Annotated in this window: 49 protein-coding genes (1 of these 49 running past the window's edge); 17 read left to right on the top strand and 32 right to left on the bottom strand. The window is 67.2% G+C overall.

Translation table 11 applies throughout. The features are described 5' to 3' along the window. From ACFQ50_RS02750 to ACFQ50_RS02710, 9 genes are all read right to left on the bottom strand, one after another. Positions 1-704, bottom strand: the 5' portion of a protein-coding gene (locus ACFQ50_RS02750) for a nucleoside hydrolase (RefSeq protein ID WP_377993997.1). It extends 331 nt beyond the left edge of the window; the window shows 704 of its 1,035 coding nt (coding positions 1-704); it begins with the start codon at positions 702-704; its stop codon lies off the left edge, out of view. Then, the gene (locus ACFQ50_RS02745; RefSeq protein ID WP_377993996.1) at positions 704-1,681 is read right to left on the bottom strand and encodes an aldo/keto reductase; all 978 of its coding nucleotides are present in this window, start codon (positions 1,679-1,681) and stop codon (positions 704-706) included. Before ACFQ50_RS02745 ends, ACFQ50_RS02750 begins: the two co-directional genes overlap by 1 nt. Positions 1,682-1,720: 39 nt before the next feature. Further along, positions 1,721-1,939, bottom strand: coding sequence for a hypothetical protein (locus ACFQ50_RS02740; protein ID WP_331574772.1), 219 nt, complete (start codon positions 1,937-1,939; stop codon positions 1,721-1,723). A 51-nt stretch (positions 1,940-1,990) separates the two neighbouring features. After that, positions 1,991-2,551: a hypothetical protein gene (locus ACFQ50_RS02735; protein WP_377993995.1), complete on the bottom strand. Its 561-nt coding sequence runs from the start codon at positions 2,549-2,551 to the stop codon at positions 1,991-1,993. After that, positions 2,548-3,093, bottom strand: coding sequence for a DUF402 domain-containing protein (locus tag ACFQ50_RS02730; protein ID WP_377993994.1), 546 nt, complete (start codon positions 3,091-3,093; stop codon positions 2,548-2,550). Before ACFQ50_RS02730 ends, ACFQ50_RS02735 begins: the two co-directional genes overlap by 4 nt. Further along, positions 3,090-5,063 carry a 1-deoxy-D-xylulose-5-phosphate synthase gene (gene dxs / locus ACFQ50_RS02725; RefSeq protein WP_377993993.1) on the bottom strand — a complete coding sequence of 658 codons (1,974 nt, stop codon included), beginning with the start codon at positions 5,061-5,063 and terminating at the stop codon, positions 3,090-3,092. The genes ACFQ50_RS02730 and dxs overlap by 4 nt, the downstream gene beginning before the upstream one ends. Before the next feature lie 141 nt (positions 5,064-5,204). Beyond that, positions 5,205-8,030: an aconitate hydratase gene (locus ACFQ50_RS02720; RefSeq protein WP_377993992.1), complete on the bottom strand. Its 2,826-nt coding sequence runs from the start codon at positions 8,028-8,030 to the stop codon at positions 5,205-5,207. Between the two features lie 149 nt (positions 8,031-8,179). Then, positions 8,180-9,592, bottom strand: coding sequence for a class I SAM-dependent RNA methyltransferase (locus ACFQ50_RS02715; protein ID WP_377993991.1), 1,413 nt, complete (start codon positions 9,590-9,592; stop codon positions 8,180-8,182). Then, a complete protein-coding gene (locus tag ACFQ50_RS02710) occupies positions 9,589-11,565 on the bottom strand; it encodes an APC family permease (RefSeq protein WP_377993990.1) in 1,977 nt (658 codons plus the stop codon). The genes ACFQ50_RS02715 and ACFQ50_RS02710 overlap by 4 nt, the downstream gene beginning before the upstream one ends. A gap of 95 nt (positions 11,566-11,660) precedes the next feature. Between ACFQ50_RS02710 and ACFQ50_RS02705 the strand changes: the two genes are divergently transcribed. Next, positions 11,661-12,332: a potassium channel family protein gene (locus tag ACFQ50_RS02705; protein WP_377993989.1), complete on the top strand. Its 672-nt coding sequence runs from the start codon at positions 11,661-11,663 to the stop codon at positions 12,330-12,332. Then, positions 12,333-13,136: a potassium channel family protein gene (locus ACFQ50_RS02700; RefSeq protein WP_377993988.1), complete on the top strand. Its 804-nt coding sequence runs from the start codon at positions 12,333-12,335 to the stop codon at positions 13,134-13,136. On the opposite strand, the gene ACFQ50_RS02695 is transcribed toward ACFQ50_RS02700, so the two are convergent. The 4 genes from ACFQ50_RS02695 to dut form a co-directional block, all read right to left on the bottom strand. Continuing rightward, positions 13,106-13,861, bottom strand: a complete 756-nt coding sequence (locus tag ACFQ50_RS02695) for a DUF3159 domain-containing protein (protein ID WP_377993987.1) — start codon at positions 13,859-13,861, stop codon at positions 13,106-13,108. The two genes, ACFQ50_RS02700 and ACFQ50_RS02695, sit on opposite strands and share 31 nt — an antisense overlap. Further along, entirely contained in the window at positions 13,858-14,187 is a 330-nt protein-coding gene (locus ACFQ50_RS02690; protein ID WP_377993986.1) for a hypothetical protein, read from the bottom strand. Before ACFQ50_RS02690 ends, ACFQ50_RS02695 begins: the two co-directional genes overlap by 4 nt. Then, entirely contained in the window at positions 14,180-14,893 is a 714-nt protein-coding gene (locus ACFQ50_RS02685; RefSeq protein WP_377993985.1) for a DUF3710 domain-containing protein, read from the bottom strand. The genes ACFQ50_RS02690 and ACFQ50_RS02685 overlap by 8 nt, the downstream gene beginning before the upstream one ends. A 72-nt stretch (positions 14,894-14,965) precedes the next feature. Continuing rightward, positions 14,966-15,511 (bottom strand): dUTP diphosphatase, encoded by a 546-nt coding sequence (dut, locus tag ACFQ50_RS02680; RefSeq protein ID WP_377993984.1) that lies wholly within the window; start codon positions 15,509-15,511, stop codon positions 14,966-14,968. A 77-nt stretch (positions 15,512-15,588) separates the two neighbouring features. On the opposite strand from dut, the gene ACFQ50_RS02675 reads away from it, so the two are divergent. Then, on the top strand, positions 15,589-16,074 hold the full coding sequence (locus ACFQ50_RS02675) for a DUF3093 domain-containing protein (RefSeq protein WP_377993983.1): 486 nt from the start codon (positions 15,589-15,591) through the stop codon (positions 16,072-16,074). A 22-nt stretch (positions 16,075-16,096) separates the two neighbouring features. Here the strand turns inward: ACFQ50_RS02675 and ACFQ50_RS02670 are convergent, their stop codons facing one another. After that, positions 16,097-16,396: a DUF4193 domain-containing protein gene (locus ACFQ50_RS02670; protein WP_306922384.1), complete on the bottom strand. Its 300-nt coding sequence runs from the start codon at positions 16,394-16,396 to the stop codon at positions 16,097-16,099. Positions 16,397-16,654: 258 nt separating this feature from the next. On the opposite strand from ACFQ50_RS02670, the gene sepH reads away from it, so the two are divergent. Further along, on the top strand, positions 16,655-18,199 hold the full coding sequence (gene sepH, locus ACFQ50_RS02665; RefSeq protein WP_377993982.1) for a septation protein SepH: 1,545 nt from the start codon (positions 16,655-16,657) through the stop codon (positions 18,197-18,199). On the opposite strand, the gene ACFQ50_RS02660 is transcribed toward sepH, so the two are convergent. The 4 genes from ACFQ50_RS02660 to ACFQ50_RS02645 all read right to left on the bottom strand — a co-directional run bounded on the left by ACFQ50_RS02660 (position 18,149) and on the right by ACFQ50_RS02645 (position 23,705). Continuing rightward, positions 18,149-18,934: a thymidine kinase gene (locus ACFQ50_RS02660; protein WP_377993981.1), complete on the bottom strand. Its 786-nt coding sequence runs from the start codon at positions 18,932-18,934 to the stop codon at positions 18,149-18,151. The genes sepH and ACFQ50_RS02660 overlap by 51 nt on opposite strands. Further along, entirely contained in the window at positions 18,927-20,195 is a 1,269-nt protein-coding gene (locus ACFQ50_RS02655) for an alkaline phosphatase family protein (RefSeq protein ID WP_377993980.1), read from the bottom strand. Before ACFQ50_RS02655 ends, ACFQ50_RS02660 begins: the two co-directional genes overlap by 8 nt. Position 20,196: 1 nt before the next feature. Beyond that, on the bottom strand, positions 20,197-20,937 hold the full coding sequence (locus ACFQ50_RS02650) for a DUF5998 family protein (RefSeq protein WP_377993979.1): 741 nt from the start codon (positions 20,935-20,937) through the stop codon (positions 20,197-20,199). 77 nt (positions 20,938-21,014) lie between these two features. Further along, positions 21,015-23,705, bottom strand: coding sequence for a GNAT family N-acetyltransferase (locus ACFQ50_RS02645; protein WP_377993978.1), 2,691 nt, complete (start codon positions 23,703-23,705; stop codon positions 21,015-21,017). A gap of 56 nt (positions 23,706-23,761) precedes the next feature. Between ACFQ50_RS02645 and ACFQ50_RS02640 the strand changes: the two genes are divergently transcribed. Beyond that, a complete protein-coding gene (locus ACFQ50_RS02640) occupies positions 23,762-26,278 on the top strand; it encodes a DNA topoisomerase (ATP-hydrolyzing) subunit A (protein ID WP_377993977.1) in 2,517 nt (838 codons plus the stop codon). 9 nt (positions 26,279-26,287) lie between these two features. Next, on the top strand, positions 26,288-26,806 hold the full coding sequence (locus ACFQ50_RS02635; protein WP_377993976.1) for a DinB family protein: 519 nt from the start codon (positions 26,288-26,290) through the stop codon (positions 26,804-26,806). Between the two features lie 31 nt (positions 26,807-26,837). Here the strand turns inward: ACFQ50_RS02635 and ACFQ50_RS02630 are convergent, their stop codons facing one another. The 4 genes from ACFQ50_RS02630 to ACFQ50_RS02615 form a co-directional block, all read right to left on the bottom strand. Continuing rightward, positions 26,838-27,890, bottom strand: coding sequence for a GNAT family N-acetyltransferase (locus ACFQ50_RS02630; RefSeq protein ID WP_377993975.1), 1,053 nt, complete (start codon positions 27,888-27,890; stop codon positions 26,838-26,840). 64 nt (positions 27,891-27,954) lie between these two features. Further along, complete coding sequence (gene cydD / locus ACFQ50_RS02625) at positions 27,955-31,440, bottom strand: thiol reductant ABC exporter subunit CydD (RefSeq protein WP_377993974.1); 3,486 nt, start codon at positions 31,438-31,440, stop codon at positions 27,955-27,957. Positions 31,441-31,446: 6 nt separating this feature from the next. Then, positions 31,447-32,496 (bottom strand): cytochrome d ubiquinol oxidase subunit II, encoded by a 1,050-nt coding sequence (gene cydB / locus ACFQ50_RS02620; RefSeq protein WP_377993973.1) that lies wholly within the window; start codon positions 32,494-32,496, stop codon positions 31,447-31,449. 33 nt (positions 32,497-32,529) lie between these two features. Beyond that, complete coding sequence (locus ACFQ50_RS02615) at positions 32,530-34,128, bottom strand: cytochrome ubiquinol oxidase subunit I (protein ID WP_377993972.1); 1,599 nt, start codon at positions 34,126-34,128, stop codon at positions 32,530-32,532. Between the two features lie 272 nt (positions 34,129-34,400). Between ACFQ50_RS02615 and ACFQ50_RS02610 the strand changes: the two genes are divergently transcribed. Both ACFQ50_RS02610 and ACFQ50_RS02605 read left to right on the top strand, forming a co-directional pair. Beyond that, entirely contained in the window at positions 34,401-34,787 is a 387-nt protein-coding gene (locus ACFQ50_RS02610; protein ID WP_190603345.1) for a BlaI/MecI/CopY family transcriptional regulator, read from the top strand. A 6-nt stretch (positions 34,788-34,793) separates the two neighbouring features. Beyond that, entirely contained in the window at positions 34,794-35,780 is a 987-nt protein-coding gene (locus ACFQ50_RS02605) for a M56 family metallopeptidase (RefSeq protein ID WP_377993971.1), read from the top strand. A gap of 23 nt (positions 35,781-35,803) precedes the next feature. On the opposite strand, the gene ACFQ50_RS02600 is transcribed toward ACFQ50_RS02605, so the two are convergent. Continuing rightward, positions 35,804-37,909, bottom strand: coding sequence for a type IIA DNA topoisomerase subunit B (locus ACFQ50_RS02600; RefSeq protein WP_377993970.1), 2,106 nt, complete (start codon positions 37,907-37,909; stop codon positions 35,804-35,806). Between the two features lie 225 nt (positions 37,910-38,134). On the opposite strand from ACFQ50_RS02600, the gene ACFQ50_RS02595 reads away from it, so the two are divergent. Together ACFQ50_RS02595 and ACFQ50_RS02590 are read left to right on the top strand one after the other, a co-directional pair. After that, positions 38,135-38,356 (top strand): hypothetical protein, encoded by a 222-nt coding sequence (locus tag ACFQ50_RS02595; RefSeq protein ID WP_377993969.1) that lies wholly within the window; start codon positions 38,135-38,137, stop codon positions 38,354-38,356. A gap of 444 nt (positions 38,357-38,800) precedes the next feature. Beyond that, on the top strand, positions 38,801-40,630 hold the full coding sequence (locus ACFQ50_RS02590) for an HNH endonuclease (protein ID WP_377993968.1): 1,830 nt from the start codon (positions 38,801-38,803) through the stop codon (positions 40,628-40,630). Positions 40,631-40,763: 133 nt separating this feature from the next. Here the strand turns inward: ACFQ50_RS02590 and ACFQ50_RS02585 are convergent, their stop codons facing one another. From ACFQ50_RS02585 to ACFQ50_RS02575, 3 genes are all read right to left on the bottom strand, one after another. Beyond that, positions 40,764-41,192 carry an HIT family protein gene (locus ACFQ50_RS02585; RefSeq protein WP_377993967.1) on the bottom strand — a complete coding sequence of 143 codons (429 nt, stop codon included), beginning with the start codon at positions 41,190-41,192 and terminating at the stop codon, positions 40,764-40,766. Next, on the bottom strand, positions 41,189-42,343 hold the full coding sequence (locus ACFQ50_RS02580; RefSeq protein ID WP_377993966.1) for an NAD(P)-dependent alcohol dehydrogenase: 1,155 nt from the start codon (positions 42,341-42,343) through the stop codon (positions 41,189-41,191). Before ACFQ50_RS02580 ends, ACFQ50_RS02585 begins: the two co-directional genes overlap by 4 nt. 79 nt (positions 42,344-42,422) lie before the next feature. After that, positions 42,423-43,265 carry a sulfurtransferase gene (locus ACFQ50_RS02575; protein WP_377993965.1) on the bottom strand — a complete coding sequence of 281 codons (843 nt, stop codon included), beginning with the start codon at positions 43,263-43,265 and terminating at the stop codon, positions 42,423-42,425. Positions 43,266-43,372: 107 nt separating this feature from the next. Between ACFQ50_RS02575 and ACFQ50_RS02570 the strand changes: the two genes are divergently transcribed. Then, positions 43,373-44,455, top strand: a complete 1,083-nt coding sequence (locus ACFQ50_RS02570) for a PLP-dependent cysteine synthase family protein (protein ID WP_377993964.1) — start codon at positions 43,373-43,375, stop codon at positions 44,453-44,455. Here the strand turns inward: ACFQ50_RS02570 and ACFQ50_RS02565 are convergent. Further along, positions 44,452-45,108 carry an MBL fold metallo-hydrolase gene (locus ACFQ50_RS02565; protein ID WP_377993963.1) on the bottom strand — a complete coding sequence of 219 codons (657 nt, stop codon included), beginning with the start codon at positions 45,106-45,108 and terminating at the stop codon, positions 44,452-44,454. The two genes, ACFQ50_RS02570 and ACFQ50_RS02565, sit on opposite strands and share 4 nt — an antisense overlap. A 95-nt stretch (positions 45,109-45,203) precedes the next feature. Here ACFQ50_RS02565 and ACFQ50_RS02560 point away from each other — a divergent pair, with 95 nt between their 5' ends. Beyond that, the gene (locus ACFQ50_RS02560) at positions 45,204-45,668 is read left to right on the top strand and encodes a Fur family transcriptional regulator (RefSeq protein ID WP_377993962.1); all 465 of its coding nucleotides are present in this window, start codon (positions 45,204-45,206) and stop codon (positions 45,666-45,668) included. An 18-nt stretch (positions 45,669-45,686) separates the two neighbouring features. Here the strand turns inward: ACFQ50_RS02560 and ACFQ50_RS02555 are convergent, their stop codons facing one another. The 5 genes from ACFQ50_RS02555 to ACFQ50_RS02535 form a co-directional block, all read right to left on the bottom strand. Further along, positions 45,687-46,562: a metal ABC transporter permease gene (locus ACFQ50_RS02555; RefSeq protein WP_377993961.1), complete on the bottom strand. Its 876-nt coding sequence runs from the start codon at positions 46,560-46,562 to the stop codon at positions 45,687-45,689. Beyond that, a complete protein-coding gene (locus ACFQ50_RS02550; protein ID WP_377993960.1) occupies positions 46,562-47,377 on the bottom strand; it encodes a metal ABC transporter ATP-binding protein in 816 nt (271 codons plus the stop codon). Before ACFQ50_RS02550 ends, ACFQ50_RS02555 begins: the two co-directional genes overlap by 1 nt. Then, positions 47,374-48,345: a metal ABC transporter solute-binding protein, Zn/Mn family gene (locus tag ACFQ50_RS02545; protein WP_377993959.1), complete on the bottom strand. Its 972-nt coding sequence runs from the start codon at positions 48,343-48,345 to the stop codon at positions 47,374-47,376. The genes ACFQ50_RS02550 and ACFQ50_RS02545 overlap by 4 nt, the downstream gene beginning before the upstream one ends. 130 nt (positions 48,346-48,475) lie before the next feature. Continuing rightward, positions 48,476-49,546 (bottom strand): hemolysin family protein, encoded by a 1,071-nt coding sequence (locus tag ACFQ50_RS02540; protein ID WP_377993958.1) that lies wholly within the window; start codon positions 49,544-49,546, stop codon positions 48,476-48,478. Continuing rightward, the gene (locus ACFQ50_RS02535) at positions 49,543-50,955 is read right to left on the bottom strand and encodes a hemolysin family protein (protein ID WP_377993957.1); all 1,413 of its coding nucleotides are present in this window, start codon (positions 50,953-50,955) and stop codon (positions 49,543-49,545) included. Before ACFQ50_RS02535 ends, ACFQ50_RS02540 begins: the two co-directional genes overlap by 4 nt. 364 nt (positions 50,956-51,319) lie before the next feature. Here ACFQ50_RS02535 and ACFQ50_RS02530 point away from each other — a divergent pair, with 364 nt between their 5' ends. The 5 genes from ACFQ50_RS02530 to ACFQ50_RS02510 all read left to right on the top strand — a co-directional run bounded on the left by ACFQ50_RS02530 (position 51,320) and on the right by ACFQ50_RS02510 (position 57,611). After that, a complete protein-coding gene (locus tag ACFQ50_RS02530) occupies positions 51,320-55,147 on the top strand; it encodes a multifunctional oxoglutarate decarboxylase/oxoglutarate dehydrogenase thiamine pyrophosphate-binding subunit/dihydrolipoyllysine-residue succinyltransferase subunit (RefSeq protein WP_377993956.1) in 3,828 nt (1,275 codons plus the stop codon). Between the two features lie 143 nt (positions 55,148-55,290). Continuing rightward, a complete protein-coding gene (locus ACFQ50_RS02525) occupies positions 55,291-55,890 on the top strand; it encodes a GDSL-type esterase/lipase family protein (protein ID WP_377993955.1) in 600 nt (199 codons plus the stop codon). An 89-nt stretch (positions 55,891-55,979) separates the two neighbouring features. Beyond that, positions 55,980-56,807 carry a DUF4097 domain-containing protein gene (locus ACFQ50_RS02520; protein WP_377993954.1) on the top strand — a complete coding sequence of 276 codons (828 nt, stop codon included), beginning with the start codon at positions 55,980-55,982 and terminating at the stop codon, positions 56,805-56,807. Beyond that, entirely contained in the window at positions 56,807-57,412 is a 606-nt protein-coding gene (locus tag ACFQ50_RS02515; RefSeq protein ID WP_377993953.1) for a PadR family transcriptional regulator, read from the top strand. The genes ACFQ50_RS02520 and ACFQ50_RS02515 overlap by 1 nt, the downstream gene beginning before the upstream one ends. 124 nt (positions 57,413-57,536) lie before the next feature. Then, positions 57,537-57,611: a 50S ribosomal protein bL37 gene (locus ACFQ50_RS02510; protein WP_369299106.1), complete on the top strand. Its 75-nt coding sequence runs from the start codon at positions 57,537-57,539 to the stop codon at positions 57,609-57,611. The last annotated feature ends 60 nt before the right edge of the window (positions 57,612-57,671 follow it).

The raw sequence follows: 57,671 nt of genomic DNA, 5'->3' as shown, positions 1-57,671 counted from the left end.
CCCGACTGGCTGCGCTGGCCTTCCGGCTGTTCAGGCAGCACGAGTTCCGGTTCGGCCCCGGCAGCCGCGGCCAGCCGCTGCAGGTGCTCGGGCCGCAGTTCGATGCGTTCCGTGGTCTCGAGCGCGCACACCACCGGGAGGCTTTCCTCCGGAAGGCCGCTGTAGGCGGCGAAGACCTCCGCGGCCGCGTGCGGGTCCACCGAAACGTTCCACTCCGCCGTCGGCGTCGTGTTGCCCTGGTAGTTGAAGCAGCCGCCCATGATGACCAGCCCCTGGAGCAGTTTGGGAAGATCCGGTTCCCGGCGCAGCGCCAGCGCGAAGTTGGTCATCGGCCCGGTGATGAGCCCTGTGATCCGGCCCGGCTGTGCCCGGACCGTCTCCACCCACACGTCCACGGCGTGCCGCGTTGATATTTCCTGGTTCGGCGGCGGGAGCTCGGCATAGCCGATCCCCTGCGGGCCGTGGGTTTCCTCGGTGGTTACCAGCGGGATCTCCAGGGGCACTTCCGCGCCCACGGCAACTTCAATGCCGGCCCGGCCGCAGAGCTCCAGCAAGGCGAGGTTGTTCAGGGCCACCTGGCGGGCTCCCACGTTGCCCGCCGTGCACGTGATGGCTTCCAGCCTGACCTCCGGCCGGGACAGCAGGTAGACCAGCGCGAGGGCGTCGTCGATCCCGGTGTCAACATCCATGAGGATGGACGGCATCAGAACAGGGCCACCTTGGGGGTCTGCGGGAAGATGGCATCCAGTTCGTCGAGTTCGGCACGGTCCGGCACCCAGGCCACCGCCCCGGCGTTCTGCCGGACCTGTTCCGGGCGGGTGGCGCCGGCAATCACGCTGCTGACCGACGGCTGCGCCGCAAGCCAGGAGAAGGCCACCTGCACTTCGGTCAGGTCGCGGGCGGCGGCGAACGCACTGAACGCCTTCAGCTGCTGCCAGTCGGCGTCATGCACCAGATTGGTCCGCGTGTGGCTGAGGCGTGAACCTTCGGGCGCCTGGTCCTGTGCGTACTTGCCGGTCAGCAAGCCGTTGGCCAGCGGGAAATAGGGCAGCACGCCCAGCCCGTAGGCCTCTGCAGCCGGGGTGACCTCCTGCTCGGCACGGCGGTCCAGGAGGTTGTAGTGGTTCTGCGCGGAGACAAACCGGGCACCGCCGCGGGCGCGGGCCACGAATTCCGCCTCGGCGATCTGCCAGCCGGCGCGGTTCGAGTGGCCGAGGTAGCGCACCTTGCCGCTGGTGACGAGGTCGTTCAGCGCGTCGAGGGTCTCCTCGATGGGCGTCAGGGGGTCGGGCGTATGGAACTGGTACAGGTCGATGTAGTCGGTGCCGAGCCGGCGCAGGGAGGCTTCGGCGGCGCGGATGACGTAGCGGCGCGAACCGCGCGCGCCGAAGTCCTCGCCGTTGGCTCCGCGCATGTCCATGCCGAACTTGGTGGCCACCACGACGTCGCCGCGCCTGGCGCCCAGGGCTTTGCCCAGCATCGTTTCGCTAAGCCCCGGTTCCCGGCCGTAGGTGTCAGCGACGTCAAAGAGCGTCACGCCGGCGTCGAGGGCGGCATGCACGACGGCGTCCGTCCCCTCCTGCGATTCGGTCACCGTGTTTGCCCGGCCCAGGTTGTTGCAGCCGAGGCCCACGACGGAGACGGTCAGTCCGGATTTTCCAAGACGGCGGTATTCAGTCATGGAATCACCCTATAACGGCGCAGGGGGCGGCCGTTCCGCTCAGGCGGAGGCGAAGTCCAGGCCGTGCTCCTCCAGCGCATCCTGGAGCTGGGCGAGCGTCCGCGGGCAGATGCCGGGCAGCGCCGCCAGCTGGCGCCGGCCGAACTGCGCCAGCTGCTCGAGGGACTCCACACCGGAATGGGCGAGGATTCTGCGGTCGGGCGAGGCCAGGCCCCGCGGAAGCGGCGTGCGGCCCGGCTTGGCTGACTTCTTCGTCATGACGTTCTGCCTTCCCTTGTGCTTTGCCTGCGTGAGGTGCTTGAACCGCTTTTAGAGGGTGAAGCCGGTCACCTGCTTGGGTGAATGCTTGAGCTTGAGGGCCGAGAGGTCGCCGAACGGGGCAGCTCCGATGCTCAGCTTGGTGAAGTCCAGGTCCTCGCCGCGGATGCAGACCTTGATCGCGTTCACGGCCTTGTTCACGTCCGGGCAGAGGCAGAAGATGTTGAGCTTGGCGTCGCTGAATTCGGAGCGGTCCACCATGCCCAGGCCGCGCCAGGCCAGGTGGCCGGACAGCGCGTCCTTCGCTTTTTCCTCGAGGTAGCGGTCGCGGCTGGTGCCTTCTTTGGTCTTGAGTGCGTACTGGGCCACCACCCAGTACTGCTCCGCGTCGGGAATTTCCGCGTAACCGTCCTCGGTGCAGGCCATCTCGAAGGCGTCCATCAGGCGTTCGGCGGCCTCGGCGTCGGGGACGTCGGTCTCCTGGGTCTTGCTCTGGTGGCCTACGGCGCCGTGGTTCATGACGAACTGGCTGTAGTCCTCGTCGTACCAGGCTTCCCGGAACAGCAGGGTCCCTTCGTCGTCGCGCTTGTAGACCCGGATAATTCCGCTCATGCCCGTCCTCTCGTAAACCAGGTGGTGTCGGTGCCGTCGAAGGGGGCATCCTGGCCCTTGACGGCAAGAAACAGGGCGTCGCACGCTGCCTGAATGGTGTGCACCAGCGTCTCAGGGTACTCCATGCGCAGCCGGTGCTCCGCAAACTCGTCCTCGTCGTCGACGAACACGCCGCGTGTCACCGAACGGATCACGTCGAGGTCCATGTCGATGGCATGGAATTCCGTCACGCCGGGCTTGATCCGGCGCCACTCGTGGCCGGTGGCCAGGTCGACGTAGACGCGGAAGTCGCCCGGGTAGGTGTCGTCATAGAAGGTGACCACGAACTCCCCGGTCCGGGGAACCAGGAGCACGGCGTCGGATGCCGTGTAGAAGGCGGCGCCGGGGCGGGCGCAGAACTCATTGGCCGGCTGGAAGATCCACCAGCCGTGCCGGTCCTCGCCGAGGTACCGGCCGGGCACCACCCAGTGGGCCGAGCCGTCCCATTTACGGTTCCGGGACACCACCAGTTCGCCTGGCTGCAGGGAATCGGGCTCCCTCACAGTTTGGGCAGGCTTCCCGTGGTGGGGTGTTCCTGGCCGGGCAGCGGACGCGCGAACGGGACCTTGGTCCCGAGAACCTGGGCGACGACGTCGTGGGTAATCTGCTGGGCGGTGAGGCCGACCCGTTCCAGCACCTGGCTTCGGGTGCCGTGGTCAAGGAACTCCACCGGCAGGCCAACCTCGTTCAGGGCGGTGTCCACGCCGGCGGCGCGCATTTCCTGGCGGATCCTGGACCCGACTCCCCCGGCCCGGACACCGTCCTCGATGCAGATGACAAGGCGGTGCCTGGCGGCCAGGGCGATGATCGATTTCCGGACCGGGAGGACCCAGCGCGGGTCCACGACGGTGGAGCTGATGCCCTGGGCACCCAGCCGGTTGGCGACGTTCAGGGCCAGCTCGGACATGGCACCCACGCTGACGATCAGGACGTCGTTTTCGGTGGAGCCGGCCGGGCGGCGGGACAGCACGTCCACGCCGTCGGCCAGCCGCTCGATGGCCTCGACCTCGGCGCCGACCGTTCCCTTGGAATAGCGGATGACCGTGGGGGCGTCCCCGATGGCGACGGCTTCGCGGAGTTCCTCGCGCAGCCGTGTGGCGTCGCGGGGCGCGGCCAGGTGCAGCCCGGGAACGATCTGGACCATGGCCATGTCCCACATCCCGTGGTGGCTCGCTCCGTCAGGGCCGGTGACTCCGGCGCGGTCCAGGACAACGGTCACGCCGGCCTTGTGCAGGGCGACGTCCATGAGGAGCTGGTCGAAGGCGCGGTTGAGGAAGGTGGCGTAGACGGCCACCACGGGGTGCAGCCCGCCGAAAGCCATGCCCGCCGCGGAGGTGAGGGCGTGCTGTTCTGCGATGCCGACGTCGAACACGCGTTCCGGGTACCGCGCCGCGAACTTGTGCAGCCCGACCGGGATGAGCATGGCGCCGGTGATGCCGACGATGTCCTTGCGCTCGTCGGCGATGTCCGCGATTTCGTCGGCGAACACCGACGTCCAGGATTTCGCGCCGCCGGCTTCTGCGGGCTCGCCCGTTTCGGGGTCGATGATCCCGACGGCGTGGAACTGGTCCGCTTCGTGGGCGCGCGCCGGTGCGTACCCGTGGCCCTTCTCGGTCATGGCGTGCACGATGACCGGTCCGGCGAAGTTTTTGGCGGTGGAGAGGGCGTGTTCCATGGCCTGGAGGTTGTGGCCGTCCACCGGGCCGATGTACTTCATGCCGAGGTCCTCGAACATGCCCTGCGGGGCCCACCAGTCCTTGATGCCCTTCTTCATGGCGTGCAGGCTCTTGTAGGTGAACTGGCCGGCGGGGCCGCCGTTCTGGAGCCTCTTCTTCCACCAGTCCAGGGCGCCCTCGTAGGCGGGGGCGGCACGGAGGGAGTCGATGGTGGGGCGCAGTGACGCGAGGTAGTCTGCAAATCCTCCGACGGTTGGTGCATAGGAGCGGCCGTTGTCGTTCACGACAATCACGACGCGGCGCTTCTTGTCCGCCGCGATGTTGTTGATGGCTTCCCAGGCCATGCCGCCGGTGAGGGCGCCGTCTCCGACAACGGCGACGACGTACCGCTCGCCGTCACCCGTCAGCTGGCGGGCGCGGGAAATGCCGTCAGCCCAGGACAGCGAGGACGAGGCGTGTGAGCTTTCCACGATGTCGTGCTCGGACTCGGCACGGTCCGGGTAGCCGGACAGGCCACCCTGCTGTCGGAGGGTGCTGAAGTCGTGCCGTCCGGTCAGGAGCTTGTGCACGTACGACTGGTGGCCGGTATCAAAGACGATGCTGTCGCGGGGCGAATCGAAGATCCGGTGCACCGCCATGGTCAGTTCGACGACGCCGAGGTTGGGACCCAGGTGCCCTCCCGTCTGGGAGACGTTGCCGATCAGGAATTCCCTGACCTCGGCGGCCAGCTGATCCAGCTGCGCCGCTGACAACTTGCTCAGGTCCTGCGGATTCCGGATGGTCTCCAAGATTCCCAACGGCCCCTCCTTCGGCTGGTAGACATGCCTATTAACTCTAACGCCTCCGCGCTGGCAGCAATGCAGAAGCCCCGGCCGGTCTGCTGACCGGCCGGGGCCCTTTCGCACTGCTTACCGGGGCTGGCCCCGGCTTATGTCCCGCTAGTTGGCGGAGATCTGGCGCAGGACGTACTGCAGGATGCCGCCGTTGCGGTAGTAGTCCGCTTCACCCGGGGTGTCGATGCGGAGCACTGCGTCGAAGGACTTGGCGGAGCCGTCCTCGGCGGTGGCGGTGACCTTGAGGGTCTTGGGCGTGGTGCCTTCGTTGAGGGCGGTGACGCCCTCAACGGCGAAGGTTTCCGTGCCCGTCAGGCCCAGCGTGGCAGCGGACTCGCCGGCCGGGAACTGCAGCGGAAGAACGCCCATGCCGATGAGGTTGGAGCGGTGGATGCGCTCGTAGCTCTCGGCGACGACGGCCTTGACGCCCAGCAGTGCCGTGCCCTTGGCTGCCCAGTCACGGGACGAACCGGAGCCGTACTCCTTGCCGGCCAGGACCACCAGCGGGGTGCCGGCTGCCTGGTAGTTCTGGGCGGCGTCGTAGACGTAGGCCTGCGGGCCGTCGGCCTGGCTGAAGTCGCGGGTGAAGCCGCCCTCCACACCGTCCAGGAGCTGGTTCTTGATGCGGATGTTCGCGAACGTGCCGCGGATCATGACCTCGTGGTTGCCGCGGCGCGAGCCGTAGGAGTTGAAGTCCTTGCGCTCCACACCGTTGGCCAGCAGGTACTGGCCGGCAGGGGTGTCGGACTTGAACGAACCGGCCGGGGAGATGTGGTCCGTGGTGACGGAGTCGCCGAGCTTGAGCAGCACGCGGGCACCGCTGATGTCCTGGACGGGCTCCGGCTGGGCCTTCATGCCCTCGAAGTACGGGGGCTTCCGGACGTAGGTGGACTTCGCATCCCAGGCGAAGGTGTCGCCGGCGGGGGTGTCGAGTGCCTTCCAGCGGTCGTCGCCCTCGAAGACGCCCTCGTAGCCCTTGGCGAACATCTCCTTGTCGATGGAGGAGTCGATGACTTCCTGGACCTCGACCGGGTTGGGCCAGATGTCCTTGAGGAAGACGTCGTTGCCTGCTTCGTCCTTGCCCAGGGCATCGGTTTCGAAGTCGAAGTCCATGGAACCGGCCAGGGCGTAAGCGATGACCAGCGGCGGGGAGGCCAGGTAGTTCATCTTGACGTCCGGGTTGATGCGGCCTTCGAAGTTGCGGTTGCCCGAGAGCACGGCACTGACGGCGAGGTCGTTGGCCTGGATGGCCTCGGAGATTTCGGCTTCCAGCGGGCCGGAGTTGCCGATGCAGGTGGCGCAGCCGTAGCCCACGATGTAGAAGCCCAGCTTCTCCAGGTACGGGGTGAGGCCCGACTTCTCGTAGTAGTCGGTGACCACCTTGGAGCCGGGGGCGACAGAGGTCTTGACCCACGGCTTGGCGGTGAGGCCCTTGTTCACGGCGTTGCGTGCCAGCACCGCGGCGGCAAGCATGACCGAGGGGTTGGACGTGTTGGTGCACGAGGTGATCGACGCGATGGTCACCGCTCCGTGGTCCAGGTCGAACTCGCGGCCGTCCTCCATCTTCACGGCGACGGGGCTGGAAAGGCGGCCCTCGGCACCATGCGCTGCGGAGTACTTCGGCGGAACGCGGTCGGTGTCGGTCACGTGGGTGCCGCCGGTGGTGAACGAGGGCGGGTCGGAAGCCGGGAAGCTTTCCTCCAGCGACTCGTCCAGGGTGCCGGCATCGGCATCGTGGGTGACGTAGTTCTTGAGGTCGTGGCGGAATTCGTCCTTGGCCTCGGTCAGCTCGATGCGGTCCTGCGGACGCTTCGGGCCGGCGATCGACGGAACCACGGTGGAGAGGTCCAGCTCGAGGTACTCGGAGAAGCGCAGCTCGCGGGACGGATCGTGCCAGAGGCCCTGTTCCTTGGCGTAGGCCTCCACGAGGGCAACGTTCTCCTCGGGGCGGCCGGTCAGGCGCAGGTAGTCGAGGGTGACGTCGTCGATCGGGAACATGGCAGCCGTGGAGCCGAACTCCGGGCTCATGTTGCCGATGGTGGCGCGGTTGGCCAGCGGCACCGCGGCCACGCCTTCGCCGTAGAACTCCACGAACTTGCCAACAACACCGTGCTTGCGGAGCATCTCGGTGATGGTGAGCACCACGTCGGTGGCGGTGGCACCGGCAGGAATGCTGCCGCTGAGCTTGAAGCCCACAACGCGCGGGATCAGCATGGAAACCGGCTGGCCCAGCATGGCAGCCTCGGCTTCGATACCGCCGACGCCCCAGCCGAGCACGCCCAGGCCGTTGACCATGGTGGTGTGCGAGTCGGTGCCGACGCAGGTATCGGGGTAGGCACGCAGCGCGCCATTCACCTCGCGGGTCATGATGGTGCGGGCCAGGTATTCGATGTTGACCTGGTGCACGATGCCGGTTCCCGGCGGGACAACCTTGAAGTCGTCGAACGCGGTCTGGCCCCAGCGCAGGAACTGGTAGCGCTCACCATTGCGCTGGTATTCGATCTCCATGTTGCGCTCCAGTGCGCCGGAGTTACCGAAAACGTCGATCTGGACGGAGTGGTCAATGACCATCTCGGCCGGAGCCAGCGGGTTCACCCTCTTCGGATCACCGCCGAGCTCCTTGACAGCCTCACGCATGGTGGCAAGGTCCACCACGCAGGGAACACCAGTGAAGTCCTGCATGATCACGCGGGCAGGCGTGAACTGGATTTCGGTGTCGGGCTGGGCATTCGGGTCCCATCCTGCCAGGGCGCGAACGTGATCGGCGGTGATGTTCGCGCCGTCCTCGGTCCTCAGCAGGTTTTCAAGCAGTACCTTAAGGCTGAACGGAAGGGTTTCTGAACCTTCAACGGAGTTCAACCGGAAAATTTCGTATTCGGTTCCGGCAACATCAAGTTTGCCTTTTGAACCGAAGCTGTCCACAGTGCTCATCGCAGGACTCCTCTCGCAACAGTTTCATCTTTGTCGCGCGGTTGACCGCTTGCTAGTTAGGACACCCTAATTAGTGCCGGTCGCATCAAACTGCATGGTCAGCCGGGAACACGGGCGCGACGGGGGCTACATCGCCCATAGTAGTGGCATCACCCGCGGGGAGTCAGCAGTGCGACGGTCTCCAGGTGGTGCGTGTGCGGGTACAGGTCGAAGGCACGCAGCCCGGACAGCTGCCAGCCGCCCTGCTGGAAGTAACCAATGTCGCGTGCGAACGACGACGGGTCGCAGGAAATGTAGGCAATGGCGCGGGGGTTTGAGGCAATCAGCTGGCTGACCACTGCCTTGCCCGCGCCGGCGCGCGGCGGGTCGAGAATGAGGGCGTCGAACTGGCGCGGCCGCTGCCGGAGCACCCGCTCCACCTTGCCCTGCACAATCTCCACCTGCGGTGAACCGTGGAGGTTTTTCCGGGCGTCCCGGCTGGTGCCGGGCGCACCCTCCACGGACAGCACCGACCCGGTCTCCCCCACCGCGTCGGCCAGCGGCGCCGTGAACAGCCCCGCACCGGCGTAGAGGTCCGCCACCGCGGCGCCGGGTTCCAGGAACCCGCCCTCGTGCAGGAATCCGGTGACGGCACCCACCAGGGTTTCCGGTGCGTCGCGGTGGATCTGCCAGAAGCCCGCACCCGTGACACGGTAGTCGTGGCCGGCCGCAGATTCCTGCACCCAGGTCCGGCCGCGGAGCTGCAGCGTCTCATTCTTGAGGGGATCGTAACTGGCCACGGACACGTCCGCGGGGAGCTGGGACAGGATGGAGTTCAGCCGTTTGGCGCGCGTCCCGGGAGCCGGGGCCAGCAGCACAAGCGGCCGCGAGCCGTTGGCGGGCGCGGCCACCTCCACCCGCTCGATGCCCTGAAGGTCCACATCCCACAGCCGCAGGGCGTTGATCCCGTCGACGGCCAGCGGCATCTCCTGCACAGGGATCACCTGGTCGGAGCGGTGGGCGTGCATGCCGAGCCGGCCGCTCTGGGTGACCCCAAAGCTGGCGCGAGTGCGCCACGCAAGCCCGGCCCCGCCGTCGTCCGCTGTTCCGGCACTGTCAGTTGTTCCGGCACTGTCAGTTGTTCCGGCGTCGTCCGTTGTGGTGTTTGCCGCCCCGACCGCTTCAACAACCGGGGAAAGTTCGACGGCGGCCAGCCGCCTGAGCTGTTCGGCCAGCACCTCCGCTTTGAGGCTCCGCTGGCGCTGCAGGGACACGTGGCCAAGTTCTGCGCCGCCGACCGGCGGGCGCCCGTGCGCCCAGGAGCCGGCGGAGTCGGCCGTCCGCCAGAAGTGCGGTACCCGGTCCGGGGAACCATCCAGGACTTCCACAACGTCCGCCCGCCAGAACTTGGCCTTCTCCCCGGCATCGGTGAGCCGGACCCGCACCCGCTCGCCCGGGATGCCGTGGCGGACGAAGACCACGCGGCCCTCGTGCCGGGCCACGCAGTGTCCGCCGTGCGCAACTGGGCCGACGTCGACCACCAGTTCGAGTCCGGTGGAGGTGGTCTGGGTGTCCGGGCTCATTGAATGTCCTGCAGTCTCTTGGCTTCTTCGGATGATTTGAGCTGCCAGGGAACACTGGCAACCATGACGCCGGGCTCAAAGTGGAGCCGGGTCTTGATGCGGAGGGCTGTCTGGTTGTGCACCAGCTGTTCCCACCATTTACCCACCACATACTCGGGGATGTAGACCACAATGAGGTCCCGGGGCGAGTCCCGGCGCATGTTCTTGATGTAGTCCATGATCGGCGTGACCGTCTCGCGGTAGGGGCTGGCGAGGATGGTCAGCGGAACCGGGATCTCCAGCTTCTCCCAGTCGGCGAGCGTGTGCGCTGTCTCCTCGGCGTTGATGTCCACGGTGATGGCGTCCAGCCGCGACGGCCGGGAGGCACGCGCGTAGGCAAGCGCCCGGAGCACGGGCTTGCGGACATGGGACACCAGCAGCACGGCGTGCACGCGTGTGGGCAGGGCGCGCGGCGACGAATCCTCGTCGACCGCCAGCTCCTTGGCCACGTTGTCGTAGTGGGCGCGGATGCTCCACATGATGAGGAACAGGACGAACATGGCGAGCAGGGCAATCCAGGCCCCCTGTTCGAACTTGGTGATCAGCACGATCACGAGCACTAGTGCGGTCATGCCGAAGCCGGTCATGTTGATGGTGCGCGACTTGATGATGCGGCGGCGCACCGCTTTGTCCTTGGCCAGTTTCAGCTCCCGGCCCCAGTGCCGGACCATGCCCAGCTGGCTGGCCGTGAAGGAGATGAAAACACCGACGATATACAGCTGGATGAGCTTGGTCACATCGGCGTTGAACGACAGGATGAGCACCAGCGCGCCGGCGGCCAGGGCAAGCACGCCGTTGCTGAAGGCGAGCCTGTCGCCGCGGGTGCGCAGCTGCCGCGGCAGGTAGCCGTCCTGGGCAAGGATGGAGCCCAGCACCGGGAAGCCGTTGAAGGCCGTATTGGAGGCAAACACCAGGATGACGCCGGTGGCCGCGACCACGATGTAGAACGGAATGGACCCGGCGCCGAAGATGGTCTGCGCAATCTGGCTGATGGCCGGGTTCTGGATATAGCTCTCGGGCAGGGGCTGCCCGTTGAGCCGGAATTCGGTGGCGGGGTCGAGCACGATGTGCACCTTGGTGGCGTTGGCCAGGTAGATGATTCCTGCCAGCATGGCCGAGGCGATGATCCCGAGGAGCAGCAGCGTGGTGGCCGCGTTCTTGCTCTTGGGCTTCTGGAAGTTCGGCACGCCGTTGCTGATCGCTTCCACACCGGTCAGGGCTGCGGCGCCGGAGGAAAAGGCGCGCAGCAGCAGGAACGCGCCGGCGAGGCCCACGAGTCCCTGGTCGAAGTCGGGTGAGGGGACGATCGTGAACGCGGCCGACGGCGCCTGGCCCAGCTGGCCGGTGGCCGCCTGAAAGACGCCGACGGCGGTCATGCCCAGGATGGAGGCCATGAAGATGTACGTCGGTACCGCGAAGACGCTGCCGGCTTCCTTGATGCCGCGCAGGTTGACCAGCGCCAGGATCACGACGCCGATGGTGGCGATGATGGCCTGCTGCCCATGCAGCGAGGGAATGGCGGTGGTGAGATAGGCGGCCGCGGAGGACATGGACACGGCGACGGTCAGGACGTAGTCCACCAGCAGGGCCGCGGCGACAGTCAGCCCGGCGAACTTGCCCAGGTTTTCGTTGGCGATCTCGTAGTCACCGCCGCCGGACGGATAGGCGTGGACGTTCTGCCGGTAGGACGCCACCACCGTGAGCAGGACCACCATGACGGCGAGGCCCACGAGCGGGGAGATGGCCACCGCGCTCACGCCGGCCAGGGCCAGCGTGAGGAGAATCTCATCGGGGGCGTAGGCCACGGAGGACAATGCGTCCGAGGCGAAGATGGGGAGCGCGATCCGCTTCGGCAGGAGGGTGTGGGCCATCCTGTCGTTCCGGAAGGGCCTTCCCACCAGCACGCGCTTCACGGCATTCAGAATTGTCAGCACCACACAAAGTTAGTCTGATTCGCACGCGATGTCATGGCAGGTTTCCGGCGGTAGAGTCTTACGGAGCAGTCGGCCGAGAGTTGAGGAGAGAACGCGTGGCGCACTTCGTGATCATGGGTTGTGGACGCGTCGGGGCCACCTTGGCGCACACGCTCGAGGATGCCGGCCATTCGGTGGCCATCATCGACCAGGACGACCGCGCCTTCCGCCGCCTCCGCTCGGGCTTCACCGGCCGGAAAGTCACCGGCGTCGGCTTTGACCGCGACACCCTGAAGCAGGCGGGCGTTGCGGATGCCTATGCCTTTGCCGCCGTGTCGAGCGGCGACAACTCCAACATCCTGGCAACCAGGGTGGCGCGGGAGACGTTCCATGTGCCGCACGTGGTGGCCCGGATCTACGATCCCGGCCGCGCCGAGATCTACCAGCGCCTGGGCATCCCCACGGTGGCCGCGGTGCGCTGGAGCGCCGACCAGGTCCTGCGCCGCATCCTTCCCGAACAGCACCTTGCCGGGGACTTCCGCGATCCGTCAGGCCGCCTCGTGCTGGCCGCACTGGACCTGCACCCGGAATGGGTGGGCCATCCGGTCACCTCCATCGAAAAGGCGGCCGACGTCCGGGTGGCCTACCTGACCCGGTTCGGCGAGGGGATGCTGCCCGCCGCGGGCACCTCCTACCAGGACGGCGACACGGTGCATGCCATGCTGCGGGTGGACCGAACGTCCGAAGTCGCCCACATCCTCGCCAAAGCACCCGCCAAGGAGTCCTAAGTGAAAGTCGTCATCGTCGGGGCCGGAAGCGTCGGCTCCTCGATTGCCCGTGAGCTGCTGTCCCATAAGCACGAGATCCTGCTCATTGACCTCAAGCCCGAAGTGATCGGGCGCAGCGGCCTGCGCGGCGCGCACTGGCTGGTGGGCGACGCGTGCGAACTGAGCACCCTGCAGGACGCCAGGCTCGAGGACGCTGACGTGGTGGTTTCCGCCACCGGCGATGACAAGGTGAATCTCGTCGTCTCGCTGCTGGCCAAGACCGAGTTCGGCATCGGGCGCACCGTGGGGCGCGTGAACAACCCGAAGAACGACTGGATGTTCAACGACTCGTGGGGCGTCGACGTTGCGGTGAACACGCCCCAGCTGATGACGGCCCTTGTGGAGGAAGCGGTGGAGATCGGCGATCTCGTCCGGCTGCTGACCCTGCAGACGGGCGTGTCTTCCATAGTCGAGTTCACGGTGCCGCACGACTCGCACGCCATCGGCCTCACGGTCGGCGCCATCGACTGGCCGGAGGACTCCACGCTCGTGGCCATCCTGCGGGACCAGGCACCGATCACGCCCAGCCGGGACGACGTCATCGACGGTGGCGACGAACTGTTTTTCGTCACCACCATCGCGGCCGAAGACCAGCTCCGCGAGCTGCTGTCACCCGGCTCCGGCCAGCGGCCGGGACAAGATGACGATGAAGGGCAGGAGCCACGCGATACCCCGGCGACGCCCGCCGCTGCGGCGGCTGGCCCGGCAACCGCAGAACAGGCGTCCCGGTCAGATCAGCTGGACGACGACGGCTTCGACGGCTGACCGTCAGGCGTTGCCGCGGGCCGCGTGACGAGCCAGGCGATCCACACGCCGAGGATGTACAGCGGCGCACCCATGATGAGCCTGGTGGTGGCCAGCGCGGCCAGCCCCTCCGGCCCCATCAGGTACAGGGGAACCTGCACCAGCAGGCGCAGCGCCAGGACACTGACGATGATCCATGTGCCCAGCCGGTAGGCGCGGACCCGGGCCGGGTCCTTGCGCCAGTCCAGGCCCTCGTTCCGGATGAACCCGAACAGCAGGCCGGCGATCGGCCAACGGACGGCAATGGAGATGACCATCGCCACAATGTAGGCCGAGTTCGCCAGGAATCCCGGAAGGTAGAAGTCCTCCGCCTTGCCCGTGGTGTTGGCGAGCCACGCTGAGATGCCCACGCCAACGACGCCGGCCAGCGCCTGGGTCAGCGGGCGGCGCTGCACGAGCCGGACCACGGTGAAGACGGCTGCAGTGCCCAGCGCTGCGATGAGCGACGGCGTCAGTGCGGTGGTGACGGTAAAGGCGACCAGGAAGACCAGGCCGGGCAGGATGCTCTCCGCGATTCCCTGGTAGCCGCCGGCGCTCTTCAGGACGTCGATGCGGCCGTCGTGCGTGCGGTGCAGCCCTGCCTTGGACGCGTAGTCCTCGGCCAGCCCGGCGAAACCCGGGGTCTCGGGCGCCGGCTTGGGTTCTTCGCGGCCCGGTCCCGAATCGGGGTTCTCAGGCAAAGTCATTGGTTCTCCTGGCGGGACAGTATCTCGTAGCGGGGGTTGAACATGGTGGACATGCCTTCTCTTACGGTCAGCATGCCTTCGAGCCTGAGTTCGGTCCCGGCGTCGATCCCCGGAATTCGGCGGCGGCCCAGCCAAATGACGCGGAGCCGCCCGCGCCGCTCCGCGGGAAGGGTGTCATGGTCCGAGACGATGGCCGCGAAGGCTGCCACCTCTGACGGGGGCGCGTAGGTCACCGACTCGATAAATCCGTGGCACAGGACGCGCCCGCGCTCCGGCAGCCCGCGAATCGGTACCGCCTGGTCCTGCGGGCCGCCTGCATCAACCAATCTGGGTGATCTCCGGCCCGCGCTCCGGCTGCTCGAGGTCCGGCGCTGCAGGGGGCACGGATCCGGCGGCGTCCTTGGGCAGGCGCAGCTGCAGCAGGTCCCTCGGCGGCATGGGGTTCTCACCCCGGATGACCACGATCTTCCGGAAAAGGTCCTCGAGGCTGGCTGCCGCTTCACGGTCCAGCGCGGCTTCGCCGCCGAAAACGCCGCGGAGGAACCAACGGGGGCCGTCGACGCCGACGAAGCGGGCAACGCGGTAACCCTGGCTGCCGTCCGGGGCGCCAGCCGGCAGCTTGGCCACGAGTTCGACGCCGTAGTCCCCCGGGATCTCCTCGACCTGGCCGCCCTGGCCGCCGACAGACTGCCCGATCTGCTCCCGGATCTCGTCCCAGAGCCCTTCGGAGCGGGGTGCGGCAAACGCCTGCAGCTGCAGGCTTGACCCCTCGAGGTCCATGGTCACGGCGACGACGCGCTGGGTTGCTTCCTCGACTTCAAGCCGGAGCTGCAGTCCGTCGCGGGGGGCAATGAGAAGGGCGCCGAGGTCCACATAGCCGTCGCGGCTGCTGATCTCGGAGACGTCGAAGGGGCCGTTGGCCCTGCGGTCGTCCACAGGATTCGGGGCCGGATCCGGGGTGGCGTCCTCCCGGACGTCCTCCGGCTCTGCCGATTCCTGCTTCTTGGCTTTCTTGCCCCGCCCAAAAACCATGCGTTGTCTCCTTAGTTGTGATCGTGTCGCGCCCCGAATATGCGGGTGTGCAGCCCGGCAGGTGTGGTGCCGCTACGTGCCCGGAACGGCAAACCCGCCCGTGGAGCCGAAGCCGCCGGCACCGCGGACAGAGTCGTTCAGCTCCCCCACGGCGACGAACTGCGCGTGCTCCACGCGCTGGATCACCATCTGTGCAATTCTATCGCCGCGCCGCAGCTCAATGGCCTGCTCGCGGTCGGTGTTGAGCAGCGTCACCGCGATCTCTCCGCGGTACCCGGCGTCGACGGTTCCGGGTGCGTTCACGACGGTGAGCCCGTGCTTGGTGGCGAGGCCCGAGCGGGGGTGGATGAGGGCCACAAAGCCGTCCGGCAGCGCGATGGCGACGCCGGTGGGAACGAGCCGCCGCTCCCCCGGTTCGAGGACCACGTCAACGCGGGCGCGCAGGTCCGCCCCGGCGTCCCCGGGGTGGGCGTAGGACGGCGCTTCCAGGCCGTCGTCGAGCATTTTCAGCTGCACCTGCACCGTGGGCGCTCCGAACTCCGCCCTGGGCGGCTGCGCAGCGGCGGTCACGGGGGTCTGCTGTGCAAGGGATGTCATGGCCGTTGATTCGTCAGTCACAGTCCCACACTCTATCGCCCGCGCTCTAACTCCTCCTATTGCAGTACGCCCTCCTGCCGGCCACTAAGCTTGGGGGCATGCCCGAATCAAGTGCCGTCCCTGCCCGCAACCCGTCGTCACCGGACGAAACCGTAATTTTCTCGGAAAAGCTGTGGCCCGGCGCGTGGATCTGGATCGTCGCATTGGGCATCGCGTCAGCAGGCATCCTGGTTTTCGCGCCCATCAGCCTTCCGGCCGGCTTCACGGCAGCCGTGGTGCTGTTTGCCATCGAAGCCGTGCTGCTGGTCCTCTCCACGCCATCAATATCCGTGACTGCGCGCACCCTGCAGGTCGGACGGGCCAGCATCGAACGCAGCCTGGTGGGCGGGGCTGCGGCGTACCGCGGCAAAGAAGCGACGGCGGAGCGCGGTACACGCCTGAACGGACTGGCTTACCTCTGCATCCGGGGATGGATTGATCCGGTGGTCAGGATCGAGATCGCCGACCCGTCGGACCCCACGCCTTACTGGCTGACCTCCACCCGCCGTCCCGAGGAACTCGTCGCTGCGCTGACCGGCAAGTAGCGCCTAGCCTTCACAGTCGCGCCTAGCCTTCACAGTCGCGACAGTACAGGAGCCCGTTCTTTTCCCGGGCGATCTGGGAGCGGTGCCGGACCAGGAAGCACGAGGCGCAGGTGAACTCGTCGGCCTGGGCCGGCAGAACCCGGACCAGCAGCTCCTCGCCGGACAGGTCGGCTCCGGGCAGCTCATAGCCTTCGGCGAGGTCGGACTCGTCCTCCTCCACCACTGCCGTGGGTTTCTCGGCACGGCGGGTCTTCAGCTCCTCAATCGAGTCCTCATTGAGGTCCTCTTCGGACTTCCGCGGCGCATCATAATCCGTCGCCATGGCCTGCTGCTCACACTCCGTCGAATCGCTCAAATGATTCATCCGGGACAACGCCGGACGGCCCTGGTTTGTGCCCGGTACGCGCACATTGTTCTCCGCGCTGCGCGTAAACGCCATAGCCGAATCACCGCCTCCGACTGGCCTCCAGCAGCCGCCCGAAACTCCCGGAATTTCGCGGCGCGCCCTCTGCCCTAACGGGAAAAGACAGTGCGGGGTGGCAGAGTTTCGAATGATAGTAATGCCAGGGTGGAGGATTGTATGCAGGATCTACGGCTTGTAGGCGTCCACGACGACGGGGAGCATCTCCTGTTAAGCGGTACCGCCGGCACAATGTTCCGGCTGCCGATCAATGAGGCGCTCAGGCTGGCTGCCAGCCGGCCCTCCGCGCGCCCGTCCACAGGCGCCCCCATTGCCATGTCTCCCCGCGACATCCAGGCGAAAATCCGCAGCGGCTCCACGGCTGCCGAGGTTGCCGCCGCCTCTGGCATGCCGCAGGAAAAGGTCGAGCGGTACGAAGGACCGGTCCTGGCCGAACGCGCGTACATTGCCCAGCAGGCCCAGAAGGTGGAAGTCGCCTCCCCCGCCCCGGGACACGACGTATACCGGTCCGCCTTCGGCGACAACCCCGCCACACTCGGCGACATGGTGGCCCACCGGCTCGCCGCGCACGGCATCCAGTCCTCAACGCTGGAGTGGGATTCATGGCGCCGTCCGGACGGCACCTGGACCGTGGTGGCCACGTTTGAAGCCGCCCCCGGCGGCCACGCGAGCATCGGCGAAGAACCTCCCGCGATGTGGACCTTCAACCCGACCCGCAAGTCCCTGCAGAACGCGAACCGCTGGGCCCAGCAGCTCAGCGAACTGGAGCCCCTGGACGGACCTGTGCCGGCCCGGCGGCTCTCCGCGGTGTCCGACAGGCCTTTCGACTTCGAAACCGACGCGGACGCCGCAGCCCGCACCGGCATGGGCGCCGGCACAGGCAACAGCGCAGAGCAGCAGAAGGACCCGGACGGCCTGCTGGACATGCTGCGTTCGCGGCGCGGCCAGCGGATTGGCGTCGATGAGGACAGCGACGACGCCCTCGCGCTGCTGCTCGCAAACGGTGTCCCGGCCGCCCACCCGCGGGCAGAGGAAGCACCTGCAGACACGGAGACGGAATCGTCGGCCGATGGTTCCTGGCAGCCGGAGAATTCCGGGCATCAGGATGATTCAGCGCATCCAGATGATTCAGCGCATCCACATGATTCAGCACAGGACGGCGCGGAACAGGATCCGGAATCGGAACCTGAGGAGAACAACGACGACGACGGCGCCGGGGCTCCGGCGGCGGAGTTCACGCTGGCACGACGCCGTGACGGCCGGCCTTCGATGGTCTCCCGCCTCAACCTGGTTCCCCGGCACGAGGAAACCGACGACGAGTCGCTGAAACTTCACGACGGCGTCAGCACCCACACACGCGAAATCACCATAGTCCCCGGTCGCACCGCCGCGTCCAGCAACCCCGGTCCGGCCAAGCCCGAGGAGCCCAACTCACCGGCGGCGCAGTCCCCCGGCCCGGTTACCGGCCGTCCGGCGCCTGCCAACCCTGGACTGGACGAACTCCTGGGCCGCGGCAACTCCCGCCGCCGGTTGGACGGAAGCCGTTTGGACGGAAGCCGCCTCGATGGAACCCGGCCACAGCCTGGCCAGGGAACGTCCCGCACCGATCAGGACCGGGACGAACCGGAACGCCAGCCGTCCCGGCCGAAGCGCTCAAGTGTTCCCAGCTGGGACGAAATCGTCTTCGGCACCCGCGGCGACTGAGAACAGGCTGCTGGCTCTATCACCGGCACCGTGCCACAGGCAGGCGTCCACCTCGAACGGGAGCAGCTGGTCCTGCTGGGCAATGATGCTGGCGCCGTGGGCGGTGACCCGGCGCATGAAGTGCCTCCGGCACAGCGTTTCGTAACCCACCACGGGGACATGGCCTGCATCACTGCCGGGACCGGCGGCGGCAGGATCAACGGCCATGTCCACATCGCCGACCACCACCTGGGCCCCTTCGGTGACCATCACGCCGTCGACCGTCCTGGCGTTATGGGTGGCGCGCCGGCCGCACCAGCACAGCGCTTCAACCTGCAGGACCTGCACCCTGTCCGCGAGTTCAATCAGGCGCTGCGAACCAGGGAACAGGCGGGTGCGGAAGTCCGCGGTGATGCCGAAGGCAAAGACGTCCACCTCGATCTCGTCCACCACGCGCGCCAATTGCTCCACCTGGGCGGCTGAATAGAACTGTGCCTCGTCGCAGATGAGGTAGTCCACGCGGATCCCCTGGGTGCGGCGTAGCACCACTTCGTCCCAGAAGTCCGTGGTGTCGACGACTTCCACGGCCTCGGCCTGCAGCCCCAAACGGCTGGAGATCCGGGAGTCGCCGGCGCGGTCGTTGCGGCTGAACCGCACTCCGCCGCGGCCCCGGGCGCGGTGGTTGTAGTCCATCTGCAGCGCGAGGGTGGACTTCCCGCAGTCCATGGTTCCGGAGAAAAAGACGAGCTCAGCCACGGGTTCCCCGGCGGCCGCCTGTCTTACCGGACGCTGTCCTGCCGGAAGCCTGGAAACTGAGCAGCGGGACTTCGCGCTCGGCCTTGGTCAGGGAGCCATGCTGGCCGACGACCTCCATGGCCGTCGGACGCACCCGGCGCGTGTCGTAGAGTGCCAGCGTGTCCCGGGCCGCCACCATCACATCGCCCAGCCGTCCCGTAACCTCGGGCCGTACCGTTCCAAAGAGCCCGGCCGCCACGGCTTCCTCCCGGGTGAAGGCCCAGATCCGCTCCCCGAAGCGGGTGCGCCATGCCGCCAGCAGACGCTCCCGTGCGGCTTCGCCGGCGCCGTCCTCCAAGTACAGGTGCACCATGCGCGGTTCCCCGGCAGTGTGCCGGACACCGTCCACCAGGGAGGGGTCGGCGGCGTAATCCAGGCGCTGTGACTCCGGCACGTCCAGCATCCCGTGGTCGGCCGTCACCAGCACTGTGGTTCCGGCCGGGAGGGATGCATCAAGGCGCTTGACCGTGGCATCCAGCTCCTCGAGCTGGTGCTCCCACTGCGGCGACTGGGCGCCGTACCGGTGGCCGGCCTTGTCAAGGTCGTTCACGTAGAAATACATGAGGGCGGTGTCCGCGTCAGCCATGGCCTCGGCTGCCGCCGCGGTGCGGGCGTGGGAAGTAATGCCGGAGACGAACGTGCCGCCGCGCAGCGCCGCCTCGGTCATGGGTGAGCCGCCGAACTGCGGCAGGCTGACGGTGGTGACCGCCACGTGCTCGGAGGCACGTTCGAAGACGGTGGGGAACGGCTGCCATTGCCGTGGGTCCACGGCGGCATCCCAGTTTCCCAGCATGTTGACCACCTTGTCCTGGCCCGGATCAAGGACGTCATATCCCACCAGCCCGTGCTGGCCGGGAGCGAGTCCCGTGCCCAGGCTGGCGAGGGAGGCTGCGGTGGTTGACGGGAAGGCGGCATCCAGCCAGACGGGCACGGTCCCCTGGCCTTGCTGCAGGACGCCGCGCAGGAACGGAGTGTGCGCCGTCTTCTGCTTGAGCAGGCTGCGTCCCAGCCCGTCGGCCAGGACCACGCACACCCGTTTGGCCTGCGGCAGGCCCAGCGCGTTCTCGAAGCCCGGTACGCCCACGCTGGCAGCCGCGCTGCCCAGCACCTCGGCCACGGAGCGGCGGCCGTAGGCCGGGGCGGCCGGCAGACCGCTTACGGCAGTGCCCGATCCCGTGGCCCGTGGTGCGGAGTCTGGAGAATGGTTGTGCTGTTCCTGCATCTCAGCGCTTGTGCCCGCGGCTGAGCCGGTTGGCAAAAACGCCCATGCGGGGACGCGGGTGGGTGGCGGAGGGCGCATGCCGCACCGGGGTGGGGGATCCGGTGTTCACCGCGCGCAGGGCACGGGCAAAAAGCTTGGCGTCCTGGACCGCCTGCAGGCCGTCCGCCTCGGCGCTGATGCGCAGGACGATGTCCTCCTGGGCGATGGTGCCGCTGTAGCCGTGGTCGGCCTCACACTGCGGGTCGCCGCAGCTCGCCGGTCCCATGTCCAGGCGTTGGCCGCCGGACCAGGCAATGGAGAGAGTGACCTCACGGACCGGGTCCGAAGGCTTGTAATTCTGCGGCTGGGCGTACATGTAGCTCAGGACCACCGAGCGGATCTGCGCCACCGGGACGGATTCGGTGGAAATCTGCGCCACGATCTGTTCGCCCGCCTCGTCGAGCTGCTGGTCGTCCACGTGCGTGATCACCAGCATGTCCTCGGTGAGGACCAGGACAGTGATGTGCCGGCGGACCTCGGCACGGTCGAAGTGCGTCTCGAGGTGGACCAGGTGTGCGAGGCAGTCCCGGCCGTCCAGGGCGTCATCCACCACGTCGGCCACCAGCAGGGGGTAGAAGCCGGCCTGCTGCAGGGCGCCTTCGAGGCTCTGGCCCTGCACGCTGTGGTTGTGCGAGCTGTGGTGGAAAGCCTGCGGGCTGTGGTCGGGCGCTTGAGGCTTCGAGGTGGGAGGCTGGGAGCTCATTTCCCCATTTTCACAGATCGGTGTGGCACACGCTAACCAATAGGCCAGCTTCGCCTGCCCTGCGGCTGCACCAGCGCCTAGCTCCGCATGGCCCGCCGCGCGCTGTCGGTACGCTGCGCCGCGTTCCCGATCCGCACGTCGGCGGCCAGGATGAATGCCCCCTGCGGCGTGGCCAGGACCGGGTTGAACTCCACGAGTGCTATCTCCGGATGCGCGTCCTTGAGCCGCGCCAGCCGCGCGGCCACATCCTCCAGGGCGGAAACATCGACGGCGGGCAGGCCCTGGTAGCCGAACAGCTTCCGGGACGCGCGCGGGCTGCGGACAAGGTCACGAAGGTCGGCGCCCGAGAGCGGCGGCGCCCGGTGGGCCCAGTCGTCCAGCAGGTTGACGGCGTCCCCGGCCAGTCCGAAGGAGACCACGGGCCCCAGCAGTGGGTCCTCGATGGCGCGCAGCGTGCACGCCTGGCCCACCGGGGCCATGGTCTGGACCTCCAGCGACGCCCGGCCGTAGGGCTCCAGCGCCCGGCGCATCTGGAGGATGTTCAGCCGCAGTGAATCCGCGTCCTGGATGTCCAGCCGCACGCCGCCCAGGTCCAGCCGGTGGCGCAGCGTCGGATCGGTGGTCTTCAGCGCCACCGGCCAGCCCAGCCGGCCGGCCGCCTCCACGGCTTCGTCCTCCGTGTCGAAGCCTTCCGACGGCATGACCCTGATTCCGTAATGCGCCAGCAGGCGGGCGGCGTCCCCGGGGCCGAGTTGCTTGAGCTGCTCGCCGCGGACGTCGGCCAGCAGGTTCTCGAGGTCAGCGTGCGCTGCGTCGGGATCGCACCCGTTAGGATCCACGAAGAGGCCCTGGTCCCGTTCCGCCCATTCGGCGTACCGCACCACCGCGGACAGGGCGGCCACTGCCGCCCCGGGGTTCGAATAGCACGGCACCGGTGCCGCGCCGGGGCCTCCCCCCACCATGCCTTCCACGTATACCGACGGATCGAGGATGCCGGTGAACGCCGCCACCACGGGCTTGCCGGCCTCGGCGGAGGATTCTGCGAGCGCCCCGGCAATGTGCTCAACGGTCAGACCGCGGGCGGGAAGGAAGGCAACCACTGCCGCATGGACTGCCTCCCTGGCCAGGACTTCCCGGAGCCTGTCCCGCAGTGCCGGCAGGGCACGGGACATGCCGACGTCCAGGTCCAGCTCCGTCACGAGCTCCTCAACGCCCAGCCCTTGGGAGAGGGCGCTGTCCGCCACCACTTTCCCAAGCGCCCCGGAGTTGCTGAAGACCGCCACCCCGGCCCCCTTGGGGAGCGGCTGGGCGGACACGATCTGCGCCACGTCCATGAGCTGTTCGATGGTTTCCACCCGGATCACGCCGGCCTGGCGCATCATCGAATCCAGCGCATCGGCGGGAGCCTGGGTGGTGCGCACGGCATGGCCGGGCGGCAGCTGCAGCCCCATGGAAGTGGACTTGGCCACAATCACCGGCTTGGTCCGGGCGAGCCGGCGGGCGATGCGGGAGAATTTGCGGGGATTGCCGATCGACTCCAGATAGAGGCCCACGGCGGTGGTGTCGGCGTCGTCCTCCCAGAACTGCATCATGTCGTTGCCGGACACATCGGCCCGGTTTCCGGCCGACAGGAACGTGGAGATGCCGGCACGGCGCCGGCTGGACGCCGCGTACAGCGCCACACCGATCGCCGCGGACTGGCTGAACAGCCCGAGTCCGCCGCCCCGCGCCAGGCTGGGCGCCATGGAGGCGTTCAATGAAACCGCGGAGTTGGTGTTCACGATGCCCAGCGAAGCGGGTCCGATGACCCGCATCCCGTTGGCGCGTGCCTGCCGCACCAGCTCGCGCTGCCGGGCGAGGCCCCGCTCCCCGTCCTCGGTGAATCCGGCCGAAGCCACCAGGACGCCCTTCACGCCGGCAGCCGCGCACTCATCAACCACCTTGGGGACTTCCTCGTAGGGCACCGCGACAATCGCCAGCTGCACGGGCCCGGGCACCTCGGAGAGCCTGCCGAAGGACTGCATGCCGGCCAGTTCAAAGGCTTCGGGGTTGATGGCGTAGACAGGACCGGTAAAGCCGCCTTCGATGATGTGTTCCAGGAGCTGGTACCCCACGGTCCCCCACCGCCGGCTTGCGCCGATCACCGCTACCGACGACGGCGCCAGCAGGTCCTGCACACTCCTCGCCTCCGCGCGGTGCTCCCGGGCTTCCATCACCGCGCGTGACTTGTCCGTGGGGTCGATGTTGAACTCCAGGCTCACCACGCCGTCGTCGAAATGGCGTTTGACGTCGTAGCCGGCATCGGAGAAGACCATGAGCATCTTGCGGTTCTCGGGCAGCACCTCGGCACTGAACCTGCGGATCCCGTTTTCGCGGGCCGCCGCCGCCAGGTGCTCCAGCAGGATCGAGCCGATGCCGCGGCCCTGGTGCGCGTCGGCGATGTTGAAGGCCACCTCGGCCTCCGCGGGGTCATCCAGCCGGTCGTACCGGCCGATGCCGATGATGTCCCCGCCGATGGTGATCACGAAGGCCACCCGGTCCCGGTAGTCCACCTCGGTGAAACGCTTGAGCTCGCGGCTGGAGAGCCGCTCCTTGAAGGCAAAGAACCGCATGTAGATGGAGTTCTGCGACTGCCGCGTGTGGAACGTCTGCACGGCGTCCGCGTCGGTGGGATGGATGGGCCGCAAATGCGCTGTGCCGCCGTCCCTCAGAACGACATCGGCCTCCCAATATTCCGGATATTCGCCGTCCCCGGGCTGATCCACCATAGGCTTAGCCTAGCCAAACCTCCCGAAGTGCACCCCAAAAAGGATCCACCAGCCCCATGGCACGCCGCCAAACACGCACCCCCGCAGGGGAAACAGTCCAGGACTACACCGAAAACATCGTTGACATCGACGTGACTTCCGAGATGGAAGGCTCCTTCCTGGAGTACGCGTACTCGGTCATCTACTCCCGGGCCCTGCCCGACGCCCGCGACGGCCTGAAGCCCGTCCAGCGGCGCATCCTCTACATGATGAGCGACATGGGCCTCCGTCCGGACCGGGGCCACGTCAAGAGCGCCCGCGTGGTGGGTGAGGTCATGGGCAAGCTCCACCCGCACGGCGACACCGCCATCTACGACGCCATGGTGCGCATGGCGCAGGACTTCTCGCTCCGGCTCCCCCTGATCGACGGCCATGGAAACTTCGGCTCGCTCGACGACGGCCCCGCGGCACCACGGTACACGGAGGCCCGCCTGGCGGCGGCAGCGCTCACCATGACGGACCACCTCGACGAAAACGTGGTGGACTTCGTCCCCAACTACGACAACCAGCTCACCCAGCCCGAGGTCCTGCCCGCAGCGTTCCCCAACCTGCTGGTCAACGGCACCACCGGCATCGCCGTCGGCATGGCCACGAACATGGCCCCCCACAACCTCGTGGAGGTCATCTCCGCGGCCCGGCACCTCATCGCCAACCCGGACGCCACGCTGGAAGACATCATGCGGTTCGTCCCCGGCCCCGACCTGCCCACCGGCGGCCGCATCGTGGGCCTGGACGGCATCCGGGACGCCTACGCCACGGGCCGCGGTTCCTTCAAGACCCGCGCCAAGGTGGAGGTGGAGCAGCTCTCGGCCCGCCGGACCGGCCTCGTGGTCACCGAACTGCCGTACATGGTGGGCCCGGAGAAGGTGATCGAGAAGATCAAGGACGCGGTCAACAGCAAGAAACTGGCAGGCATCAGCGACGTCGTGGACCTGACCGACCGCAAGCACGGCCTGCGGCTGGTCATCGAGCTGAAGAACGGTTTCAACCCGAACGCCGTCCTCCAGCAGCTCTACCGCTACTCGCCGATGGAGGATTCCTTCGGCATCAACAACGTCACCCTTGTGGAGGGTCAGCCGCAGACGCTGGGCCTGCTGCAGCTGCTCACCGTGTACGTGGACCACCGCATCCTGGTGGTGCGGCGCCGGACGGCGTTCCGGCTCGGCAAGAAGAAGGACCGCCTCCACCTCGTGGAGGGCCTGCTCATCGCCATCGTGGACATCGACGAGGTCATCCAGATCATCCGGTCCTCGGACGAGGTCTCCGCGGCGCGCGAACGGCTGATGTCCATCTACGATCTCTCCGAGATCCAGGCCAACTACATCCTTGAGCTCCGGCTCCGCCAGCTGACCAAATACAGCAGGATCGAGCTGGAGAAGGAACAGGACGAGCTTCGCAAGGAGATCGCCGAACTGGAGGCCATCCTCGAATCCGATCAGCTGCTGCGCGAACTCGTCTCCGGCGAACTCGGCGAGATCGCGGAGAAGTACGGCACGCCGCGGCGGACCGTGCTGCTCGAGTCCGAGGCCGTGGCCCCCACGGTGGCCAGCGCCGCCGGCGTCGAGGGCAAGGCAGGCGTCAGGGGAAAGCCCGCTCCCCTGGCCCTCGAGATCGCCGACGACCCGTGCTGGGCGATCCTCACAGCCTCCGGCCAGATTGCCCGGACCGCCAACCAGGACAGCCTGGCCGAGGCCGGCCCGCGCTCCAAGCACGACGTGTTCCGCTCGGTGATCAAGACGTCTGCCCGGGGCGAGATCGCCGCAATCACTTCGCAGGGGCGCATGCTGCGGATCCAGGTGATGGACATGCCCGTCCTCCCGCCGGTCTCCGGCGTGCCGAACCTGGCCGGCGGCGTTCCGGCCAAGGATTTCATCACCCTCCTGAAGGGTGAGTCCCTTGTGGCGTTCGCGCCGCTCGATGAGGTGCTGGCGCTCGGCACGGCACAGGGCGTGGTGAAACGCGTGCAGCCGGACTACCCCCTCAACCGCGAGGACTGGGAAGTCATCGCGCTGAAGGACAAGGACACCGTGGTGGGTGTGGCGCCTGCCGGGTCCGACGACGCCGACCTCGTGTTCCTGACGCGGCAGGCACAGCTGCTGCGGTTCAGCGCCGCCGTCGTCCGCCCGCAGGGCCGGACGGCCGGTGGCATGGCAGGCATCAAACTCGCCGCCGGCGACCAGGTGGTGTTCTTCGGTGCCGTCGCCCCCGGCGACGAGGCCGCCGTCGTCGTGACCATTTCCGGCACGGAAGGTGCCCTGCCGGGCACGGCCCCCGGGGCCGCCAAGGTGACGGCCTTCGCCGAATACCCGGCCAAGGGGCGGGCCACCGCCGGGGTCCGGGCGCACCGGTTCCTGAAGGGCGAGGACACGCTGCTCCTGGCGTGGGCGGGCCACGGCCCGGCGAAGGCGTCGTCGTCGGCTGGGGTGGCCCGGTCGCTGCCGCAGGAGCACGGCCGGCGCGACGGTTCCGGCATTCCGCTGTCGCAGGCTGTGGACGTCATCGGCCCCAGCATGGCCTGGCCGGAATCCGCCTAGACTACTGCCATGCCTATCGTCCCGGATGAAAAGGACTGGACCTGGGTCCTGTCCCGCCCCTGCACCCAGTGCGGCTTCGACGCGTCCACCGTCACGCCGTCAACGGTTCCCGGCAGCGTCGAGAACATGTTGCCCCGCTGGCGGGCCGTGCTCCGACGGCCGGACGCCACCGAGCGGCCGGACAACAGCACGTGGTCGGCGCTGGAGTACTCCTGCCATGTCAGGGATGTGTTCAGTCTTTTCGACCGCCGCCTCAACCTGATGCTCACCGAGGACAACGCCCGGTTTGAGAACTGGGACCAGGACAGGACGGCGGTGGAGAGCGACTACGCGAACGCCGACCCTGCCGTGGTGAGCGCCGAACTCACCGCTGAGGGCGAGCAGGTGGCTGCCTCCTTCGCCAGGGTCCAGGAGTCGCAGTGGGGCCGGACCGGGCTGCGCAGCAACGGCTCGGAGTTCACCGTCCTGACGCTCGCGCAGTATTTCCTGCACGACGTCGTCCACCACCTCGCGGACGTGGACGGCTGACCGGCGGCGTGTTCAACTGCGGCGTGTGGGATTACAGGACCTTGTCCCAGGCCAGGCTGGTGTTGACCGGGACGTAGCCCATCTTGCGGTACAGCGCCATGGCACCGGTGGGGTTCTCGGAGTCCACATCCAGCGACGCCTTGTCCATGCCTGCGGCGGCGAAACGCCGCATGGCATCGGCCAGCAGCGCCTGCGCGATCCCGCGCCCGCGGTATTCCCGGCGGACGCCGAGCAGGTCCGTGTAGCCCTCCGTGAACCCGCGTGTCACCGCCGTGTCGGGGTCATGGCTGGCAAGCTGGTAACCGACCACCTCACCGGTGTTGCCCGCCAGCACGACGGCGCTGAGATCAGGCCGGGCCAGGGGGTCGTTGATCACGAAGCCCCAGGCCTCCTCATCCCGTGGTTCGCTGCCCCAGTGGTCGGCGAAGACCTGGTTGTGCGCCAGACGCACGGCTTCGCTCAGCCCGGGGTCCATCGGCACCAGTTCCAGGCCGTGGTCGAGGGGTGCTTCGGGCAGCGGAGCAGAGAGCGGACGGTGCATCTCGTTGTAATAGCGGACCACCCCGTACCCGGACTCCTGCAGGAGCGCGCACTGATGCTGCTGCTTCTGTTCGATGAAAATGCGCAGCCGCGGCACCGGCCCTGTGCTGCCCCGGCCCGCGTTGTTCTGCCGCGCTCCGGCATCCTCCGCGAACCGCTGCCGGGTCCGCGCTTCCAGCCAGGACAGGAGGGCTGAGCCGGCGCCGCGGCGCTGCCAGTGCGGGTCCACGGCGCAGAATCCGTGTGCCTTTGCCCCGTCCTTGTTTTTGGTCAGCCGGGCGTAGGCCCGGGGAACGCCGTCGGCGTCCAGGCCAAGGACAGTGTTTCGCCCCACCGGGTTGTTCCTGGACTCCATGATCTGTTCCAGGTCGGCCCGCCGTTCGAACCACACCGGCTGCTCGGCGGCGGCGGTCCGGGCAATCAGCGCCGCCCACGCATCAAGATCCCCGGGGCCGGCGCTGCGCCAGCGCAGTTCGGGAAAGTCGACGGCGGGCAGTTCCCCGAAGCCGGCTGCTGGCAGGCCGGGGGCGTCGTTGTGCGTCATGGGAAACAGGCTAGCCGCCGGGAATGGGCCGCGCCATCATGCCGGGCTGCGCCCGGGCCGCAGGTTAGGCGGGCTGGCCGGACGCCATCACCACAGATGCGGCGAGACTGTTTTCGGGCCGCAGGTCCAGGAGTGCATCGTCGGGGCTGATGTCGGCAGGGTTGTGGGTCACCAGCACCACGGTGCGCGATGCGAGTCCGGCACGCAGGTCGGCGATCAGCGCACGGCCGGATTCGGCGTCGAGGTGCGCCGTCGGCTCGTCCAGAAGGATCACGTCGGCCTGCGTCATGAGGGTGCGCGCGACGGCCAGGCGCTGCCGCTCACCGCCGCTGAGGAAAGCTCCACCCGGGCCAATGCGGGTATCCAGGCCTTCTTCCAGCCGGGCCAGCAGCGGCGCCAGGCCGACCGCCTCCAGAGCTTCCCGCATCGCCTGATCGGCCTCCGCTGAAGACCCCGCTCCGGGCACCTGCCGCGGACTGCCAAGCAGCAGGTTCCCGCGGACGGTGGAGTCGAAGAGGTGCGCCTCCTGCGGACACCACGCCGCGGAGCCTGTTACGGCGATGCGGCCCGCCCGGGCGGGCAGAAAGCCCAACATCACTGCCAGCAGCGTCGACTTGCCGGCACCCGACGGGCCGGTCACCGCCAGCCAGCGGCCGGGCTCAGCCACGGCGGAGAGACCGCTGAAGACGACTCCGCCCCCTGGCCACGCGGCCTGCAACCCGTCCAGTTCAACGCCCGGCTGCCCGAGCTCCCGGGAATCCGGGCGGGAAGGCTGCCCGGCGTCCGTGCTGGCGCTGGGTTCGCCCGGCTGCAGCACACCCGACGCACCGACGCGGCGCAGGACCGCGCGCAGCGCCGGAAACTGCCGGACCGCCGTCGTCATGGCCCCAAAGGGTTCGGCGAGCGCCAACTGCAGAAGGACCACGACGCCCACAGTCGTGGCCGGAAGGGACCCCGCCTGAACCAGCGGAGCCGCCAGCACGGCGCTGTAGAGGGCGCCCGCCCCGCACGCGGCCGCGGTGAGCGCCTGGCCGAGCCCTTCTGCCCAGGCCGAACGACGGGCCGCGGCGGTGGCGTCCCGGTCCAGTGCCCGGATTCCGTCCAGTACCGGCTCCTTCGCGCCGTTCGCGTGCAGTTCCGCCCTGGCGTCCAAAGCGGCGGCGATGCGCCGGAGGACCCCGGAGCGCAGCCGCTGCTCGGCCTTGGCCGACATCCGGTCGGCGAGCAGCGACGCGGCCGGCGCGGCCACCAGGCTCACCAGGGCGGCAGCGAGCATGGCCGGCAGGGCAGCCGGAAGCAGCCAGCCCACCGTACCCGCTGCGGCCGCCGTCACCGCTACTGCGGTCACCGGCGGCAGGACAACCCTCGGGAGCAGGTCCCGGACCGTGTCGACGTCCCCCATGACAGCGCCCAGCACGTTGCCGCCCTGCAGGAGCCGGCGCAGGGACAGCGCCCGCTGGCTCAGGGAGGCCCAGAGGCCGCCGCGGAGCTTCGTGAGGGAGGCGAACACGGCTTCGTGCAGGAGAAGCCGCTCGCAGTAGCGCAGAACGGCGCGGCCGATGCCGAAGAACCGGACACCCACGATTGCGGTCAGGAGGTACATGATGGGCGGCTGTTCGCTGGCGCGCAGGATGAGCCAGCCGGACAACCCGGAAAGCGCGACGGCGAAGAGGGCGGCCAGGGCGCCGACTAGCCCGGACGCGGCGAACCGCCCGCGCACGGGCGCGAGGAGCCGGGCGAGCATCCCGGCGGTGTGGCCGGAGCTGGCCTGTGCCTCGCCGCCGGGGACGCCGCCCGGGGCGCCGGACAGCACGGTGCCGGCCACCGCATCGGTATCGCCTCCGCCGCTGGCCAACGCACTGGGAACGGTGTCCGCGGCCGAAGCATGGGCAGTGGCCGACGTTCGTGTGGCGGACGTTTCAGTGGTGGACCCGGTTCCACGCCCGGCAACCCGCACGATCCTGTCGGCGAGTTCCCTCGTCTGGCGGTCGTGGGCCACCAGGATGACGGTGGCGCGGCCGCGCAGCGCACGGATGGCCTCGTGAACCCGGTTGGCCGAGTCCCTGTCCAGGTGGGCGGTCGGCTCGTCCAGGAGCAATACCGTGGCGCCGGCTTCGATGCGGGCCAGGCCGCGGGCCAGGGCGACGCGGCGCAGCTCGCCCGGGCTCAGTTCGGCCGGATGCTTGTCCGCCAGATGGTCCGCACCGACGGCCGCCAGGCAGCGCAGCACTCCCCCGGCATGTGCTTCATCGCCGGGGGCTGCATCGGCTGCATCAGTGCCGGCTGTCAGGTACAGCAGGACCTCCCCGCGCACGGTGTCCGCCACCATCACGGGATGCTGCGGCACCCAGGCCACACCGTTCGCCGCGAACCCGTCAATGGTTCCGGACACTGCGGTACCGGCGCCACTGCCGACCGTGCCCGCGAGAACGCCCAGCACGGTGCTCTTGCCTGCCCCGCTGGGACCGTCCAGCGCGGTGACCAGTCCGGCCGGCGCCGCAAAGCTGAGGGGCCCGACGGCGGGACCCTGCCTTCCCGGATACCTGACCGTGAGATCCCGGACAGATACGCCCCCCTGCTCGTCCGCACGGGCCGGACCGGGCACGAGCCGCTGCGGCTCCGGGGCCTCCAGCACCGCCGTCGTTTCGGCAAGGGCGGCCCGGCCGTCGTCGCTCGCGTGGTGGGCGGTTCCCAGCTCGCGGAGCGGAAGGTAGCAGTCGGGGGCGAGGATGAGCGCCAGCAGCCCTGCCTCCAGCGCCATGTCGCCGTGGACCAGCCGGACACCGATGAACACCGCCACCACGGCAACGGAGATAGTGGCGATCAGTTCCAGTGCGAGGGCGGAGAGGAACGCCGTCCGCAGGGTCCCCATAGTCCGGGACCGGTAGTCCTCGGAGATGTCCTCCAGTGCGCGGCGCTGGGCGGCGGCCCGGCCGAGTCCCACCAGCACCGGCAGTCCCTTGGCGAGTTCCAGCATGTGCCCGGACAGCCGGGAGAGGGCGGCCTGGGCGTCCCGCACCCTGTCCTCGGTGTAGCGGCCGATCAGCACCATGAACACGGGGACCAGGGGCACCGTCAGGACGATCACCACCGCACTGACCCAGTCGGCGAAAAGGATCCGGGCGCCGAGCAGCAGCGGTATGGCCGCACAGTTCACCAGCGCGGGCAGGTACTGGGTGTAGTAGCTGTCCAGGGCATCCAGGCCGCGCGTCGCGAGCACCGCCAGGCCGCCGTCGGAAGGGCCTGTTGCCCGGACGCCATTCCGAAGCGCGGTCTCCAGGAGCTGCGCGCGCAGCTCCTCCTTGACGCCCAGGGCGGCGCGCCTCGCGGCGACGCCCTGCGCCCAGACCGTGACGGACCGCAGCACCACGCCGGCTGCGCCCCAGGCCAGCTGGTCAGCCCACGCGGCGTCCTGCGTCATGAGGCCGGCGAGGGCGGAGGCGACGGCCTGTCCCATGAGCACCAGGGACAGGGCCTTCAGCGCGGCCAGCAGGCCAAGTCCGTAGAGGGCGCGGCGGGTGGAAGGTCCGGACGGGAACTGGGGCTTCAAGGCGGATCAGTCTTTCCTGAGGAGGGCTTTCGCCGCGACAGCGGGCAGGAAACTGTGTGCCTCGGGGATGTGCGCGGCGCTGACCCGGCGGCGGAACACCCAGTACGTCCAGGCCTGGTAGGCGATCACCAGCGGCAATCCGACGCACGCCACGATGGTCATCAGGCCAAGGGTGTAGTCGGACGATGAAGCGTTGGCGATGGTGAGGTTGAAGGCGGGGTCGATGGTGGAGGGCAGGACCACCGGGAACACTGCCCCGAAGATGGAGGCGGAGCCGCCCAGCAGGAACACGCCGGTTGCCAGGAAGGCCCTGCCTTCGTTGCCCTTCCGGGCCTGGGCCCAGGCTACCGCGGCGGCAACCACGGCCACAGCGAGGACAACCAGTGTCCAGGCTTTCCCGCTGAGGACCTGCACGCCGATGGCCCAGCCGGCCATCGGGAGGAGCAGGACGGGAAGCAGCCGGACGAACCACTGCCGCGCACGGTGCCGGACGTCGCCGTCGGTCTTCAGTGCCAGGAATGCCAGGGCGTGCAACAGGGCGAAGCCGGCCACCGCCAGTCCGCCCAGCACGGCGTACCAGCTGAACCAGGCGAACGGCCCGCCGTCGCGGTCGCCGTTGGCGTCCAGCGGCAGGCCGGTGGTGGTCAGCCCCAGTGCGGCGCCCACGCCGAAGGCGGCGAGGAAGGAGCCGGCGGCGATCGCCCAGTCCCAGGTGTTGCGCCAGCGGTCCGTGTCCACCTTGCCGCGGTATTCGAACGCGACCGCACGGAAGATCAGCGCGACCAGGACCAGCAGCAGCGGCAGGTACAGGGCGGAGAACAGGGAGGCGTACCAGAACGGGAAGGCCGCGAAGGTGGCGCCGCCGGCGGTCAGGAGCCAGACTTCGTTGCCGTCCCAGACCGGCCCGATGGTGTTGAGGAGCACGCGGCGTTCAGTGTTGTTGCGGGCAAAGATCTTCATCAGCATCCCGACGCCCAGGTCGAATCCCTCCAGGAAGAGGTAGCCGGTCCACAGGACGGCGATGGCAATGAACCAGATGGTTGGCAGCAGTTCCATGCTTTGTATCCTCGGTCTTAATAGGCTCGGGTCTTAGTAGGCGAAGGCCAGGACGTCGTCGGGGGTTCCGGGCTTGTCCGGCCCGCCGCCGGGTGTGGCGTCCTCGTTCTCGTCGACCGGCGCGTGGACCAGTTCGGGCATGGCCGAGACGACGCCGCCACGCACGTACTTCACAAGCAGCTTCACTTCCACCACCAGGAGCACCGCGTAGATCAGGGTGAGGACCACGAGCGAGGTCAGGATCTCACCGGCGGACACGCCCGGCGAAACGGCCGCAGCGGTGAACATGAAGACCTGGTCGATGCCGTTGAGGTCGGGGTTGGGGGCCACGACGAACGGCTGCCGGCCCATTTCCGTGAAGATCCAGCCCGCGGCGTTGGCACCAAAGGGGGCCAGGATGCCGAACACGGCCAGCCGCATCAGCCAGCGCGACTCGGGCACGGTCCCCTTGCGGGTCAGCCAGAGGGCCACCAGGGCGGCGAGGGCGGCGAGGCCGCCAAATCCGATCATGGCCCTGAAGCCCCAATAGGTGACCTCCATGACCGGAACGTACTGGACTTCCTGGCCGGCCCGGTCGCCGTAGATGGGGTTGTCCGGCACGTGCGTGCCGTAGTCCGCCTTGTACTGGTCCAGGAGGCTGTTGACGCCCTTGACCTCCGTGGTGAAGTCGCCCTTGGCGAGGAAGGACAGAATGCCGGGGACCTCGATCACGGCCTTGATGTCATCGCAGTTCTTGGAGCCGAGGTTGCCGACGCTCAGGACCGAGAAGCCGGTGCCGTCGTGGCACGCGGCCTCGGCGGCGGCCATCTTCATGGGCTGCTGTTCAAACATCAGCTTGCCCTGTAGGTCGCCGGTGATGGCGGTTCCGGCAAAGGAGATCATGGCGACGGCGGCGCCGATCCGCAGCGATTTGATCCAGACTGAGTAGTCGGTGCGGTCGCGGCCAGGGATCCCGGCCTCCCCGGCAACCACCTTGCCATCCGCGCCGATGGTGTCGATGCCGTCGCGGCGCCTGCGCCAGAGGTGGTACCAGGCGATGCCCAGCAGGAACCCGCCGGCCACGGCGAGGGCACCGAAGAGCGTGTGGGGCACGGCCACGAGGGCGGTGTTGTTGGTGAAGACGGCCCAGGCGTCGGTCATGACCGGGCGGCCGTCAACCATCGTGACGCCGACGGGGTGCTGCATCCAGCTGTTGGCCACAATGATGAAGTACGCGGAAAAGAACGAGCCGACGACGGCGATCCAGAGGGAGGCGAGGTGCACGCCTTTCTTCAGCTGCTTCCAGCCGAAGATCCACAGGCCCAGGAAGGTGGACTCGACGAAGAACGCCAGGAGCGCCTCGAGGGCCAGCGGGGCGCCGAAGACGTCACCCACGAAGCGGCTGTATTCGCTCCAGGCCATGCCGAACTGGAACTCCTGGACGATGCCCGTGGCCACACCCATGATGAAGTTGATGAGGAAGAGCTTTCCCCAGAACTTGGTCATCCGCAGATAGGCCGGATTCGCGGTGCGGTACCAGACGGTCTGCATCACCGCGACCACCAGGCCGAGGCCGATTGTCAGCGGCACCATCATGAAGTGGTAGACGGTGGTGATTCCGAATTGCCAGCGTGCGATTTCCAAGGCGTCCAAGGCGGTCCCTACTTACGGTTGGGTCTAGCTCTCCAGCGTTGTTTTCTACGCAACGTAGAACTTCAACTTCTACAGAGTGTAGAACACGGGTCGAACACTGTAAACACGGTTGCATGCACATCGGAGGAACGCAATCACCCGCGACGCGCCGAACGTTCTACCTCATGTAGAAACAAGCGGCCAAACGCGATAGATTTGAAGTTGCAGTATTGGAATCACGGCACGGGCCGGGCAACCGGCCCTTGGCAGTGCGTTGTCAAAAGGATGTACAGATGGCAAGTCTTGGGGAACTGGAACGCGCAGTCATGGACCTGCTCTGGGCGGGCCACGAAGCAGCGACGGCCAACACGCTGCGGGACCTGCTTGCGCAGAGCACGGCAGCGCATGGCGGAGCAGCGGGGCACGAGGGCAAGGACCTGGCGGTAACCACCGTGTTGACGGTCCTTTCGCGCCTCGAAAAGAAGGGCCTCGTGGAACGCGAACGCGGCACCCGGCCGCACCGCTACCAGGCTGTATCCAGCCGCGAAGACCACACCGCCGAACTCATGCACGAAGTGCTGGGATCCGCTCCGGACCGCGAGGCCGTGCTGGCCCGCTTCATCGGTTCGGTGACCGAAAGTGAAGCCGAGACGCTGCGCAAACTGCTTGGCCACAGCTAGCACCTAATGTTCTGGACCTCATATTTCCTGGCGGTCCTGGCGATAGTACTGGCCTGGCCGGTACCTATCCTGCTTTCGCGCGCCCACTGGCCGGCGCGCGACCCTTTTACGGCCATGGTGCTGTGGCAGGCCATCGCCCTCGCCGGTGGCCTCTCCATGATCGGCGCCATGCTGGTCTACGGCCTCGAACCCGTCGGCGACAACCTGATTGCGGGCCTCCGTGCGCTGGCAGGCATGGTGCTTTTTGCAGCGCCCACCACCGCGCTGGGTTTCTGGCATCTCTTCGCGCTCTCCGCGGCGGCACTGCTGACCGCGCACCTCGTCTTCACGCTGCTGCTGACCTACTACAAGATTGAGCGCCAGCGCAGGCGCCACCGGGAACTGCTGGCCCTTCTGGCCTCGCCGTCCGACGACGGCCCCGGCACGGTGGTCATCAGCCACGATTCGCCCGTGGCGTACTGCCTGCCCGGCGGCGCCCGCTCCGTCACGGTCCTCTCCGACGGCCTCATGGCCGCCTTGGAACCAGCGGAGCTGCGTGCCGTCCTGATTCACGAAAACGCGCACCTGACCCAGCGCCACCACCTGCTGCTGTGGGCCTTCGCCGCCTGGCGCCAGGCACTGCCGTGGCTGCCCACCACGCGCCTTGCCCAGGAATCCGTGAACTCGCTGATTGAAATGCTGGCAGACGACGTTGCCCTCAAGACAGAGAGCAAGGCAACCCTGATCAAGGCCATAGCCATCGTCGCAAGCGGCTCGGCGGCACCCCAGGGGGCCGCCGTCGTCGAACCGGCAGGCCTTGCGGGAGCAGGCCTGCAGCTGCCCGATGGTGCCGGCGGCGCCGGCCCGGCAAGTACGACGGCGTCACGCGTCAGCCGCCTTCTCTCACCCAAGCCCCCACTCGCCGGCGGACTCCGCGCAGCCGTCCTCGCCGTGTGCACGCTGCTGCTCGCGATGCCCACCGCCCTGCTGATCGTTCCGGGCCTGCTGGGCTAAGGCCGTCTGTTGGCTGAGCCTGCCTAGGCGTCGATGCGTTCGCGGTCCAGGCTGGAGGCGCCGGCGATGATGAAGTCCTTGCGCGGCGCGACGTCCGATCCCATCAGCAGGTCGAATGTTGCTTCCGCCTGCTGCGCGTTCTCGATGTTGACCTTGCGGAGCATGCGGTGACGGGGGTCCATGGTGGTCTCGGCCAGCTGCTCGGCGTCCATCTCACCCAGTCCCTTGTAGCGCTGGATGGGTTCCTTGTATTTCCTGCCTTCGGCGGCAAGCTTCGCCAGCAGGCCGTGCAGCTCCGCCTCGGAATAGGTATAGATCATCTCGTTGGCTTTTTGCCCGGGGTTGATGACTTCCACCCGGTGCAGCGGCGGCACAGCAGCAAAGACGCGGCCCGCCTCCACCATCGGCCGCATGTAGCGGAAGAACAGGGTGAGCAGCAGCGTACGGATGTGGGCGCCGTCGACGTCGGCGTCGGTCATCAGGATGACCTTCCCGTACCGGGCCGCTTCGATCGCGAAGCTCCGTCCGGATCCGGCTCCCACCACTTGGATGAGGGCCGCGCACTCGGCGTTCGAGAGCATGTCGCCCACGGAGGCCTTTTGGACGTTCAGGATCTTTCCGCGGATCGGCAACAGTGCCTGGAAGTCGGAGGAGCGCGCCAGCTTGGCCGTGCCGAGGGCCGAGTCACCCTCCACGATGAACAATTCGGAACGGGCGACGTCGTCGGTGCGGCAGTCGGCCAGCTTGGTGGGCATCGACGACGTCTCGAGCGCAGTTTTGCGGCGCTGCGTCTCCTTATGGACTCGCGCCGAGATGCGCGACTTCATCTCGCTGACGATTTTTTCCAGCAGCAGCGCCGACTGGGCCTTGTCGTTGCGGTTCGAGGAGCTGAGCTTGGCGGCGATCTCCTTCTCCACAACCCGCGCCACGATGGCTTTGACCGCGGAGGTGCCCAGGATTTCCTTCGTCTGGCCCTCGAACTGCGGCTCGGCGAGCCGTACGGTCAGGACCGCGGTGAGTCCGGCGAAGATGTCGTCTTTCTCGATCTTGTCGTTACCGGCCTTGAGTTTCCGCGCGTTAGCTTCCACGGTCTTCCGGAACGTCTTGACCAGGGCCTGCTCGAAGCCGGCCTGGTGGGTGCCGCCCTTCGGCGTGGAGATGATGTTCACAAAGCTGCGGACAGAGGTGTCGTAGCCGATTCCCCAACGCAGTGCGACGTCCACTTCGCAGTCTCGTTCCACTTCCGCGATCTTGCTGTGGCCTTTCTCATCCAGCACAGGCACGGTTTCCTTGAACTTACCGGCGCCGTGCAGGCGCCAGACGTCAGTGACCCCGGAGTCTGCGGCGAGGAATTCCACGAACTCGGAGATGCCGCCGTCGTGGTGGAACACTTCCTCGTGGGCCCCGAGCTCACCGGGCGTGCCGGGAAGCTTGCGCTCATCGCGCACCGTGATCTTCAGGCCGGGGACCAGAAAGGAGGTCTGACGGGCCCGTGCGGTGAGTTCCTCGTAGGAGAACCGGGCGTCCGTCGTAAAGATTTGGGTGTCTGCCCAGTAGCGGATGCGTGTTCCGGTGACGCCGCGTTTGGCCTTCCCGACGATGTCGAGGACAGAGTCTTCGACGAACGGCGCGAAGGTGGCGGCAGGGCTGGGCCGGCCGTTGTCGTTGAAGCGGCCAGGCTCGCCCCGGCGGAACGACATCCTGTACGTCTTGCCGCCCCGGTCCACCTCGGCGTCGAGACGCGCGGAGAGGGCGTTGACGACGGAGGCGCCGACGCCGTGGAGCCCACCGGAGGCGGTGTAGGAGCCGCCGCCGAACTTGCCGCCCGCGTGCAGCTTGGTGAAGACAACCTCGACGCCGGTGAGGCCCGTCTTAGGTTCGACGTCGACGGGAATGCCGCGGCCGTCGTCGTGGATCTCTACGGAGTTGTCCGCGTGCAGGATGATCTTGATGTCGTGGCCAAAGCCGGCCAGCGCCTCATCGACGGAGTTGTCGATGATTTCCCAGAGACAGTGCATGAGGCCGCGGGAGTCCGTGGATCCGATGTACATGCCGGGGCGTTTCCGCACGGCCTCCAGCCCCTCCAGCACCGAAAGGTGGCGGGCGGTGTAATCAGAACTCGGTGCCACAGGTTGTGAACTCCTTTGGGGAACAGGCCGGATAGGCGTTAAAAAGCTCCCTCTAGCCTAGTCCCGATGCCGCCAAATGCCGGACTGCCACTCCCGACACGAGTCCCCGCTCCCGGCGTTCGTTACGCACACGTGATACGCGGACAGCGAAAGTGACCCATCCTTGCCATGGTTTGGCGGCGAATGCTGGTTATATAGATGTACAGATCTACTAAGGAGGCCGACATGACAACAGCAGTTGCCGACCGCACGCTAACCGCAGCTGACCGGTGTGACCGTTGCGGCGCGCAGGCATACGTCCGGGTTGTACTTGAGTCCTCCGGGGGCGAGCTGCTCTTCTGCGCCCACCATTCACGGGCCGTCGAAGCGACCCTTAGGCCGCTCAGCTCCGACTGGCACGATGAGACTGACCGGTTGAACGAAAAGGCACCGGTTCCGGTCGACTAGACAACAAAGCTCAAAGCCAGGATCCCCGCCCGGGGGTCCTGGCTTTTTCTTTGTCGCCAGCCCGGCTCCCCTCCTAGATGCTCCCGCGTCTTGGGCTTCCCACCCGCCAAGGGCCCAACTGGGAGGCAGGTCAGGGCGTTCTGGCGGCTGGGAACGCCCTGAGCTGTTACCTGGATTCCCTTCGGTCATACGAGATGACCCCGTACGACGGCGGCGCTGCCGCGGCTCGGGCTTTCTAGTCGGCGGGCTTGCTTCCAGCCGAATGCTTGGTTGGCTTCGGGCGCCCAACTGGGTACCAGATCAGGGCGTTCCCACCGCTGGGAACGCCCTGATCTGTTACCCGGTTTTCGTTCCCGTGTGGAACCCAAAAAACTTTTTTGGATCCACCCTCCCCGGGCGTCCGATGAGCCCTTTAATGTCAGTGCCTGTTGGCAGACTGTGTTCATGGAAGGCATCGGGAATTGGGCACTGACAGCAGTGGCGCCGCACGGCGGCGACCTGCGTGCTGCCGCGGGTCCCGGGACCCTTCTTCCAGACGCGTTTCGTCGCTTTGACGTGATTCCAGACGGTTGGTTCTCTGACGAGGCTTTTCCGTTCGATGAGTTCGCGGACGACGGCTTCCGGGCTGACGGGTTCCTGGAGGACGGGGCTCCCTACGACGATGGCCTCGACACCGCCTATCCGGAATCCTTTCCGGTGGATCCGTTTCCCGAGGCACTGTTTTACGACGCGGTGTTCGCCGGCGGTGCGCCCTCCGTCGCTGATGCGCCTCGGCTGAGTCTCGACGCAAGGCTGGCGGCGGCAGAGGTCATCTTGACGGCCGACCTCACCGCCGACGGTCCCGGACTGATCGACCAGACCCAGGCGCTGGAAAAATTCAAACGCTGGGCTACCGGGCAACAAGCCCGGCTTGCCGTCACCTTCGAGGTCAGGCACCGCGAGGAACAAGCCGAACGCGGGACACAGGCTGACAGCAACGCCGTGTCTGCGGAGGACCTGGGCAAGAGACGGCCCAAAGAACAGAACCTTGGGGTGGCGGAGCAGATCGCACTTGCCCGCGGCGAGTCCCCGCATCGCGGCGGCCGGCTGCTTGGCATGGCCAAGGCCCTGGTGACCGAGATGCCGCACAGCCTGGCGGCGCTGGACACCGGGCAGCTGAACGAAGAGCGCGCCATGTATGTCGTGAAGGAAACAGCCTGCCTGACCGTGGAAGACCGCTCGGCGGTCGATGAGGAGCTGGCTGCGGATACGGGGACGTTCAATGGCGCCGGGACCCGGGCCGTCATCGCCGCTGTCAAGGCCGCCGCCACTCGGCGGGACTCCCGCTCCGTCACGCAGCGCGCCAGCCACGCCGCGTCGGAGCGGTCTGTGAGCCTGCGCCCCGCTCCGGACTGCATGACCTACCTGACCGCGTTGCTGCCCGCCCATGAGGGAGTCGCAGTGTATGCGGCCCTGACCCGGCACGCAGACACCCTTAAATCCGCCGGCGACCCCCGCAGCCTCGGGCAGATCAAGGCCGACACCCTCGTCGAATGGACCACCGGCACCCCCGGCGGCATCACCGGCATCGACATCAGCCTCGTCATGACCGACCGCACCCTCCTCCAGGGCGACAGCGAACCCGCAAGGCTTGCTGGCTACGGTGTAGTCCCCGCCCCCTGGGCACGGGACCTCCTCACCCCGGGACAAGAAGAACACGCACAGCATAAAGAACAGGGAGAGGGACAAACGGCGGCCCAAGGACCCGGGCACGAGGCCTGGCGCCCCGCTTCCGGCTCAACCACCGGCCAGCAGGACGCCGCGAAGGAGCTCAAGATCTGGCTCCGCCGGCTCTACACCGCCCCGGAGACCGGCGATCTGGTGGCGATGGACTCCCGGCGCCGGCTCTTCCCGGCACCACTGCGCCGCTTCATCCAAATCCGCGACAACACCTGCCGCACACCCTACTGCGACGCACCCATCCGCCACCACGACCACATCATCCCCTGGCACAACAACGGCCCAACATCCCTCGCCAACGGCGCCGGACTCTGCGAAGCCTGCAACCACACCAAAGAACTCCCCGGCTGGAAAGCAAACCCCAGACCGGGCCCCCGGCATACCTTCGAAATCACCACCCCAACCGGCCACAGCTACCGCTCCACCGCACCGCCACTCCCGGGGACCAGGTTGTCCGGAACCGGATTGCCACGGTCGGGACTGAGTGAACCAGACTTGCCCGGACCCGGCGACAGCGAAACTCACCGGCACGAAGAGTCCGGCCCGGCGCCGTAACTGGCGGTGCAGGGCCGTAACTGGCGGGGCAGGGCCGTAACTGGCGGGGCAGGGCCGGGGCATACCTTGTCACCTGGGCCCGATGGAGAGTGGGCCAGTTAGGGGTTTTCCGGAGGGCCGGACCAGATTCTGCCTAGGCCTCCGGCACGAACTCCCCGTAGCCGGCATCGCGAAGGCCTGCCCGCAGCTTCTCTGCATTGGCGTCCAGCCTGGCCGGGTCCGGGTTGTGCTCGGCTGTGGCGAAATTGAATTCCGCCATGCTGTTGGAAGGCCACACGTGCACGTGCATGTGGTTGATCTCGTAACCAGCCACGATGAGTCCTGCCCGGGCTGCCCCGAAAGTGTCCACCTGCACCGCACCGATGCGCCGCGCCACTTCCATGACCCTGGCCAGCGTCTCGGGCGAGGCGTCCGTCCAGCGGTCCACTTCCTCGGTCGGAACCACCAGCGTGTGCCCGTCAGCAAGCGGTCCCATGGTCAGGAATGCCGCGACGTCCTGCTCGCGCCAGACAAACCGGCCAGGGATCTCCCCGTTGAGAATCTTGGTGAACAGCGTGCTCATGCGTCAGCCCTTTCCGACGGTTCCTGCAGCGTGGATGTATCCAGGACAAAACGGTACTTCACATCACCTGCGACCATCCGGTCATAGGCCGCGTTAAGTTGCTCAGCGCCAACAAGTTCGATGTCCGAGACGACCCCGTGCTCGGCGCAGAAGTCGAGCATCTCCTGCGTCTCAGCGATACCACCAATCAGGGACCCGGCGTACGAAATCCGCCTCCTGATCAGTGCCCCGGGGTTAACCGGCGGCATGGCATCGGAGGGCAGCCCCAGCTGGAAAAGGGCGCCGTCCCGGCGCAGGGTCCGCAAAAACGGGTTGAGGTCGTGCGGTGCTGCCACCGTATCGATAATGACGTCGACGCTCCGGTTCTCAGCGGCCATCGCTTTCTCGTCCCGGGAAAGTACTACTGCGTCGGCACCCAACTCAAGCGCAGCCGAAACCTTGGACTCAGAGGTAGTGAAGACCTTGACCTCGGCGCCCATCGCCTTGGCCAGTTTGACGGCCATGTGGCCGAGGCCGCCCAGGCCCACGACGCCGACCACGTGGCCTTCCCGCACACCGAAGTGGCGCAGCGGCGAGAACGTGGTGATCCCCGCACAGAGCAGCGGGGCAGCCGCCGCCGGGTCGAGGTTTTCCGGCACCCGCAGGACGTACCGCCGGTCCACCACCACGGAGGATGCGTAACCGCCCTGGGTGACAGCGTCCCCGTTCCTGGCGTCCTTGGCACCGTATGTCCCGGTCATGCCGCGTTCACAGTACTGCTCCAGCCCTTCGAGGCAGCTCCCGCATTCGCGGCAGGAGTCAACCATGCAGCCCACACCCACCCGGTCTCCCGGCTGAAGGTCCTTCACGTCCGAGCCAACGCGGCTGACCCTGCCCACGATCTCGTGGCCAGGTACGAGGGGATAGTTCTGGTTGCCCCACTCCCCCCGGGTGGCGTGAACGTCCGAGTGGCATAGCCCGCAGAACTCGATGGCAATCTCGACGTCGTCGGCCTTGGGTGCCCGGCGGGCAACGGTCAGCGCAACCAGTCCGCTCGTCGCCGATGATGCGCCACGGGCAGCGGCGAGACGTCCTTCCAGCGCTTCGACGGCGGTCTCTTCCAGCGGGATCCGCAGGTTCAGCGGCGGGGGTACGGGTCGTCCAGGAGTCATATGGCGACGCTACCGCGGCTCCCGGGTGACTTCCAATTGCCGCAGCGTTTCACGGGCCAGCTTGCAGCGCCTCCCGCGATCACGCTCCGGGATCGGCACCCGTAATCACGTGACGGGAGGCGTCGTTGCACCATTGGGAGAAGGAGCCGGGGAACAGCGCGGCGCTGAAACCGGCGATTTCCAGGGCGGCGATCTCATGCGAGGCTGTCACGCCGCTGCCGCAGTAGACAGCGGTGGGCGTCGTTGCGTCCACCCCCAGGCGTGCAAAGCGGCGCCGCAGCTCCGCCGGCGGCAGGAAGCGGCCGTCGTCGTCGAGGTTCCCGGTGGTGGGAGCGCTGACGGCGCCGGGAATGTGGCCGGCCCGGGGATCCACCGGTTCAACTTCCCCGCGGTACCGTTCTCCGGCGCGCGCATCCAGCAGCACGCCTCCGGCGGCCCAGTCCGCGGCCCCGTCGGCGTCGGTCACTGCCATGCCACCGCTGGCAAGCGTCACGTCTCCGGTGTCCGGCTCCACCGGGCCACCCTCCAACGGCAACCCTGCCGCACGCCAGGCGACCAGGCCGCCGTCGAGCAGGTAAACGGTGCGGACGCCGGCGTCCCGGAGCATCCACCACAGCCGGGCTGCGGAGGTGTTGCCGGCATCGTCATAGGCAACCACGACGTCGCCGTCGCAAATGCCCCACGACCGAGCGGCATCCTGGAAGCGGGGCTGTGACGGCAACGGGTGGCGTCCGCGGACAGGGTCGGCGGAGTCCGCCAGCTGCGTGGGCAGGTCGACGTACACGGCACCGGGGATGTGCTCTTGGAGGTAATGGCTGCGGCCCTCCGGATCCCCGAGCGCCCAGCGGACATCCAGCACCACAGTCCGCTGACCGGAGGCCTTCCGGGCGTTCAGCCCGGCCACGTCAATGAGGGTGTCCATCTGTCTCCTTGGGGTTGCCGGAAAGCCGCCGACGGCGGGACGTCACCCACTTTAGCCCTGCCCGGCCACGCTCGCCGGTAGGCTGATTCGGTGAACAGGTGGATTAGGTGAACCGAGGAGCGACCCGGGACCGGGCATGGGCGGACGAAGCTGTCCGCAAGATCAACGCGGAAAACAACCGGTCGGCAGACACCCACCTGTATTCGGTGCCGCTGCCGGAACACTGGGGCGTCCAGCTGTACCTCAAGGACGAATCCACGCACCGCTCCGGCAGCCTGAAACACCGGCTGGCCCGTTCCCTCTTCCTGTTCGGGCTGGTGAACGGCTGGATCCGCGAGGGTACCACCATCGTGGAGGCCTCCAGCGGCAGCACCGCGGTTTCAGAGGCCTACTTCGCACAACTCCTGGGCGTGCCGTTCATCGCCGTGATGACCCGCACCACCAGCCCGGAAAAGATCGCCCTGATCGAACAGTTCGGCGGCGCCTGCCTCCTGGTGGACCATGCCTCAGAGGTGTACGCGGCCGCCGCCGAGGTTGCCGCCACAAGCGGCGGCCACTACATGGACCAGTTCACCTACGCCGAGCGCGCCACGGACTGGCGGGGCAACAACAACATTGCCGAGTCCATCTTTGAGCAACTGGCGCTGGAGGAGCATCCGGTCCCCCGCTGGATCGTGGTGGGAGCCGGCACCGGCGGAACCAGCGCCACGATCGGCCGCTACCTCCGCTACCACCGCCACGCCACGTCCCTGGCGGTGGTCGACCCGGAGAACTCCGCCTTCTATCCCGGCTGGCGGAGCGGCATTGCGGATTTCAGCACCGGCATGCCTTCCCGGATCGAAGGGATCGGGCGGCCCCGCATGGAGCCAAGCTTCGTCCCCTCGGTCATCGACCACATGATCCAGGTACCCGACGCCGCGTCGGTCGCAGCCATGCGGCACCTGCACACGCTGGCGGGGCTGCACGCCGGGCCGTCCACGGGCACCAACCTCTGGGGCGTCTGGCAGCTCGTGGCCCAGATGGTATCGAACGGGGAACGCGGCAGCGTGGTGTCCCTGATGTGCGACGGCGGTGACCGGTACGCCGGCAGCCACTACAGCCCTGCGTGGCTGGCGGCCCAGGGACTGGATCCGCAGCCACACGAGGACACGCTGATGGCGTTCTTCGAGACGGGCGTCTGGCAGCCCTAAAGATCCACCGATTCCCGGCTGGAGAGGTGGGCGTACTCGGTGCCGTACTTTGCCCCGATCCGTTTGACGTGGCCCTCCACCAGCCCCAGACCGGTGTCGTTCAGCAGCCCGTCATGGATGTTGAAGGCCCGCTCGGCGCGGACGCCGATCACAAAGTCCACCACCTCGCCGACCTTGTTCCACGGGGCGTGGACCGGGACCAGGAGCGTGCGCACGCTGATGCCGTCCGGGATGATGAACGAGTCGCCCGGGTGGTACACGTTCTCGTCCACGAGGTAGCCGATGTTGGCGACCACCGGAATCTGGGGGTGAATCAGCGCGTGCTGGCCGCCGAAGCTGCGGACCGCAAACCCTGCAGCGTCAAAAGCCGTCCCGGGCTCCACGGCATGCACCCGTTCCGCGGCGTCCGGCGCTTCCTTGCGCACGTTCTGCGCCACGCCCTCCGGCGCGAAGAGCTCCAGCCCTCCGTTGTCCCCGAGCGCAGCAGCCACGGCGGGAACATCGATGTGGTCGGCGTGCTCGTGCGTGATGAGGACGGCGTGTGCGCCGTCCAGCGCCTCGGCGGTTTCGGAGAATGTCCCCGGATCCAGGACCAGCACCCGGCCGTCCTTTTCGAGCCGGACACAGGCATGCGTGAATTTTGTCAGCTTCATGAAGCCAGCCTAGGGACGGGCCCGATCAGTGTCCACGCGGCTCCGGCTGGTAACGTTAAAGCTTGTCATTACCCGAAAGAAAAGCGAGTTCATCCATGCCACAACGCGCCAGCGCTGACGGCAGACCACAGGCACCTTTGACGGCGGTTGGAGGGAAAGAGCAGCGCGTCACCAAGCAGCGGATCGCTGTGAGCGCCGCCCTGGACGAGCTCAATGACTTCGTGAGCACCCAGGAGCTGTACCGGATCCTCCAGAACAAGGGCGTGTCGGTCTCCCTGGCCACAGCCTACCGGATCCTGCAGTCGCTGGCCGACGAGGAACTCGTGGACGTGCTCCGCAACGGCGACGGCGAGGCCGTCTACCGCCGCTGCGCCGTGACGGTGCACCACCACCACCTCCTGTGCCGCAACTGCGGCAAGGCTGTGGAAGTGGAGGCGCCCGCCGTCGAAAGCTGGGCCGCGCGGACCGCGCAGGAGCACGGCTTCACGGAAGTGGCCCACACCGTTGAGATCTATGGGCTCTGCCCTGACTGCTCCGCACGCAAGGCCGCCGCGCAGTAACGCCACGGATACAGGTAGTTAGACGGTCCGCATGACCCTGCCGTTGAGGCCGCGCTTGGCGCGGACGCTGCCGATGACCCGGCACACGACGTAAATCAGGAACGACAGCGTGGTGACGTAGGGGCTGATGGGGATGCGCCCGCCGAGGGCCAGCAGTATTCCCCCCACGGTCGCCGAAACGGCGAACACCACGCTCAGCAGCACCACGAGTCGCGGCGAGGACGTCACCCGCAGGGCCGCAGCCGCCGGCGTGATCAGCAGGGCAAGAACCAGCAGCGCGCCCACAATCTGGATGGAAAGCGCCACACTGACACCCAGGAGCACCATGAACACCAGGGCCAGCGACCGCACGGGAACGCCGCGGGCCTCGGCCAGCTCCGGATCAACGCTGGCGAAGCTCAGCGGGCGCCAGATGAAGCACAGCGCCGCCATCACGGCCACCGCGGTCCCGGCCAGGACCTGCAGCTGAACAGTGTCCACCGACACAATCTGCCCGGTCAGGAGTCCGAACTTGTTGGCGGCCCTGCCCTCATAGAGCGACAGGAAAAGAATCCCAAGGCCCAGGCCGAAGGGCATGATGACGCCGATGATGGAGTTCTTGTCCCGCGCCCTAACACCCATGAGCCCGAGCAGCAGCGCAGCCGCCACGGACCCCACCAGGGAGCCGAACACCACGTCGGTGCCAATGAGGAGCGCGAAGGCGGCGCCGGCGAACGACAGTTCGGAAATTCCGTGGACCGCGAACGCCAGGTCGCGCTTCATGACAAAGGTCCCCACCAGACCGCCGAGGAGTCCAAGCACCGCGCCGGCCCACAGCGAGTTCTGCACCAGCACCAGCAGCTCGCCATAGTTCTCGAAGTTGAACACCGTTTGCAGGAAAGATGCCAGATCCATCAGGAACCCTCCCCCGCAGCGGCGTGCGCGTCGTCATGATGGTGGGTGGTGGCGTCGGGCAGACCGACGACGACGATCCGGCCGTTGGCATGGATCACTTCCACGTTGCTGTCGTAAAGATCGGAAAGGACTTCGGTGGTCATCACCTCGTGCGGCGTTCCCACGCTGAACCTGCCGCCGGCCAGGTACAGGATCCGGTCCACGTAGTCGATGATGGGGTTGATCTCATGGGTCACGAACACCACGGCGCTCTTCCGGTCATGGCATTGCTTGTTGATGAGCGCGCTAACGGCCTGCTGGTGGTGCAGGTCCAAGGACAGGAGCGGTTCGTCGCACAGCAGCACCTTCGGGTCGGTGGCCAGGGCCTGCGCCACACGCAGGCGCTGCTGCTCACCGCCGGATAATTGCCCGACGGGAACTTTGGCATAGTCGCTTGCCCCGACGAGCTCCAGCAGTTCGTCAATCCTGCGGTTGGCTTTGGCGGTGCCGAGCCGGATTCCCCAGCGATGCCCGTCGACGCCCAGTCCCACCAGGTCACGGGCGCGCATGGGGGTGTCCGGCAGGAAGGGCTTCTGCTGCGGGACATAGCCGATCATGTGGCTGCCCCGCTCCACCGGGTGTCCGCCGAGGTTGGCCTGGCCGGAGTGCAGCTCCTGAAGCCCCAGGAGGACTTTGAGGAAGCTGGTCTTGCCGCTGCCGTTGGGACCCAGCACCGCGAAGAACTCCCCCGGATTGATGTCCAGGTCCAGGCCTTCCCAGAGCGCGCGCCGGCCGAACTTCAGCGATGCCTGCTTCAGGCTGATGACTGGGTTCAACGCTGGCTCTTCAGTGCGTTGCTGATGTTGTCCACGTTGTCCGCCATCCATTCCAGGTAGGTCTTGCCGTCTGGAAGCGTTTCAGTGAAGTTCACCACCGGCGTTCCCGAAGCGCTGGCGGCGTTTTTGACAGCCTGGGTCTGCGGGCCTTCCGTCTGCTCGTTGTAGGCGAGGAAGCGTGTGTCCTTGGCGGCGGCCGTCGAGGTGGCTGCCCTCAGGACGGCGGGCGGAACGTCGGCGCCTTCCTCGACGGCGGCCGTGTACTCGGCAGGGGTGCGGTTCACCAGTCCTGCAGCTTCGAGCAGGTAGAGGGGCACCGGTTCGGTCACGGCGACGCCGGCACCGCCGTGCGAGGTCTTCATTGCGGAAATCTTACTCTCCAGCTTCGCGAGACCGGACTTGAACCCGGCGGCGTTGGCCTTGAACTGGTCGGCCGAGGCGGCGTCGAGCGCGCCAAGCCGGGCTGCCACGGCATCCGCAAGGTGTGTCATGGCGTCAAAGCTGTACCAGACGTGTTCGTTGAAGTCGCCATGGTCATGGGAGTGCCCGTCCTGGGCGTGGGCGGAGGCGGTGGCTGCCGATTCCGGCGCCAATCCCGACACCTCCACGGCACTGATGATGTTCTCGTGCGGCACGTTGCTGTCGTCCGCCAAGGTGTGGATGAAGTCGTCATAGCCGCCACCGTTTTCCACCACCAGCTTGGCCTTGGACACCTTCAGCCGGTCCTGGGCGTTGGCTTCGTAGGAGTGCGGATCCTGGCTCGGACGGGAGATGATGGCCGCGACGTTGACCTTGTCCCCGCCGACGACCTCAACGATGTCCCCGTAGACGTTCGTGGATGTGACAACGGCGATGCGGCCATCAGTTGCTTTGCCTGCCGACTCAGACGCCGGCGATCCGCAGCCGGTCAGGAGCAGGCCGAATCCGGCCAGGGCGGCGGTCAGGACGGTGCGGGCGTTGCTGGGCACGGAAAATACCTCGGTTCTGGACAGATCGGGTTGCGGGGAGGGGCAACCCCTAGTCGAGTGTATCGCTAAATAGGAATGATTCCTATTTAGAATTCACGACGGCGGTGCGCCGCCGGTACACCCGGGTCGGCTATTCGCCGTCGGGCCTGCCCAGCCGCCGGATGCCCTTGGCCTGGGTGGCATCCCGGATTTCCCCCACAAGCTGCTCGATCACGTCCTCCAGGAACAGCACGCCCTCGGTCTGGCCGCCCGGCCCGATGACGCGCGCCAGGTGGGAGCCGGAGCGCTGCATCACGGACATCGCCTTTTCTATCTCGTCGTCGCGCGAGAGATTGGCCAGTGACCGGATGCGGCTCTCCGCGATGGGCAGCTCATAACCGGATTCCGGGATGGCAAGCACATCCTTGATGTGGAGGTAGCCAGCCAGCAGGTTGTCATCGTCCAGCATCGGGAAGCGGGAGAAACCGGTCCGGCTGACAGCCTTTTCAAACTCCAGCGGGGAGGTTGACGACCTCAGCATGACCAGCCGCTCCAGTGGAACCATGACACTGCCGGCGGTGTACTCCGAGAATTCGAGGGCGCCGGTGATCAGGCCGGCGTCGTCGTCCACCAGGCCGTGCCGCGTGGACTCCTGCACGATGGATTGCACCTCCTCCAGCGTGAACGTAGAGCTGACCTCGTCCTTGGGCTCGATGCGCATCAGCCGCAGGATGTGGTTCGCGGACCAGTTCAGTGCCGCGATGACCGGGTTCACGATCCTTGCAATGAACATCAGCGGCGGAGCCAGGAGCAGCGCCGCCTTGTCGGCAACGGACACGGAAATGTTTTTGGGCACCATCTCGCCAAACGTCACATGCAGGAACGTCACCAGCATCAGGGCCACGGCAAACGCCGAGACGTCGGCAATTTCGGCGGGCACGCCCAGCCCGGCCAGGGGTACGGCCAACAGGTGGTGGATGGCCGGCTCCGCGACCAGAAGGATCAGCAGCGAGCACACTGTGATGCCCAGTTGCGCGCACGCCAGCATCAGCGAGACGTTCTCCATGGCCCGAAGGGTGGTCTGTGCGCGCAGTACACCCTGGTCCGCCAGGGGCTCGATCTGGCTCCGGCGTGCTGACATGACGGCGAATTCCGCGGCCACGAAAAAGGCATTGCCCAGGAGCAGCAGCACCAGCCAGAGCAGTCCCGCCCAGTCGCTCATGGCCGGCCGCCGTTCCCTGATTTCCCGTTCCCCGGCTTGCCGTGGTTGGCCGGCCCATGTTTGACCACTGTGCTCCTGCCGGCCTGGTCAGCGGCGGGCGGGTCCTGCGGTTCACGGTGCGGCCTGAAGCAGATCCGGTCGATGCGCCGGCCGTCCATCCTGGTGACGCTGAGCGTTCCGCCGCCGGCTTCCACAATGTCCCCCACCTGGGGTATCCGTCCGAGCTCGCTCATGACGTACCCGCCCACCGTCTCGTACGCGGCCTCGTCGGGAACGGTGAGGCCCGGAATCTGTTCCGAGAGTTCGTCCGGCCGCATCAGGCCAGGAAAATACCAGTCACCGGAGGCGCTTTGCAGCAGCCCGGGCCGGACTTTGTCGTGCTCGTCGGCCACTTCGCCCACGATTTCCTCGACCAGGTCCTCCAGCGTGGCTATGCCGGCAGTTCCGCCGTACTCGTCCAGCACCACAGCAAGCTGCAGGTTGCCCTCCCGCAGTTCGGCGAGCAGGGCATCGAGGTGGATGGTTTCGGGCACCCTGAGGACGTCCGTCATGATGGCACCCGCCTCAAGCTTTCGCCGGCGGTTCGGCGGGACCGCAATCGCCTTCTTGACGTGCACCAGCCCGCGGATGTCGTCCGCTGATTCACCGATGACGGGGAAGCGCGAATATCCGCTGCGGCGGGCCGCATCGATGATGTCCGACACCGGCTGGTCGGCGTCGATGGTTTCGACGCGGATGCGCGGAGTCATCACATCAGCTGCGCTGCGTCCGGAGAAGTTCAGCGTGCGGGCAATGAAGTTCGCGGTCCCCGGATCGAGCGTGCCCATGGCCGCGGACCTGCGTACCAGGGATGCAAGCTCTGCGGGCGTGCGGGCGCCGGAAATCTCCTCCTTGGCCTCCAGCCCGAAGACATTCAGCACCTTGTTGGAAAAACCGTTCAGGACCACGATGGCAGGCTTGAAAATCGCGGTAAAGACCAGCTGGGGCCGTGCCAGGGTGCGGCCCATGCGGAACGCGAGGGCAATGGCCATGTTTTTGGGAACGAGCTCGCCCAGGAGCATGGACAGCCCGGTTGCGACCACCATGGCGACCACGAGGGAAACGGAACCGGCCACCGGCTCCGGGATGCCGACGGCGGCAATGGGCACCTCGAGCAGCGCCCCCACGGACGGCTCCATGACGTAACCCGTCAAAAGCGTGGTCATGGTGATGCCGAGCTGGCAGCTGGAAAGCTGCGTGGACAGGGATTTCAGGCACTTGAGCAGCGGTACCGCAGCTGCGTCGCCGTCGTCAACGGCACGCTGCACTGTGGGCTGGTCCAGCGCAATAAGGGAAAATTCGACGGCAACGAAGAAGCCGGTTCCGAGGATGAGCATCAGGCCGGCAGCAACAAGGAGCCACTCCGTCATGGGAGTAAGCCCCCTGGCCGGCACCCGGATCTACCGTCCATGGCACCTGTATTTACTGTCCATAAGGATTGCAGTCTACAGGAGCAATGAGCCGCCAGAGAGGACCGGAGCGGCTCATCCCGCGGTCCGGACGCGGTGTCCGCGCGCGGTGGAAAGGACGCTGTCCGGGGCCTGTTTGGACGGCCATTTCGCCATAAATCGGACGGTACATGATTTGGGTCACCCTTATTGGCAGTTAAGCCGGAACGGTCACTAGACTGGCAAAGGTCTGGGTTCATAGGACACAGAAACTGGTTCGATTGTTGTGCCGTGGCACCTTAGGCGACCAGAGGGAAATCAAACTCATGGAAGAGGCGTATTTCAAGTGCCAGAGCAGCCTAGCCACCGTCTGCCAGAGGAATTTGGTGGAAACGAGTGGCTCGTTGACGAACTGTACGAGCGTTACCAGCAGGACAAGAACACGGTCGATGCCAAATGGTGGCCCCTGTTCGAATCATTCGACAGCGGCAACGGTCCATCTTCCAACGGCGTGCCGGCGGTGACGGCCCCGGCGGCCAATCCGGCTACCCGCGAAATACCCGTTGTCACTCCCCCGGCGCCCGCGACGGCACCGGCATCCGCTACTCCCGCGGCCCAGGCGCCTGCGGCAGCTCCGGCACCGGCGCCGGCAGCAGCCCCCGCCCAGCCTGCACCCGCCAAGAAGGCCCCGGCAACGGTGGCCCGCGACGGCGCCAAGAAGACCGAGGCGGGCACCGGCGCCCAGCCCATCCCGGCGCAGCTGCCGAAGAACGTCAAAGCTCCCACCGCCCCCGAGGAAGACGTCGTGTCCGTCCTTCGCGGGCCGGCCAAGGCCATTGCGTCGAACATGGTCACGAGCCTCGAGGTGCCCACTGCCACCAGCGTGAGGGCGGTTCCGGCCAAGCTCCTGATCGACAACCGGGTTGTCATCAACTCCAACCTGGCCCGCGCACGCGGCGGCAAGGTCTCCTTCACCCACCTCATCGGCTACGCCGTTGTCCGGGCGCTGTCCCAGTTCCCGTCCATGAACGTGTACTACGACGAGGTCGACGGCAAGCCCGTTGCGGTCCAGCCGGCACACGTGAACTTCGGCATCGCCATTGACATGCCCAAGCCCGACGGCACCCGCCTTCTGATGGTTCCCAACATCAAGAAGGCCGAAACGATGAACTTTGCGGAGTTCTGGCACACCTATGAAGACCTCATCAAGCGTGCCCGCAACGGCAAGCTGACGGCGGACGACCACGCGGGAACCACCGTCTCGCTGACCAACCCGGGCGGCATCGGCACCGTGCACTCGGTGCCCCGTCTGTCGAAGGGCCAGGCGGCCATCATCGGCGTCGGCGCCCTCGACTACCCGGCCGAATGGCAGGGCGCGAGCGAGAAGATCATCGCGCAGAACGCCATCAGCAAGATCCTCACCCTGACCTCCACCTATGACCACCGCGTCATCCAGGGTGCAGGCAGCGGCGAATTCCTCAAGCTCGTCCACTCGCTGCTCCTCGGCGCGCAGGACTTCTACGACGAGATCTTCGAAGCCCTGCGCATCCCTTACGAGCCTGTTCGCTGGAGCCCGGACCTGCAGGTGGACCCGTCCGACCAGATCAACAAGGTCGCCCGGATCCAGCAGCTGATCCACTCCTACCGCGTTCGCGGCCACCTCATGGCGGACACCGATCCCCTCGAGTACGTCCAGCGCAAGCACCCCGACCTCGACGTCCTCACCTACGGCCTGACCCTCTGGGACCTGGACCGCGAGTGGCCCACTGGCGGCTTCGGCGGCAAGCCGATGCTCAAGTTCCGCGACATCCTTGGCGTGCTCCGGGACGCCTACTGCCGCACCACCGGCATCGAGTACATGCACATCCAGGACCCGGCCGAGCGCAAGTGGTTCCAGGACCAGCTGGAGCACCCGTACTCCAAGCCGAGCCGCGACGAACAGCTGCGGATCGTCTCCAAGCTGAACGCCGCAGAGGCTTTCGAGACCTTCCTGCAGACCAAGTTCGTGGGCCAGAAGCGGTTCTCGCTTGAGGGCGGCGAATCGCTGATTCCGCTGCTGGATGCCATCATCTCCGACGCTGCCGACGACGCACTGGACGAGGTTGCCATCGGCATGGCCCACCGCGGCCGCCTGAACGTGCTGACCAACATCGCCGGAAAGACCTACGCCCAGGTGTTCCGCGAGTTCGAAGGCACCCAGGATCCGCGCTCCGTCCAGGGTTCCGGCGACGTCAAGTACCACCTCGGCACCGAGGGCACGTTCACGTCGGACAACGGCAAGGAGACGAAGGTCTACCTCGCCGCCAACCCGTCCCACCTTGAGGCCGTTGACTCGGTCCTGGAAGGCATCGTCCGCGCCAAGCAGGACCGCCTTGACCAGGGACAGTCGTTCCCTGTGCTGCCCATCATGGTTCACGGTGACGCAGCCTTCGCCGGCCAGGGTGTTGTGGCGGAAACGCTCAACCTGTCCCAGCTGCGCGGCTACCGCACCGGCGGAACCATCCACATCGTGGTCAACAACCAGGTCGGCTTCACCACCGCACCGTCCTCGTCGCGCTCGTCCACGTACTCCACGGACGTCGCCAAGATGATCCAGGCTCCGGTGTTCCACGTGAACGGCGATGACCCCGAGGCAGTCGTCCGCATCGGCCAGCTCGCCTACGAGTTCCGCCAGCGGTTCCACAAGGACGTTGTCATCGACATGGTCTGCTACCGCCGCCGTGGACACAACGAGGGCGATGACCCCTCGATGACGCAGCCGCTGATGTATAACCTCATCGAAGCCAAGCGCTCGGTACGCAAGCTCTACACCGAGTCGCTCATTGGCCGCGGCGACATCACCGAGGAAGAGGCCGAGCAGCTGCTCCGCGACTACCAGGAACGCCTCGAGCGCGTGTTCGCCGAGACCCACGCCGCCCAGACTTCGCCCATTCCGATCATCACGGCCGACTCGGCAGCGGTATCGGACATCGAGCGTCCCCAGGCACAGCAGTCGGACATCGGAACGAACGCCCCGGCGTCGACGGCCATCTCGGCCGATACGCTTGCCCGCATCGGCAAGGCGCACGTGGAGATCCCCGAAGGCTTCACCGTGCACGCCAAGCTCAAGCAGCTGCTGGAGAAGCGTGAACAGATGTCCCGCGAAGGCGGCATCGACTGGGGCTTCGGCGAGATCGCCGCGTTCGGCTCCCTGATCATGGAAGGCGTGCCCGTCCGGCTCGCCGGCCAGGACTCGCGCCGCGGAACCTTCGTCCAGCGCCACGCCGTGTTCCACGACCGGGCCAACGGCAACGAGTGGCTGCCGCTGGGCAACCTGTCGGACAACCAGGCCAAGCTCTGGATCTACGACTCCCTGCTGTCCGAATACGCGGCCATGGGCTTCGAATACGGCTACTCCGTGGAGCGCCCCGACGCCCTGGTCCTGTGGGAAGCACAGTTCGGCGATTTCGTCAACGGCGCGCAGACCATCATCGATGAGTTCATCTCGTCCGCCGAACAGAAGTGGGGCCAGCGCTCGTCGCTCGTGCTGATGCTTCCGCACGGCTACGAAGGACAGGGCCCGGACCACTCCTCGGCCCGCATCGAACGCTTCCTGCAGCTGTGCGCCGAGGAAAACATCGTCGTCGCCAACCCGACGACGGCGGCCTCGCACTTCCACCTGCTGCGCCGCCAGGCCTACAGCCGGCCACGCAAGCCGCTCATCATCTTCACGCCGAAGCAGCTGCTGCGCCTCAAGGCCGCTGCCTCGTCCGTGGAGGACTTCACCACCGGCGGTTTCCGCCCGGTGATCGGTGACCATGAGCAGCTGCCGGCGGACGCCGTCGAACGCGTTCTCCTCGTCTCCGGACGCCTGTACTACGATCTTCTGTCCACCCGGCAGAAGACCGGCGACAAGACGACGGCGATCGTCCGCGTGGAGCAGCTCTACCCGCTGCCGCAGGCGGAGATCGAGGCCGAGCTGGCCAAGTACCCGAACGCAGAAGTTGTGTGGGCGCAGGACGAGCCCGCCAACCAGGGTCCGTGGCCATTCATGGGGCTGCACCTGCCTACCGCCCTGGACCGGAAGGTGCGCCTGGTGTCACGCCCGGCTTCGGCGTCCACCGCGGCCGGCTCCATGAAGCGCCACGCTGCGGAGCAGGATGCACTGCTGAAGCAGGCATTCGCACGCAAGTAGCAGAACAGCTGCCCGGCCGGACGGTGACATACCGTTCCAGCCGGGCAGTTCTGTTTAATCGGCGTGAGTTAATGGACCTTTAGTGTTGGCATGCAAACGGTCCGTATCCGGGACACGCCCTCCCAACAAGTGAAGAGGTAGTAGTGGAAGACAGGAAGCTGCGGATTGCAGCTGTTGGAGATGAACTGCTGGCCGGGCTCGGCGACCCCCGGGCACTGGGGTGGCTGGGCAGGGTGCTCGCCCGCACTCCCCAGGACGGCGTGACGGTGGAGAGCTTTTCCCTTCCGTGTCCCCAGGAGGGCACCGAGGGCCTGTCTGCCCGCTGGCTCGAGGAGGCCGGCCGGAGGTTCAGCGACAACCACGAGAACCGGCTGGTCATCGGGCTGTCCGGCCGGGACATCGAGTTCGGGCTGTCCACTGCCCGGAGCCGGCTGAACCTCGCCAACATCCTGGATTCAGCCACCCAGAAGCGGCTGGAGGTCTTCGTCGTGGGGCCGCCTCCTACCCTGGATCCGGTCCAGAACCGCCGCCTCGGCGAGCTCAACACCGCCTTCGCCGACGTCACCACCCGGCGCAAGCACCTCTACGTCGACACGTTTTCGCCGCTGCTAAACCACGAACAATGGCGCCAGGACCTCGCGGCCAACGGGGGCACCCCGGGACAGGCGGGCTACGGGCTGATGGCCTGGCTGGTGCTGCACCGTGGCTGGTTCCAGTGGCTCGGGATGGATTCGCCCGAGTAGGAAACCCACTCGCGATATATCTTGATCTTCCGGCACTGAGGGACTAGCGTGGCTTGCACAGTCACGATATATCGCAAGTGGAGGGGATCATGGAAGAGAACTCCTGGACCGTCACCGGCCCGCAGACCATGGATGTCGACGGCGTCTCCCACCTGAAGGTGGGCATTGTCCGCGGCAGGCTGGACATCGTCACGCACGACGAGGCCGTGGTGCGGATCGGGGTATCGGAGGTGATCGGGGATCCGCTGGCGATCTCAGTGACGGGCGGGCGCCTCGAAATCCGCCACCAGTTGCACGGTCCACAGGGCTGGTTCAAGAACCTGATGGACTCGGTCAACAACAGCAGCAACAACTCCGTGGTCATCAGCATCGCCGTCCCGGCGGGCGTCGAGGTTGAGGCGGGCACCGTCAGCGGGGACGGCCTGGTCTCGGGTGTCCACGGACGGACCCGGCTCAGCACCGTGACCGGCTCCCTGCTGGCCGACGGGACTTCCGGTGAACTGCACGTCAACACGGTCAGCGGCGAGGTGATCGCCCGGAACCACAGCGGCGTCCTCACCGCAAAGAGTGTGTCCGGCGAGGTCACGGCGTCCGGCCAGTTCAGCAATATCCGGGCCAACACCGTCAGTGGGGACATGAGCTTTGACCTGCACGGCTTCACCCATGACTTCGGTGCGAACTCGGTGTCCGGGGACCTGACCGTCCGCGTGCCGCACGACGTCGGCGTGGACATCGTGGCCCAGTCGGCCAGCGGGCCGGTGGTCATCGACGACCGGAAGTACGGCCATCCCGGCGGCAAGGTGCAGACCATCTCGGGCCCGGACGCCAAGCTCATGCTGGTCCGGACCAACTCGGTATCCGGGAAGACGTCCATCTTCCACGGCCAGGCACCGGCCACCGCGGAACAGGGGCTCTGATGCCTCCCGTCTTTGCCCACGGCGCGCTCCGGCTCTACCTCCTGGCGCTCCTGGAGACGGGGCCCAAGCACGGGTATGAACTCATCAAGGCGCTCAGCGACCGGTTCGGCGGCACCTATTCCCCCAGTGCCGGAACCATCTATCCTCGCCTGGGCAAGCTGGAGGAGGAAGGCCTGGTGGCCACGGAATCGCAGGGCCGCCGCACCAACTACCGCATCACCGCTGCGGGCCTGGCTGAACTGGACAGCCGGCGCGAGGAGCTGGAGACCGTCGAGAACGACATTGCAGCGTCCGTCCGGCGGCTGGCCGATGACCTCCGTGCCGATATCCGCAGCAACATGCGCGGGCTGCGGGCGGACCTGGCGGCCACGGCCGAAGCGGCACGCTCCGCCGCCAGATCGGCGGACCTGGCCGGCCAGGGCCGCTTCACCGCCGAGGGGCAGCGAATGCTCATGGAAGCTGAGATGCTGCTGCAGGCGTTCCGCGACGACATGCGCACCGAACTGCGCCTTCACACCAGCGCCCGGCCCATGACGCCCGTGGCCCTGGAAACGGTGCGGACGGTCCTGGAGCAGGCCCGGGTCTCGATCCGCAACTCACTGTAGGGCCGGACCGGGGGCACCGCGGCGTCTCCCTGCGCCCCCGCATCGTCCCCGGTTCGCGGCCTGTCCGCTGATATGGGAGACTGGAGGGCAACTCTTTTGGGTAACGAAATTAAGGAGGCCAGCTATGAGCAAGCGTGCACGTAAGCGTCGTGACCGTAAGCGTGGCGGCGCGAACCACGGGAAGCGCCCCAACACCTAAGCCACGGCTTGAACCGAAGCTTAAACGCGATGCCCCCGCTACCAGCAAGGTAGCGGGGGC

Origin of the sequence: Arthrobacter sp. NPDC056493, assembly GCF_042795115.1 — a bacterium.
GTDB lineage: Bacteria > Actinomycetota > Actinomycetes > Actinomycetales > Micrococcaceae > Arthrobacter.
The sequence above is the reverse complement of the archived record's forward strand: the minus strand, read 5'-3'. Positions and strand labels throughout refer to the sequence as shown.

What these genes read in the sequence shown, in the direction of transcription:
- ACFQ50_RS02745 (WP_377993996.1), bottom strand. Translation starts at nt 1,681, where the DNA reads ATGACTGAATACCGCCGTCTTGGAAAATCCGGACTGACCGTCTCCGTC.
- ACFQ50_RS02740 (WP_331574772.1), bottom strand. Translation starts at nt 1,939, where the DNA reads ATGACGAAGAAGTCAGCCAAGCCGGGCCGCACGCCGCTTCCGCGGGGC.
- ACFQ50_RS02735 (WP_377993995.1), bottom strand. Translation starts at nt 2,551, where the DNA reads ATGAGCGGAATTATCCGGGTCTACAAGCGCGACGACGAAGGGACCCTG.
- ACFQ50_RS02720 (WP_377993992.1), bottom strand. Translation starts at nt 8,030, where the DNA reads ATGAGCACTGTGGACAGCTTCGGTTCAAAAGGCAAACTTGATGTTGCC.
- ACFQ50_RS02715 (WP_377993991.1), bottom strand. Translation starts at nt 9,592, where the DNA reads ATGAGCCCGGACACCCAGACCACCTCCACCGGACTCGAACTGGTGGTC.
- ACFQ50_RS02695 (WP_377993987.1), bottom strand. Translation starts at nt 13,861, where the DNA reads ATGACTTTGCCTGAGAACCCCGATTCGGGACCGGGCCGCGAAGAACCC.
- ACFQ50_RS02685 (WP_377993985.1), bottom strand. Translation starts at nt 14,893, where the DNA reads ATGGTTTTTGGGCGGGGCAAGAAAGCCAAGAAGCAGGAATCGGCAGAG.
- ACFQ50_RS02675 (WP_377993983.1), top strand. Translation starts at nt 15,589, where the DNA reads ATGCCCGAATCAAGTGCCGTCCCTGCCCGCAACCCGTCGTCACCGGAC.
- ACFQ50_RS02670 (WP_306922384.1), bottom strand. Translation starts at nt 16,396, where the DNA reads ATGGCGACGGATTATGATGCGCCGCGGAAGTCCGAAGAGGACCTCAAT.
- sepH (WP_377993982.1), top strand. Translation starts at nt 16,655, where the DNA reads ATGCAGGATCTACGGCTTGTAGGCGTCCACGACGACGGGGAGCATCTC.
- ACFQ50_RS02655 (WP_377993980.1), bottom strand. Translation starts at nt 20,195, where the DNA reads ATGCAGGAACAGCACAACCATTCTCCAGACTCCGCACCACGGGCCACG.
- ACFQ50_RS02650 (WP_377993979.1), bottom strand. Translation starts at nt 20,937, where the DNA reads ATGAGCTCCCAGCCTCCCACCTCGAAGCCTCAAGCGCCCGACCACAGC.
- ACFQ50_RS02645 (WP_377993978.1), bottom strand. Translation starts at nt 23,705, where the DNA reads ATGGTGGATCAGCCCGGGGACGGCGAATATCCGGAATATTGGGAGGCC.
- ACFQ50_RS02640 (WP_377993977.1), top strand. Translation starts at nt 23,762, where the DNA reads ATGGCACGCCGCCAAACACGCACCCCCGCAGGGGAAACAGTCCAGGAC.
- ACFQ50_RS02635 (WP_377993976.1), top strand. Translation starts at nt 26,288, where the DNA reads ATGCCTATCGTCCCGGATGAAAAGGACTGGACCTGGGTCCTGTCCCGC.
- ACFQ50_RS02630 (WP_377993975.1), bottom strand. Translation starts at nt 27,890, where the DNA reads ATGACGCACAACGACGCCCCCGGCCTGCCAGCAGCCGGCTTCGGGGAA.
- cydB (WP_377993973.1), bottom strand. Translation starts at nt 32,496, where the DNA reads ATGGAACTGCTGCCAACCATCTGGTTCATTGCCATCGCCGTCCTGTGG.
- ACFQ50_RS02610 (WP_190603345.1), top strand. Translation starts at nt 34,401, where the DNA reads ATGGCAAGTCTTGGGGAACTGGAACGCGCAGTCATGGACCTGCTCTGG.
- ACFQ50_RS02605 (WP_377993971.1), top strand. Translation starts at nt 34,794, where the DNA reads ATGTTCTGGACCTCATATTTCCTGGCGGTCCTGGCGATAGTACTGGCC.
- ACFQ50_RS02595 (WP_377993969.1), top strand. Translation starts at nt 38,135, where the DNA reads ATGACAACAGCAGTTGCCGACCGCACGCTAACCGCAGCTGACCGGTGT.
- ACFQ50_RS02590 (WP_377993968.1), top strand. Translation starts at nt 38,801, where the DNA reads ATGGAAGGCATCGGGAATTGGGCACTGACAGCAGTGGCGCCGCACGGC.
- ACFQ50_RS02585 (WP_377993967.1), bottom strand. Translation starts at nt 41,192, where the DNA reads ATGAGCACGCTGTTCACCAAGATTCTCAACGGGGAGATCCCTGGCCGG.
- ACFQ50_RS02580 (WP_377993966.1), bottom strand. Translation starts at nt 42,343, where the DNA reads ATGACTCCTGGACGACCCGTACCCCCGCCGCTGAACCTGCGGATCCCG.
- ACFQ50_RS02575 (WP_377993965.1), bottom strand. Translation starts at nt 43,265, where the DNA reads ATGGACACCCTCATTGACGTGGCCGGGCTGAACGCCCGGAAGGCCTCC.
- ACFQ50_RS02565 (WP_377993963.1), bottom strand. Translation starts at nt 45,108, where the DNA reads ATGAAGCTGACAAAATTCACGCATGCCTGTGTCCGGCTCGAAAAGGAC.
- ACFQ50_RS02560 (WP_377993962.1), top strand. Translation starts at nt 45,204, where the DNA reads ATGCCACAACGCGCCAGCGCTGACGGCAGACCACAGGCACCTTTGACG.
- ACFQ50_RS02555 (WP_377993961.1), bottom strand. Translation starts at nt 46,562, where the DNA reads ATGGATCTGGCATCTTTCCTGCAAACGGTGTTCAACTTCGAGAACTAT.
- ACFQ50_RS02540 (WP_377993958.1), bottom strand. Translation starts at nt 49,546, where the DNA reads ATGAGCGACTGGGCGGGACTGCTCTGGCTGGTGCTGCTGCTCCTGGGC.
- ACFQ50_RS02535 (WP_377993957.1), bottom strand. Translation starts at nt 50,955, where the DNA reads ATGACGGAGTGGCTCCTTGTTGCTGCCGGCCTGATGCTCATCCTCGGA.
- ACFQ50_RS02520 (WP_377993954.1), top strand. Translation starts at nt 55,980, where the DNA reads ATGGAAGAGAACTCCTGGACCGTCACCGGCCCGCAGACCATGGATGTC.
- ACFQ50_RS02515 (WP_377993953.1), top strand. Translation starts at nt 56,807, where the DNA reads ATGCCTCCCGTCTTTGCCCACGGCGCGCTCCGGCTCTACCTCCTGGCG.